54 protein-coding genes, 4 tRNA genes and 1 other RNA gene (1 of these 59 running past the window's edge) are annotated in these 56345 nt (G+C 66.2%); 36 read left to right on the forward strand and 23 right to left on the reverse strand.

Annotated elements, in window-relative coordinates; translation table 11 throughout:
• The first annotated feature begins 3 nt into the window (after positions 1–3).
• Positions 4–774, forward strand: coding sequence for an SDR family oxidoreductase (locus DBZ45_RS19865; RefSeq protein WP_111904666.1), 771 nt, complete (start codon positions 4–6; stop codon positions 772–774).
• Positions 774–1877, forward strand: a complete 1104-nt coding sequence (locus tag DBZ45_RS19870) for an L-idonate 5-dehydrogenase (RefSeq protein ID WP_111905557.1) — start codon at positions 774–776, stop codon at positions 1875–1877. The genes DBZ45_RS19865 and DBZ45_RS19870 overlap by 1 nt, the downstream gene beginning before the upstream one ends.
• A 6-nt stretch (positions 1878–1883) precedes the next feature.
• Here the strand turns inward: DBZ45_RS19870 and DBZ45_RS19875 are convergent, their stop codons facing one another.
• Positions 1884–2624, reverse strand: a complete 741-nt coding sequence (locus DBZ45_RS19875) for a FadR/GntR family transcriptional regulator (RefSeq protein WP_111905558.1) — start codon at positions 2622–2624, stop codon at positions 1884–1886.
• 241 nt (positions 2625–2865) lie between these two features.
• Between DBZ45_RS19875 and gndA the strand changes: the two genes are divergently transcribed.
• Positions 2866–4302 (forward strand): NADP-dependent phosphogluconate dehydrogenase, encoded by a 1437-nt coding sequence (gndA, locus tag DBZ45_RS19880; RefSeq protein ID WP_102972232.1) that lies wholly within the window; start codon positions 2866–2868, stop codon positions 4300–4302.
• Between the two features lie 148 nt (positions 4303–4450).
• Positions 4451–5284 (forward strand): oxidoreductase, encoded by an 834-nt coding sequence (locus DBZ45_RS19885; protein WP_111905559.1) that lies wholly within the window; start codon positions 4451–4453, stop codon positions 5282–5284.
• A gap of 49 nt (positions 5285–5333) precedes the next feature.
• On the opposite strand, the gene epsC is transcribed toward DBZ45_RS19885, so the two are convergent.
• From epsC to msrA, 3 genes are all read right to left on the reverse strand, one after another.
• Positions 5334–5918 carry a serine O-acetyltransferase EpsC gene (gene epsC, locus DBZ45_RS19890; protein WP_111905560.1) on the reverse strand — a complete coding sequence of 195 codons (585 nt, stop codon included), beginning with the start codon at positions 5916–5918 and terminating at the stop codon, positions 5334–5336.
• Between the two features lie 41 nt (positions 5919–5959).
• Positions 5960–6895, reverse strand: coding sequence for a cysteine synthase A (gene cysK, locus DBZ45_RS19895; protein ID WP_111905561.1), 936 nt, complete (start codon positions 6893–6895; stop codon positions 5960–5962).
• A gap of 67 nt (positions 6896–6962) precedes the next feature.
• Entirely contained in the window at positions 6963–7487 is a 525-nt protein-coding gene (gene msrA / locus DBZ45_RS19900; protein WP_111905562.1) for a peptide-methionine (S)-S-oxide reductase MsrA, read from the reverse strand.
• A gap of 115 nt (positions 7488–7602) precedes the next feature.
• On the opposite strand from msrA, the gene DBZ45_RS19905 reads away from it, so the two are divergent.
• Together DBZ45_RS19905 and DBZ45_RS19910 are read left to right on the forward strand one after the other, a co-directional pair.
• Entirely contained in the window at positions 7603–8505 is a 903-nt protein-coding gene (locus DBZ45_RS19905) for a Nif3-like dinuclear metal center hexameric protein (RefSeq protein ID WP_111905563.1), read from the forward strand.
• Between the two features lie 181 nt (positions 8506–8686).
• Entirely contained in the window at positions 8687–9424 is a 738-nt protein-coding gene (locus DBZ45_RS19910) for a zinc ribbon domain-containing protein (protein ID WP_111905564.1), read from the forward strand.
• A gap of 65 nt (positions 9425–9489) precedes the next feature.
• Here the strand turns inward: DBZ45_RS19910 and DBZ45_RS19915 are convergent, their stop codons facing one another.
• Positions 9490–10254 (reverse strand): YaaA family protein, encoded by a 765-nt coding sequence (locus tag DBZ45_RS19915; RefSeq protein WP_111905565.1) that lies wholly within the window; start codon positions 10252–10254, stop codon positions 9490–9492.
• A 32-nt stretch (positions 10255–10286) separates the two neighbouring features.
• Positions 10287–11003 (reverse strand): alpha/beta hydrolase, encoded by a 717-nt coding sequence (locus DBZ45_RS19920; protein WP_223257183.1) that lies wholly within the window; start codon positions 11001–11003, stop codon positions 10287–10289.
• A 271-nt stretch (positions 11004–11274) separates the two neighbouring features.
• Between DBZ45_RS19920 and rnpB the strand changes: the two genes are divergently transcribed.
• The 5 genes from rnpB to DBZ45_RS19945 all read left to right on the forward strand — a co-directional run bounded on the left by rnpB (position 11275) and on the right by DBZ45_RS19945 (position 15085).
• Positions 11275–11666: RNase P RNA component class A (rnpB, locus tag DBZ45_RS19925), an RNA gene on the forward strand.
• Between the two features lie 30 nt (positions 11667–11696).
• Complete coding sequence (locus DBZ45_RS19930) at positions 11697–12083, forward strand: hypothetical protein (protein ID WP_146617544.1); 387 nt, start codon at positions 11697–11699, stop codon at positions 12081–12083.
• Between the two features lie 255 nt (positions 12084–12338).
• The gene (locus DBZ45_RS19935; RefSeq protein WP_111905568.1) at positions 12339–13832 is read left to right on the forward strand and encodes a glyceraldehyde-3-phosphate dehydrogenase; all 1494 of its coding nucleotides are present in this window, start codon (positions 12339–12341) and stop codon (positions 13830–13832) included.
• A 115-nt stretch (positions 13833–13947) separates the two neighbouring features.
• Positions 13948–14157 carry a TolC family protein gene (locus DBZ45_RS19940; RefSeq protein WP_111905569.1) on the forward strand — a complete coding sequence of 70 codons (210 nt, stop codon included), beginning with the start codon at positions 13948–13950 and terminating at the stop codon, positions 14155–14157.
• Between the two features lie 130 nt (positions 14158–14287).
• On the forward strand, positions 14288–15085 hold the full coding sequence (locus DBZ45_RS19945) for an HNH endonuclease family protein (RefSeq protein ID WP_111905570.1): 798 nt from the start codon (positions 14288–14290) through the stop codon (positions 15083–15085).
• Between the two features lie 29 nt (positions 15086–15114).
• Here DBZ45_RS19945 and def read toward each other — a convergent pair whose 3' ends face one another.
• The 3 genes from def to orn all read right to left on the reverse strand — a co-directional run bounded on the left by def (position 15115) and on the right by orn (position 16705).
• Complete coding sequence (def, locus tag DBZ45_RS19950) at positions 15115–15687, reverse strand: peptide deformylase (RefSeq protein WP_111905571.1); 573 nt, start codon at positions 15685–15687, stop codon at positions 15115–15117.
• Between the two features lie 143 nt (positions 15688–15830).
• A tRNA-His gene (locus tag DBZ45_RS19955) sits at positions 15831–15903 on the reverse strand.
• Between the two features lie 130 nt (positions 15904–16033).
• Positions 16034–16705, reverse strand: a complete 672-nt coding sequence (orn, locus tag DBZ45_RS19960; RefSeq protein ID WP_111905572.1) for an oligoribonuclease — start codon at positions 16703–16705, stop codon at positions 16034–16036.
• A gap of 226 nt (positions 16706–16931) precedes the next feature.
• Here orn and mptB point away from each other — a divergent pair, with 226 nt between their 5' ends.
• A complete protein-coding gene (mptB, locus tag DBZ45_RS19965) occupies positions 16932–18488 on the forward strand; it encodes a polyprenol phosphomannose-dependent alpha 1,6 mannosyltransferase MptB (RefSeq protein WP_190243208.1) in 1557 nt (518 codons plus the stop codon).
• Here the strand turns inward: mptB and DBZ45_RS19970 are convergent.
• From DBZ45_RS19970 to DBZ45_RS19980, 3 genes are all read right to left on the reverse strand, one after another.
• Complete coding sequence (locus DBZ45_RS19970; protein WP_111905574.1) at positions 18481–19167, reverse strand: DNA alkylation repair protein; 687 nt, start codon at positions 19165–19167, stop codon at positions 18481–18483. The genes mptB and DBZ45_RS19970 overlap by 8 nt on opposite strands.
• A 71-nt stretch (positions 19168–19238) precedes the next feature.
• Positions 19239–19847, reverse strand: a complete 609-nt coding sequence (locus tag DBZ45_RS19975) for a GNAT family N-acetyltransferase (RefSeq protein ID WP_111905575.1) — start codon at positions 19845–19847, stop codon at positions 19239–19241.
• Positions 19848–19922: 75 nt separating this feature from the next.
• Positions 19923–21017 carry a LacI family DNA-binding transcriptional regulator gene (locus DBZ45_RS19980; protein WP_111905576.1) on the reverse strand — a complete coding sequence of 365 codons (1095 nt, stop codon included), beginning with the start codon at positions 21015–21017 and terminating at the stop codon, positions 19923–19925.
• Positions 21018–21192: 175 nt separating this feature from the next.
• On the opposite strand from DBZ45_RS19980, the gene DBZ45_RS19985 reads away from it, so the two are divergent.
• The 4 genes from DBZ45_RS19985 to DBZ45_RS20000 are packed head-to-tail and all read left to right on the forward strand — an operon-like array spanning position 21193 to position 24918.
• Positions 21193–22362: a Gfo/Idh/MocA family protein gene (locus DBZ45_RS19985; protein ID WP_111905577.1), complete on the forward strand. Its 1170-nt coding sequence runs from the start codon at positions 21193–21195 to the stop codon at positions 22360–22362.
• Positions 22362–23576, forward strand: coding sequence for a dihydrodipicolinate synthase family protein (locus DBZ45_RS19990; protein ID WP_111905578.1), 1215 nt, complete (start codon positions 22362–22364; stop codon positions 23574–23576). The genes DBZ45_RS19985 and DBZ45_RS19990 overlap by 1 nt, the downstream gene beginning before the upstream one ends.
• A complete protein-coding gene (locus tag DBZ45_RS19995) occupies positions 23573–24430 on the forward strand; it encodes a sugar phosphate isomerase/epimerase family protein (RefSeq protein WP_111905579.1) in 858 nt (285 codons plus the stop codon). The genes DBZ45_RS19990 and DBZ45_RS19995 overlap by 4 nt, the downstream gene beginning before the upstream one ends.
• 56 nt (positions 24431–24486) lie before the next feature.
• Positions 24487–24918 (forward strand): SRPBCC family protein, encoded by a 432-nt coding sequence (locus DBZ45_RS20000; RefSeq protein WP_111905580.1) that lies wholly within the window; start codon positions 24487–24489, stop codon positions 24916–24918.
• A gap of 23 nt (positions 24919–24941) precedes the next feature.
• Here the strand turns inward: DBZ45_RS20000 and DBZ45_RS20005 are convergent, their stop codons facing one another.
• Complete coding sequence (locus DBZ45_RS20005; RefSeq protein WP_111905581.1) at positions 24942–25424, reverse strand: LapA family protein; 483 nt, start codon at positions 25422–25424, stop codon at positions 24942–24944.
• A gap of 539 nt (positions 25425–25963) precedes the next feature.
• Here DBZ45_RS20005 and DBZ45_RS20010 point away from each other — a divergent pair.
• On the forward strand, positions 25964–26713 hold the full coding sequence (locus DBZ45_RS20010; protein ID WP_223257184.1) for a metallophosphoesterase family protein: 750 nt from the start codon (positions 25964–25966) through the stop codon (positions 26711–26713).
• Between the two features lie 73 nt (positions 26714–26786).
• Here DBZ45_RS20010 and DBZ45_RS20015 read toward each other — a convergent pair.
• A tRNA-Arg gene (locus tag DBZ45_RS20015) sits at positions 26787–26859 on the reverse strand.
• A gap of 182 nt (positions 26860–27041) precedes the next feature.
• Between DBZ45_RS20015 and DBZ45_RS20020 the strand changes: the two genes are divergently transcribed.
• Genes DBZ45_RS20020 through ettA form a run of 3 tightly spaced genes read left to right on the forward strand, consistent with a single transcriptional unit; the run spans position 27042 to position 29957 of the window.
• Positions 27042–27605, forward strand: coding sequence for a single-stranded DNA-binding protein (locus DBZ45_RS20020; protein WP_111905584.1), 564 nt, complete (start codon positions 27042–27044; stop codon positions 27603–27605).
• A 60-nt stretch (positions 27606–27665) separates the two neighbouring features.
• Entirely contained in the window at positions 27666–28229 is a 564-nt protein-coding gene (locus tag DBZ45_RS23340) for a DUF6993 domain-containing protein (protein ID WP_223257189.1), read from the forward strand.
• 45 nt (positions 28230–28274) lie between these two features.
• Positions 28275–29957, forward strand: a complete 1683-nt coding sequence (ettA, locus tag DBZ45_RS20030; RefSeq protein ID WP_111905585.1) for an energy-dependent translational throttle protein EttA — start codon at positions 28275–28277, stop codon at positions 29955–29957.
• A 122-nt stretch (positions 29958–30079) separates the two neighbouring features.
• Here the strand turns inward: ettA and DBZ45_RS20035 are convergent, their stop codons facing one another.
• Positions 30080–31051 (reverse strand): acyl-CoA thioesterase, encoded by a 972-nt coding sequence (locus DBZ45_RS20035; protein WP_111905586.1) that lies wholly within the window; start codon positions 31049–31051, stop codon positions 30080–30082.
• A 63-nt stretch (positions 31052–31114) separates the two neighbouring features.
• Here DBZ45_RS20035 and DBZ45_RS20040 point away from each other — a divergent pair, with 63 nt between their 5' ends.
• The gene (locus tag DBZ45_RS20040) at positions 31115–31792 is read left to right on the forward strand and encodes a hypothetical protein (protein WP_111905587.1); all 678 of its coding nucleotides are present in this window, start codon (positions 31115–31117) and stop codon (positions 31790–31792) included.
• 37 nt (positions 31793–31829) lie between these two features.
• On the opposite strand, the gene DBZ45_RS20045 is transcribed toward DBZ45_RS20040, so the two are convergent.
• The 4 genes from DBZ45_RS20045 to pepN all read right to left on the reverse strand — a co-directional run bounded on the left by DBZ45_RS20045 (position 31830) and on the right by pepN (position 36111).
• Entirely contained in the window at positions 31830–32303 is a 474-nt protein-coding gene (locus tag DBZ45_RS20045) for a globin (protein WP_111905588.1), read from the reverse strand.
• 2 nt (positions 32304–32305) lie between these two features.
• A complete protein-coding gene (locus DBZ45_RS20050; RefSeq protein ID WP_111905589.1) occupies positions 32306–32968 on the reverse strand; it encodes a mechanosensitive ion channel family protein in 663 nt (220 codons plus the stop codon).
• A gap of 107 nt (positions 32969–33075) precedes the next feature.
• On the reverse strand, positions 33076–33555 hold the full coding sequence (locus tag DBZ45_RS20055) for an OsmC family protein (protein ID WP_111905590.1): 480 nt from the start codon (positions 33553–33555) through the stop codon (positions 33076–33078).
• Positions 33556–33558: 3 nt separating this feature from the next.
• A complete protein-coding gene (gene pepN / locus DBZ45_RS20060; RefSeq protein ID WP_111905591.1) occupies positions 33559–36111 on the reverse strand; it encodes an aminopeptidase N in 2553 nt (850 codons plus the stop codon).
• A gap of 222 nt (positions 36112–36333) precedes the next feature.
• Between pepN and DBZ45_RS20065 the strand changes: the two genes are divergently transcribed.
• The 3 genes from DBZ45_RS20065 to DBZ45_RS20075 all read left to right on the forward strand — a co-directional run bounded on the left by DBZ45_RS20065 (position 36334) and on the right by DBZ45_RS20075 (position 38909).
• Positions 36334–37347 carry a hypothetical protein gene (locus DBZ45_RS20065; protein ID WP_111905592.1) on the forward strand — a complete coding sequence of 338 codons (1014 nt, stop codon included), beginning with the start codon at positions 36334–36336 and terminating at the stop codon, positions 37345–37347.
• Positions 37348–37488: 141 nt separating this feature from the next.
• Complete coding sequence (locus tag DBZ45_RS20070) at positions 37489–37983, forward strand: ribose-5-phosphate isomerase (protein ID WP_111905593.1); 495 nt, start codon at positions 37489–37491, stop codon at positions 37981–37983.
• A complete protein-coding gene (locus DBZ45_RS20075; RefSeq protein WP_111905594.1) occupies positions 37983–38909 on the forward strand; it encodes an Fpg/Nei family DNA glycosylase in 927 nt (308 codons plus the stop codon). The genes DBZ45_RS20070 and DBZ45_RS20075 overlap by 1 nt, the downstream gene beginning before the upstream one ends.
• 218 nt (positions 38910–39127) lie before the next feature.
• On the opposite strand, the gene DBZ45_RS20080 is transcribed toward DBZ45_RS20075, so the two are convergent.
• Positions 39128–39198 (reverse strand) — tRNA-Gly (locus tag DBZ45_RS20080).
• Positions 39199–39350: 152 nt separating this feature from the next.
• Between DBZ45_RS20080 and DBZ45_RS20085 the strand changes: the two genes are divergently transcribed.
• From DBZ45_RS20085 to DBZ45_RS20110, 6 genes are all read left to right on the forward strand, one after another.
• Positions 39351–39425, forward strand: a tRNA-Pro gene (locus tag DBZ45_RS20085).
• Positions 39426–39504: 79 nt separating this feature from the next.
• Positions 39505–40896 carry a trigger factor gene (tig, locus tag DBZ45_RS20090; RefSeq protein WP_111905595.1) on the forward strand — a complete coding sequence of 464 codons (1392 nt, stop codon included), beginning with the start codon at positions 39505–39507 and terminating at the stop codon, positions 40894–40896.
• Between the two features lie 243 nt (positions 40897–41139).
• Positions 41140–41754, forward strand: a complete 615-nt coding sequence (locus DBZ45_RS20095) for an ATP-dependent Clp protease proteolytic subunit (protein WP_003803391.1) — start codon at positions 41140–41142, stop codon at positions 41752–41754.
• Between the two features lie 39 nt (positions 41755–41793).
• Positions 41794–42453, forward strand: a complete 660-nt coding sequence (locus DBZ45_RS20100; RefSeq protein ID WP_111905627.1) for an ATP-dependent Clp protease proteolytic subunit — start codon at positions 41794–41796, stop codon at positions 42451–42453.
• 214 nt (positions 42454–42667) lie between these two features.
• Positions 42668–43954, forward strand: a complete 1287-nt coding sequence (gene clpX, locus DBZ45_RS20105; protein ID WP_111905596.1) for an ATP-dependent Clp protease ATP-binding subunit ClpX — start codon at positions 42668–42670, stop codon at positions 43952–43954.
• A 121-nt stretch (positions 43955–44075) separates the two neighbouring features.
• Entirely contained in the window at positions 44076–44690 is a 615-nt protein-coding gene (locus tag DBZ45_RS20110; RefSeq protein ID WP_111905597.1) for a mycothiol-dependent nitroreductase Rv2466c family protein, read from the forward strand.
• A gap of 319 nt (positions 44691–45009) precedes the next feature.
• Here the strand turns inward: DBZ45_RS20110 and valS are convergent, their stop codons facing one another.
• Positions 45010–47631, reverse strand: coding sequence for a valine--tRNA ligase (gene valS / locus DBZ45_RS20115; RefSeq protein ID WP_111905598.1), 2622 nt, complete (start codon positions 47629–47631; stop codon positions 45010–45012).
• Between the two features lie 83 nt (positions 47632–47714).
• Here valS and DBZ45_RS20120 point away from each other — a divergent pair, with 83 nt between their 5' ends.
• On the forward strand, positions 47715–48089 hold the full coding sequence (locus tag DBZ45_RS20120) for a DUF488 domain-containing protein (RefSeq protein ID WP_111905599.1): 375 nt from the start codon (positions 47715–47717) through the stop codon (positions 48087–48089).
• 60 nt (positions 48090–48149) lie between these two features.
• On the forward strand, positions 48150–48941 hold the full coding sequence (locus DBZ45_RS20125; protein WP_111905600.1) for an SDR family oxidoreductase: 792 nt from the start codon (positions 48150–48152) through the stop codon (positions 48939–48941).
• A gap of 19 nt (positions 48942–48960) precedes the next feature.
• On the opposite strand, the gene DBZ45_RS20130 is transcribed toward DBZ45_RS20125, so the two are convergent.
• Positions 48961–50073 (reverse strand): endonuclease/exonuclease/phosphatase family protein, encoded by a 1113-nt coding sequence (locus DBZ45_RS20130; protein WP_111905601.1) that lies wholly within the window; start codon positions 50071–50073, stop codon positions 48961–48963.
• Positions 50074–50401: 328 nt separating this feature from the next.
• Here DBZ45_RS20130 and ileS point away from each other — a divergent pair, with 328 nt between their 5' ends.
• From ileS to ndk, 4 genes are read left to right on the forward strand one after another with little or no spacing between them, the layout of a single operon-like run.
• Positions 50402–53743, forward strand: coding sequence for an isoleucine--tRNA ligase (gene ileS, locus DBZ45_RS20135; protein ID WP_111905602.1), 3342 nt, complete (start codon positions 50402–50404; stop codon positions 53741–53743).
• 3 nt (positions 53744–53746) lie between these two features.
• The gene (locus DBZ45_RS20140; RefSeq protein WP_111905603.1) at positions 53747–55108 is read left to right on the forward strand and encodes a bifunctional folylpolyglutamate synthase/dihydrofolate synthase; all 1362 of its coding nucleotides are present in this window, start codon (positions 53747–53749) and stop codon (positions 55106–55108) included.
• Entirely contained in the window at positions 55108–55587 is a 480-nt protein-coding gene (locus DBZ45_RS20145; RefSeq protein WP_111905604.1) for a DUF4233 domain-containing protein, read from the forward strand. The genes DBZ45_RS20140 and DBZ45_RS20145 overlap by 1 nt, the downstream gene beginning before the upstream one ends.
• A 41-nt stretch (positions 55588–55628) precedes the next feature.
• Positions 55629–56048: a nucleoside-diphosphate kinase gene (gene ndk, locus DBZ45_RS20150; protein ID WP_111905605.1), complete on the forward strand. Its 420-nt coding sequence runs from the start codon at positions 55629–55631 to the stop codon at positions 56046–56048.
• Positions 56049–56151: 103 nt separating this feature from the next.
• Here ndk and DBZ45_RS20155 read toward each other — a convergent pair whose 3' ends face one another.
• On the reverse strand, positions 56152–56345 hold the end of the coding sequence (locus DBZ45_RS20155; RefSeq protein ID WP_111905606.1) for a vitamin K epoxide reductase family protein. 490 nt of this gene lie beyond the right edge of the window; 194 of the gene's 684 nt are visible here — the last part of the coding sequence; the start codon falls outside the window, past its right edge; the stop codon is at positions 56152–56154.

Below are 56345 nucleotides of genomic sequence, written 5' to 3' on the forward strand. Positions count from 1 at the left end.
TTCATGACTTCACTTTTTGATTTGACCGGGCGGGTTGCTTTGGTGACTGGTTCGAGCCGGGGGATTGGTAATGCGTTGGCTCGGGCGTTGGCTGATGCGGGTGCGACGGTGGTGTTGAACGGGGTGAATCCGGAGCGGTTGAAGGCTGCGGAGGCGGTGATGGCGGCTGAGTACGCGCCGGGCCGGGTGCACGGTGTGGCGTTTGATGTCACGGACGATTCGGCGGCCGCGGCCGGGGTGGCCTGGGTCGAGGAGCATGTGGGGCCGCTGGAGGTCCTGGTGAACAACGCCGGGATCCAGCACCGGGTGCCGATGCTGGAGCTGGACGTGAAGGACTGGGAGCGGGTGATCTCCACGGACCTGACCAGCGCCTTCCTGGTGGGCCGGGAGGCGGCCCGGCACATGATTCCGAGGGGTCACGGGAAGATCATTAACATCTGTTCGGTGCAGACGGACCTGGCCCGGCCCACGATCGCCCCGTATGTGGCGGCGAAGGGCGGGTTGCGGAACCTGACCCGGGCGATGACCGCGGAGTGGGCTGGTGCGGGGCTGCAGATCAACGGGATCGCGCCGGGGTATATCCATACCGAGATGACGCAGAACCTGGTGGACGATGAGCAGTTCAATGCCTGGATCCTGGGCCGGACCCCGGCGGCGCGGTGGGGCACGGTGCAGGATTTGGCCGGCCCGGCGGTGTGGCTGGCCTCCAGCGGGTCTGATTTCGTGAACGGGCAGACAATCTTTATCGACGGCGGAATGACGGTGGTGGTCTGATGACACACACAACAGAATCTTCAGCAGAAACAACGGCAGCAGCGGCAACGGAACTGCCGGTGTCGGGTCCGGCGGTGGTCGCGCATGCGAAGGGGGATCTGCGGATCGATGATGTCCCGCTGACGGCCCCGGCCCCGGACGAGGCCGTGATCGAGGTGCTGTATGGGGGGATTTGCGGGTCGGACCTGCATTACTGGCTGCACGGCGCGGCGGGGGAGTCGATCCTGAAGGCGCCTTTGGTGCTGGGCCATGAGATCAGCGGCCGGGTGGTCAGGGCTGCCGCGGACGGTTCCGGCCCGGCCGCCGGGACCCCGGTGGCGGTGCACCCGGCCACCCCGGGCCCCGGGACGGGCCCGGACGCGCCAAGGTACCCGGCGGACCGGCCGAACCTGTCACCGGGGTGCACGTACCTGGGCTCTGCGGCGCGGTTCCCGCACACTGACGGGGCGTTCAGCCGGTACGTGAACCTGCCGGTGAGGATGCTCCGGGCCCTGCCCGAAACCCTGGACCTGCGCACCGCGGCCCTGATCGAACCGGCCAGTGTGGCCTGGCACGCGGTCGCACGGGCGGGGGACGTGGCCGGCAAGACCGCGCTCGTGATCGGGTCTGGCCCGATCGGGGCGTTGGTGGTCGCGGTCCTCAAACGTGCCGGCGCTGCCCGGATCGTCGCGGTGGACATGCACGCCAAACCCCTGGAGATCGCCACGGCGGTGGGCGCGGACGAGACCCTGAACGCCGCCGATGGTGAGGCGATCGCCAGGGTGCAGGCCGACGTCGTGATCGAATCCTCCGGGAACCACCACGGCCTGGCCTCCGCGATCCAGGGCGCCGCCCGGGGCGGGACCGTGGTCATGGTCGGGCTGCTGCCCACCGGCCCGCAGCCGGTCCTGATCTCCCTGGCCATCACCCGCGAACTGGACCTCAAAGGCTCCTTCCGGTTCAACGACGAAATCGACGAGGTCATCACCGCCCTCACCGACGGCACCCTCACCATCGGGCCCGTCATCACCCACGACTACCCCGTCACCGACGCCCTCGAAGCCTTCGACATCGCCCGCAACTCCGCCCAATCCGGCAAAGTCCTCCTCAACTTCGCCGGCTAGGAGGGATTAGGCGGACTGCGTCCGCCGCTGCAGCGGAACGAAAACCCTCGGCTGCTCCACCCAGACAGGCTCCATTTCCGAGATGGTGCGGCGCATGATCCTGCTCGACGCCTCGCGGGCCTCCGCTGCGTTGCCCCCAAAGATGGCTTCGGCCACATCCAGATGCCACTGCAGCGTGAGGTCCCGGGGCCGGTCGGGCATGAGGCCGTGCACCGTGCGGCCGGTCAGGGTTTCGGCCACTTGGCCCACGAGGTTGGCAAACATCTCGTTGCCGGAGCCGCTGAGGAGCAGGGAGTGGAACTGTATGTCCAGTTCCAGGAAGCGCGGCACGTCGCCGGCCTGGCCGGCGTCGCGCATTGCCAGGGCCACGTCGAGCAGTTCCTGCCGCAGCTCCTGCGGTGCGTTGACAGCAGCGAGTTCGGCGGCCACGGGCTCGACGGCGGAGCGGAGTTCCGCGAGGGACCGCAGCTGGGCCCCGCGCCCTTCTCCGGCCAGCCGCCAGCGGATCACGAGCGGATCGAACGGGTTCCAGCGGTGCGCCGGCAGGACCTTGATGCCCACCCGCTTGGTGGTCTCCACCAGGCCAAGCGACTGCAGCACGCGGACAGCTTCCCGGATCACGGACCGGGACACCTGCAGTTCGTCCTCCAGCTGCTCCGCCAGCATCACATGCCCTGGCGGGAGGCTGCCGTCGACGATTCTGGTACCCAGGTGCTCGACGGCACGGTGGTGGAGGCTGGTTGACATAGTCGTAAGCATAATCGGGCCGGGAGGCTTTGTTCCCCGCACCCGGATGAGTCTGGACACTGCCGGAGAGGCACGTCATAGACTCTTTATGGCACGGCTGGCGTCCAAGGAGTGGTCACCCGCTTTCGCACTCGCCCCCGAATATATATGCTTTATTCACAGCCGACTTTTCTAAAAGCGTGTTCCGCAGCATCGCGGGACGCAATGCACATACGTTGCACACACTGAATTGGAGTTTTTGATGTCAGCACACATCGGTGTCACCGGCCTCGCGGTGATGGGGGCCAACCTCGCCCGCAACCTGGCCCGCAACGGCTTCACCGTTGCCCTGCACAACCGCTCGGTTGAGAAGACCGACGCCCTCCTCGAAAAGCACGGCACGGACGGCGACTTCGTGCGCACCGAAACGCTGCAGGAGCTGGTGGACTCCCTGGAGAAGCCGCGCCGCGTGCTCATCATGGTCAAGGCCGGCAAGCCGGTTGACGCCGTCATCGACCAGCTCGTTCCCCTGCTGGAACCGGGCGACATCGTGATCGACGCCGGCAACTCGCACTACGAGGACACCCGCCGCCGGGAATCCGCGCTGGCCGAGAAGGACCTGCACTTCGTGGGCGTAGGCGTATCCGGCGGTGAGGAAGGCGCCCTCAACGGCCCGTCCATCATGCCCGGCGGCTCGAAGGAGTCCTACGACGCCCTCGGCCCGCTGCTGGAAAAGATCTCCGCCAAGGTTGACGGCCAGCCGTGCTGCGCCTGGATCGGCACCGACGGTGCCGGCCACTTCGTCAAGATGGTCCACAACGGCATCGAATACGCCGACATGCAGGTCATCGGTGAGGCCTTTGACCTCCTGCGCTCCGGCGCCGGCATCGAGCCCGCAGAACAGTCCAAGATCTTCGCCGACTGGAACAAGGGCGAGCTCGCTTCCTTCCTGATCGAAATCTCGGCCGAGGTCCTCGGCCACGTGGATGCCAAGACCGGCAAGCCGTTCGTCGACGTCGTCGTGGACGCCGCCGGCCAGAAGGGCACAGGCCGCTGGACGGTCATCTCCGCGCTCGAACTGGGCTCACCGGTTTCAGGCATCGCCGAGTCGGTTTTCGCCCGCGCCCTGTCCTCCCAGGCCGAGCAGCGCAAACTCGGCCAGGAGCTGCTGGCCGGCGAGGAAATCGCCGTCGAGATCCCCGAAAACTTCGTCGAGGACGTCCGCCAGGCGCTGTACGCCTCCAAGCTGGTCTCCTACGCCCAGGGCCTGGACATGCTGACTTCCTCCGCAAAGGAATACGGCTGGGACCTCAAGCTGGACGAGATCGCCTCGCTGTGGCGCGGTGGCTGCATCATCCGTGCAGAGCTGCTCAAGGAAATCACCAAGGCCTACGCCGCGGAGCAGAAGCCAGCCAACCTGCTGTTCGCCCCGGCCTTCACCAAGGCCATCGCCGAAGCACTCCCGGCCTGGCGCCGCGTGGTGGCCACCGCCGTGCAGCTCGGCATCCCGGTTCCGGTGTTTTCCTCCTCGCTGGCCTACTACGACGGCCTGCGCCGCAAGCGCCTCGCCGCCGCGGTCATCCAGGGCCAGCGCGACCTGTTCGGTGCGCACACCTACGGCCGCGTCGACGCCGAGGGTACTTTCCACACGCTGTGGGGCGAGGACAAGTCCGAGGTCGAGGCAGTGGACACCCACTAGCCACACCCGCGGCATAACGCAGGAACGGCCGGCCCTCCCGGATACTCTGGGAGGTGCCGGCCGTTCGTGCGTCCGGCACCAGCCGTTCCAGACGATGACGATCCGCCGTTTTGTCACGACGGCGCCGGTTTATCCCGAGGAGTGCCGAGTGCCCCAGCCAGTAGCGATTGTCACCGGAGCCTCCACCGGCATCGGCTTCGAGTCGGCGAAGCTCCTCAGCGCCAGCGGATTCATCGTCTACGCCGGAGCGAGGCGGGTGGACAGAATGGAACCGCTCAAGGCGCAGGGAATACGGGTCCTGCCGCTGGACGTCACGGATAACGCGTCCATGCACAGCCTGGTGGCCACGGTCACCCGGGAGCAGGGCCGGATTGACGTGTTGGTGAACAATGCCGGGTTCGGCTCCTTCGGTGCGCTGGAGGAGGTGGAGCTCGCGGAAGGCCGCCGGCAGTTCGACGTGAACGTCTTTGGCCTGGCGCGGATGACGCAGCTGGTCCTGCCCGCAATGCGCGCCGCGGGGCAGGGCAGAATCATCAACATCTCCTCCATCGGAGGCAAGTTCTATGAGCCGCTCGGCACCTGGTATCACGCCACCAAGTTCGCCGTGGAAGGGCTCAGTGATGCGCTACGGCTGGAACTGAAGCCGCACGGGATCAGCGTGTCCATCATCGAGCCCGCCAGCACCGTTACCGAGTGGGGCGGGATTGCGGCCGAGGGGCTGCTGGCCAGCTCGGGCGCCGGGCCGTACGCGGCGCAGGCAAGGGAGATGGCCGCCGTGCTCGCGTCCACGGGGAGGCCTGCGACGTCCACCCAGCCCCACGTCGTCGCCGGAGCGGTGCTGCGGGCTGCCATCGCCGCCCGTCCCCGGACCCGCTACCCGGTGGGCAGGGGCGCCGCTGCCATCACGGCTCTGCGGCGGCTCCTGCCCGACCGGGCCTACGACCTGGCGGTGACGGCGGTGCTGAAACGCATCGCCCGCTGAGCCGGCCAGCGCCTAAAAGCACCTGACGCAGCCAGCCCCAACTTAAGGATCAGATCCGGTATTCGATGTAATACTCGGCCGGGTCCACGGCCGGCTTGGTTTCCCGCAGGGCGTCGCGGTGCCGCCAGCTCGCGGGGATGCCGGTGATGATGGACTCGGGCGGGGCGTCCTTGACCACGACGGCGTTCGCCCCCACGGCGCTGTCGTTGCCGATGGTGATCGGCCCCAGGACTTTGGCCCCGGCGCCGATGGTCACCCGGTCCCCGATGGTGGGGTGGCGCTTGACCTTCGCGAGGGAGCGGCCGCCGAGAGTGACGCCATGGTAGATCATGACGTCCTCGCCGATCTCGGCCGTTTCGCCGATGACCACGCCCATGCCGTGGTCAATGAAAAAGCGGCGTCCGATCGTGGCACCCGGATGGATCTCGATGCCCGTCAGGAAGCGTGCCAGCTGCGAAATGAGCCGGGCGGGGAACCGCGTGGACGGGTCCTGCCACAGCTTGTGCGTCAGGCGGTGCGCCCAGATGGCGTGAAGCCCGGAGTACGCGAAAAAGTTCTCAAAAGAACCTCGAGCCGCCGGGTCATGGGACCGGGCGGCGTCGAGGTCTTCCTTAAGTCTTGCGAAGAAACCCACAAAGATCTTTCTACAGGAAACGGAAAGCGGGTGGCTAAGGTCTAGCCCCGGATATCGTCATAGAGCACGGTGGAGATGTAACGCTCACCGAAGTCGCAGACGACCGCCACGATCAGCTTGCCGGCGTTTTCCGGGCGCTTGGCCAGTTCGAGGGCGCCCCACACGATGGCGCCGGAGGAGATGCCACCCAGGATGCCTTCCTTAATGCCGAGGTCGCGGGCCACAGCCACGGAGTCCTCCAGGGTGGCGTCGAGGACCTCGTCGTAGACGTTGGTGTCCAGGAGTTCCGGGATGAAGTTAGCGCCGAGGCCCTGGATCTTGTGCGGGCCGGGGGCACCGCCGTTCAAAATGGCGGAGTCCTTGGGTTCAACGGCCACGATCTGGACGTCCGGCTTGCGCTCCTTCAGGACCTGTCCGACGCCGGTGATGGTCCCGCCGGTGCCGATGCCGGAGACAAAGATGTCCACCTTGCCGTCGGTGTCGGCCCAGATTTCCTCGGCCGTGGTTTCACGGTGGATCTGCGGGTTGGCCTCGTTGGCGAACTGCTGGGCCCAGATGGAGTTCTCCGTGTTGGCGACGATCTCCTGGGCCTTCTCCACGGCGCCACGCATGCCTTCGGAACCCGGGGTCAGCACGATTTCGGCGCCGAAGGCACGGAGCATCACACGGCGCTCGGTGGACATGGTTTCCGGCATGGTCAGGATGACCTTGTAGCCGCGGGCTGCGCCCACCATGGCCAGGGCGATGCCGGTGTTGCCGGAGGTGCCTTCGACGATCGTTCCGCCGGGCTTCAGTGCGCCGGACTTCTCAGCGGCGTCGATGATGGCGACGCCGATACGGTCCTTGACGCTGTTGGCCGGGTTGTAGAACTCAAGCTTGACCGCAACGGTGGCGTCCAGGCCTTCCGTCAGGCGGTTGAGCTTGACCAGCGGGGTGCCGCCCACCAGCTGTGTTACGTCGTCGTAGATCCGTGCCATGTGTACTTGCGCCTATCTCTCAGGGAGGAATACTTTGGTCAGCCTAACGAGGGGGTCATCGCCACTGCTACGCATTAAGCCATGCAGAGTAATATTTCCGGGCCTTGGCCAGCTTCGGGTTAATAATGACCTGGCAATACCCCTGCTCCGGGAACTTGGCGTAGTAGTCCTGGTGAATGTCCTCCGCCGGATAGAACACAGGGAGCCGGCTGACCTCGGTCACAATCGGCCGGGACCACAGCGCCTGGTTCCGTTCGATCGCCTCCTCGAAGAGGATCTTCTCCTCGGTGGTCTCATAGAACATCGAGGAGCGGTACTGCGTGCCGACGTCGTACCCCTGCCGGTTGAGGGTGGTGGGGTCGTGCAGGGCGAAGAACATGTCCAGGATGACTTCGGCCGGAATGACGTTCTCATCGAAGGTCACGGCAACCACCTCCGCGTGTCCAGTGGTCCCGGAGCAAACGGAGTAGTAATCCGGATGGCGCTCATGGCCGCCGGTGTACCCCGAAACCACGGACGTGACGCCCTTCGTTTTCTGGTAGACGGCGTCCAGGCACCAGAAGCAGCCCCCGCCAAGCACAAAAGTTCTCATGTCCAATTTACTCATGTCCTCTTTAATGGATCGCGGGCGCCAATGATTCCCCAGCGAACCCTAGGGTCATATACCGGGCAGAGGCCAGAGCCGACTGTAGGGTAAAAATATGAGTATGGAACCTGTGAACAGTGACGTTGCAGCGGAACCGGAAGACGCTCCCGACGCCGCGGAGTCACCCGCCGCTGCAACCCTGGGGCAGCTCATGCTGGCCGTGGAAGAACTGTGGCCGGAGTCCCTGGCGGAGTCGTGGGACGAGGTGGGCCTCGTGGCCGGCCATCCGTCCGCTGACGTCACGCGCGTCATGTTCGCCGTGGATCCCACCATCGAGGTCATCGACGAAGCCATCGAATGGGGCGCGGAGTTGCTCATCACCCATCACCCGCTGCTCCTCAGGGGCGTCACCTCGGTTGCCGCCAACACCCCCAAAGGCCGGGCTGTCCACCGGCTGATCGAATCCGGAACGGCACTGCTGACGGTCCACACCAACGGCGACTCAGCAGTAGGCGGCGTTTCCGACGTCCTGGCCGACGCCCTGGGCCTTGAAAACGTGTCGCCGCTGACCCCCGCGGCCGACGGCCTCCCGGAGGAAGGCATCGGGCGGGTCGGGGACTTGAGCGAGTCCATGACCCTGGGCGATTTCGCCGCACGAGTTTTCGGCATCCTCCCGTCGGTGGCGGGCGGGGTGCGCGTGTCCGGGGACAAGGACGGGATTGTGCAACGGGTTGCGGTGTGCGGCGGGGCCGGGGATTCCCTCTTTGACGAGGTCCGGGCCAGCAATGCAGACCTGTACGTCACCGCTGACCTCCGCCATCACCCGGCCTCGGAAGCCAGGGAGGCTGCCGTCAATGACCGCCCGTACCTCATCGATGTCTCGCACTTCGCCAGCGAATGGCTGTGGCTCCCGGCCGCGGCCGAAGCGCTGGGCAACGTGCTCGCGGACCAGGGCCTCGACGTCGAAATACGGGTCAGCACCACCAACAGCGATCCATGGGACTTCATATTGACTCCCGGCTAAGCCTGGTGCGCGAAGTCCATCGCAGGGCCCACGCCGGCGAGGGGCCCGCACCGAGCGCAGCGAGGTTTGGGAGCCGGTGGGGATGCGTAGCGAGGCCGGGGAGCGCGTTAGGCGCTAGAGTCTAGAAAACCCCCAACGGGGTGCCGGCCAGGAGCCGGATGGGATCAAGCGGAGGTAAAACGTGGCCAAGGCAGCACCGGCGGAACAATTGAAGTTGCTCGAGCTCCAGGGCCTGGACGCCCGGCTGAAGTCATTGTCCAACCGCCGCCGTGCCCTTGAATCCGATCCCCGGATCACCGATCTTGAGGCCGCCCTCAGCGTTGCCAACGGCGAGCTGGGCGCCGCGAAACTCGCCGTCCACGACGCCGAAGCGGAACTGAAGCGGGCCGAGGCGGACGTGGAGCAGGTGGCTAACCGGATCGAACGGGACGAGGCAAAGCTCAACAGCGGAACCGGCCTCTCCAAGGACCTCGTCGCGCTGCAGAAGGACATTGCTTCGCTCAACAAGCGACGTTCAGACCTGGAAGACGTGGAACTCGAGGTCCTCGAGCGCCTGGATGTCCTGCGCGAACGCCAGGCGGCCCAGCAGAGCATCGTGGACGATATCCAGGGTTCATTCGGCGGGATCCGTGCAGAGCTCGATGAGCAGCTAGCGGAGGTCAACGCTGAAGAGACAGTAGTCCGCGGCCAAAGAGCAGAGTTCGCCGCGGGGCTGGACGCCGGCATGCTTGCGGTCTACGAGAAGACGCTGGCCCGCCGCGGAGTGGGCGCGGCGCGGCTCTTCCACGGCACGTCCGAAGGGTCGGGCATGCAGCTGAGCCCCGGCGACCTGGCCGAGATCAAGGCCGCCGCCGAGGACGAGATCGTGTTCTGCCCGGACTCCGGCTGCATCCTGGTGCGCTCCGGCGAGTGGGTCTGACCGCCTCACCCAACTGACTGGCAGTAGATGTCGTTTTGAGCGCTCAAAACGGCATCAATTGCCAGTCAGTTGGGCAGGATGATGTTCAGGGCGTGGGCCTTGCGCGCAGTGCCCGGAACCAGTTCGGCCTGCCACTTCTCGGCCGCGGCCTTCCGCAGCTGCTCCGGCGTTGCCGGGGCCTTGCCCCGCCGGGTTAGGAGGTGCCGGGCCAGCTCGCCCCGGGTGTGCTTGGCGAAGTGGCTGACCACCTTGCGCGCGCCGTTCACCTCAGTGAACACGTTGACCGCCACGGTGTCTGCCGGCGGCGGAGTCCAAGCGGCGGCGTACGTGCTGGACCGGCAATCGACCAGGAGCTGGCCGCCGGCAATTCCGCCCAGGGCGTCGGTAAGCTGCGGTTTCCAGAATGAGGCGAGGCGTCCGACGTCGGGCAGTGCCGTTGACATTGACAGCCGGTAGGCGGGCACGGAGTCGGCGAACCGGATGGCGCCCCACAACGCGGAGATGACCAGCACCGAGTCGTCCGCCCGGCGCCGCTGTGCCGGTGTCATCGACCTGTAGCCCAGGGCGTCGTACAGCACCCCCGAATACACCTGGTGCGCCGGCGCCGCCGGTTCGGCGTGGAGCCGGGTGTTGCGTTCGACGTCGTCCTTGAGCGAGGCGCCGACGCCCAGCAAGGCGAGGGCGTCCTCGTGCGAACTGACTGTCCCCAGCGCGTCGAGCACCTTGGCCCGGTAGGTGTTGAGCACGGGAAAACTCAGCGAAGCCCAGTCCATGGCGTCACCGTGGACGGCCGGAGTCTTGCCTTCGGATGGGGGGAGCAGAATCAGCACCGTACGATCTTACCGGCCGGTCGGGCGCGGGATTAGTCCAGGTGGCGGCCCAGGAAGTCCAGCACGTCCGGGAGGATCGACCGCCAGTACAGGCCGTCGTGGCCGCCGGGCTGAAAGCCTCCCTCCACCCGGCCGGGAAGTCCCGAACGGTACTGGCGCACCGTCGGCGCCAGTTCATCCTCAGTGCCGCAGTCGATCCGCTTGGAAATCGCTGCAAGCCGGGGACGGAGCGCGAAGACGTTATTCGCCGCGAAATCAGCCGGGCCGTCGAAGGCGCCCTGCATCCCCTCGCCGTAGCTGGACCAGACGGCCGGGCTCATGGCCGCAACGGCGCGAAGTCCGGACACCCTGCCCCGAGACGCCAGGAGCAGGGCGCCGAACCCTCCCATCGACGTGCCGAAGAGGCCGACCCGTCCTAGGTCGAACCCCTGCTCGGCCAGGAACGGCAGGAACTCCAGCACCAGCATCGACTGCGTGTCGCTGCCGTCGGCGCGGGCATGCCACCAGGAGTCGCCGCCGTCAACGGCAGCAATCCCAAAGGGCTGGCCGCCGTCGTCCAGGTGGTGCTGCAGGGCCTGGTCCGCAACGAGGTCGCGCAGCAGAACTTCGCTGCTGCCGCCCAGCCCGTGCAGGAAGACCGCCACCGGCAGCACCTGGCTGGCCTGTTCCGGAAGCGGCACCGCGAGGGACCAGTGCGTGGTGGCCGCCGGGCGGAATCGGGAGCGAAAAGCGCCCGTCCGGGTCAACACTGTGGACGGGGGCAATCTGGGAGGGGCCACTGCGGAGGGGGATACTGCGGACGGGGGACCAGGCCGGATGGCCACGGTCGTTGTGGGGCCGGGAACCGGCGGAGGCGGTGCCGTGCAGGCTGACGAGCCGGCTGCAGTCAGGCCGGCAGCGATTCCTGCCAGCTGCAGCATGCGTCGCCGTGGGAAGGACGGCTGGTCCATTTCCCGATCTTAGACCCCGGAACCGGCGCGTGTCCGGCACCGCAGGAAAGCCCGTAAACTGGACTCCGGATGGGTTGACCAGGCGGCCGCGCGTCACGCAAGTGGCTCGAGGAACGTCCGGGCTCCACAGGGCAGGGTGGTGGGTAACGCCCACTCGGGGTAACCCGCAGGCCAGTGCCACAGAAAACAGACCGCCTGCGTCGCGCCGATTTGAAAGCGGCACGAAGCAGGTAAGGGTGAAACGGCGGTGTAAGAGACCACCAGCTTCCCGGGTGACCGGGAAGGCTAGGTAAACCCCACCCGGAGCAAGGCCAGACAGGACACGTTTGAGGGCTGCCCGCCCGAGTGTCCGGGTAGGCCGCTGGAGGGCGTCGGCAACGGCGTTCGTAGATGGATGGCCGCTACTCCCGTGCTGGCAACGGCAGGGGAGCACAGAACCCGGCGTATCGGTCAACCCATCCACTTAAGTCCGCGTCCGGAAAGTAGATGCCCGTGCAGTCCTCCGATGACATCGACCCGAGACTGAACGCCGTGCTCGCGGCCACCGTTGGCCCCGGCAGCCTCGATCCGGATGGAACGATCGAGCTCACAGTCATTGTCGACGGGACGATTATCTCCGGCTCGGTGGTGAGTGAGGAAGCGTGGTCCAGACGCCAGAAAGCGCAGATCAGCGCATCAGGCGAGTACGGGGCAGGCGTTGCCGAAGACGCGCAGGAAGCCAGGAACAACCCGCGCCTGGAAGACCAGGTCAGGTTCATCCATTTCCTTGAACCGGTAGTGGTCTCCGGCGGCAACCCCATCCGCCTGAACGCAACGAGGGTGGATCTCCGCAACGTGGCAGCCTGGAGCATTGGCCGCCTCCAGTACGGAGAGATGTAATGCTGCCCGTCCGGTGGTGTGAGTGATTTCACGGGCCCAGGGGCAAAAGAAGCCCTCTGCCCGCCCTAGAATGGATGGTGAACGTAGAGGTTCTTCCGCCGGATCTGCGTTCGCAGCCGGCGGTATTTCTTTGCACGTCCAACGGCATCCGGGGTGGACCGAAACCCTGCCGGTGCCAGCATGCCCTGGATAACTTCCAGTGGCCGCCATCCGGTTTACGAGGACGTAGCCGGTTGAACCAAGGAAGGTAGTTCTGTGAGCCAGACGTCAGATTCTTGTCTTGATACGTGGATGAGCCGAGAGGCGCTCGCCGAGGCCATGATCCCGGTTATCGGCCGGCTGTACCGTGAAAACAACGTGGTTACCTCCATCCACGGCCGCAGCCTGATCAACAAGTCCACCATGAACATCCTGAAGGCGCACCGCTTTGCGCGCCGGATGAGCAAGGATGAGCTGCTCCTCGAGGAGACGGCACCGCTGCTGGACACGCTGGCACAGCTGGACCTGGGTGCCGCTGCCATCGACATTGCCCGCCTGAACCAGAAGTTCAAGTCCGACGGCGGGGACCTGACTCTGGAGGAATTCCTCCGCGCCGAACTGGCTGAGATCGTGGGTAAGCGGGGCGGCGACGACCGCACCAGCACCGACGTCGTGCTTTACGGCTTCGGCCGCATCGGCCGCCTGCTGGCGCGCCTCCTGATCGAAAAGGCCGGCGGCGGCCACGGCCTGCGCCTGCGCGCCATTGTGGTCCGGCGCGGTTCCGACAACGACCTGACCAAGCGGGCCAGCCTGCTGCGCCGCGACTCCGTCCACGGTTCCTTCGAAGGAACCATCCGGGTGGACACCGATGCCAACACCATCACGGCCAACGGCGTCCAGATCCAGGTGATTTACTCGGACAACCCGGCCACCATCGACTACACGGCCTACGGCATCAACAACGCCCTGGTGGTAGACAACACCGGCCGCTGGCGCGATTCCGAGGGCCTCGGCCAGCATCTGCTCAGCAAGGGCGTGGCCAAGGTCCTGCTGACCGCGCCGGGCAAGGGCGAGCTGAAGAACATCGTCCACGGCATCAACCACCGCGACATCGCCGAGTCGGACAAAATCGTGACGGCAGCCTCCTGCACCACGAACGCCATCACCCCGGTCCTGAAGGCCCTCAACGACAAGTACGGCGTGATCCACGGCCACGTGGAGACCGTCCACTCGTTCACGAACGACCAGAACCTGATCGACAACTTCCACAAGGGCGACCGCCGCGGACGCTCCGCCGCCCTCAATATGGTGATCACCGAGACCGGCGCCGCCAAGGCCGTCGCCAAGGCGCTGCCCGAACTGCAGGGCAAGCTCAGCGGCAGCTCCATCCGCGTCCCCACCCCGGACGTGTCTTTGGCCGTCCTGAACCTGAACCTGGAACGCGGTACCACCAAGGACGAGGTCAACGACTACCTGCGCGAGATGTCGCTGCACTCCGACCTGCGCAAGCAGATCGACTACATCGACTCGCCTGAGGTCGTCTCCACCGACTTCGTCGGCTCCCGCCGGGCAGGCATCGTCGATGGCCTCGCCACCATCGCCAACGACAAGAACCTCGTTGTCTACGTGTGGTACGACAACGAGTTCGGCTACAGCTGCCAAGTGGTCCGCGTCATGGAGGAAATGGCCGGGGTTAACCCGCCGACCTTCCCGGCCAAGGACTCCGAAAAGGACGCCGCCCCGGTCCTGGCCGTGGCAGCATCGGCCTAACCGGAACGCGTCGTCAGCCCCGTCAGCACAGTTGTGCCGGCGGGGCTGACCCGTTCCCGGGAAGTTCCCGGGCAATTCTCTGGAATCAGGCGGAAATCCGGCGCAAACTTCTGTCATGGAACAGAACCCGACACTCCAGCATGAGACAACCCTGGAACGTGCCCTCGACATCGCCAAGGCCAACCAGAAAGAAGCCCAAAGGCTTCTCGACGAGGCCCGCGCGTCACATGCGGCAGGGGAAATTGGCGAGGACAGGGTGGCCCAGCTTGAGCGGCTCCTGGATCTGGCCAACACCGATCTCCATCGGGTCATGCGCGAGCAGTAGGCGACCCGCCCTCCACAGGGCACCTGTCCTCCACACTGTGGATACCCGCACAGTGACGGGTGGTTCCGCTTAGGCTTCTCGATGTGTACCCACAACCTGCCGCCAAAACCCGGCGCCCCCGGAGGCCCCTGTGAGCGTAAGCTGGGCCGGTTACCGGCGTGCGCGGCGCCGCTCCCGGCAGGCCTGGGTGGTGCTCGGTGCCCTGGCGGTATCGGTGGTCGGCGCCACCGTGTGGTTTTTCACGGCAGGCCAGTTCATCGCCGCCGAGCCTGCCGTGTCCGGACCCAGCGAGGCGCCGGTGTTCGATGCCGCCTGGATGAAGCCCGTGACGCCCCCGCACCAGGTGCCGCCGGGCAACGCCGCCGCTGTACTGGAAAACCTGGCAGTGAAGGGCAGGGCATCCGCCAGCGACTATGACCGGTCAGCCTTCGGCCAGGCCTGGCAGGACGCAGACCACAACGGTTGCGACACGCGGAACGACATCCTGCGCCGGGACCTTCACGACGTTGAGTTCACCAAGGGGTCAAAGTGCAAGGTTGCCGCCGGAACCATGCATGAGCCGTACGTGGGGCTGGTGGTCAGGTTCGTCCGCGGCGCAGACTCCAGCAAGGCCGTGCAGATCGACCACGTCGTCGCGCTCGGCGACGCTTGGCAGAAGGGGGCCCAGCAGCTGACGCTGCAGCAGCGGCAGAACCTTGCCAACGATCCGGTCAACCTCATTGCCGCGGACGGTGACGCCAACCAGGAGAAAAGTGCCTCCGACGCCGCCACCTGGCTGCCGAAGAACAAGACCCTCCGGTGCCACTACGTGGCGCGGCAGATCTCGGTGAAGGCGGCGTATGGACTCTGGGTCACCCAGCCGGAGAAGGACGCCATGGCCCGCGTGCTGGATTCATGCCCGCAGCAGCAGACCGTCGTGCCGCAGTAGGGCCGCAAAGGCAGCAAGCAGGGGCGGTGTCAGTGGCCGAACGGGTCCGGGTCAACGCCCGGCATCCAGGTCAGGCCGGGTACGCCCCAGCCGCTCTTCTTGGCTTGCTTCATCGCCTTGCGGGCATACCTGTCGATGAGTCGGTTGACGTACAGCTTCCCGTCAAGGTGGTCGTATTCGTGCTGGATGATGCGGGCAAACCAGCCGGTGGCCTCGAAATCCACCGGATTGCCGAGCCCATCAAAGCCCTGGACGCGCACCCACTCGGCGCGCTTGAGCGGAAACTGCTCGCCGGGGAAGGACAGGCAGCCCTCCACTTCCTCGTCCGGATCCGGCAGCGCCCCGGACACCTTGGAAAGGGTCAGCACAGGATTGACCACGACGCCGGCCGGGGGAGCGCCGTCCTCGTTCTCGTACTTGTACACGAAGATGCGCTTGCCCACGCCGACCTGCGGCGCGGCCAGACCGACACCGTTCGCCTTGTCGTTGGTTTCGAACATATCGGCAATCAGCTGGCGCAGCCCGTCGTCGAACTCGTCCACTTCAGCAGCCCGGCGGTGCAGCACCGGCTCACCCCAGATGGTGATGGGCAGAACGGTCATGTGAGGGATCCTTCGACGCTTTGCCGGGGGTGGACCCGGCAGTGGTGAAAACGAGCAGCAGTGGTGAAAACAAACAAAGGCCGCACCGGTAAACCGGTACGGCCTTTGTTGCTGGCCGGCAAGAAACTGCCGTCCTCGGTGAGGGTGAGCGACGGGGGTTGAACCCGCGACCTCCTGGACCACAACCAGGCGCTCTGCCAACTGAGCTACGCCCACCATGTGCCCTGCAGACTGTCCGGTTTCCCGGCCGTCCGAATTGGCAACGACAAATAGCTTACCTGCTGTTTGGGGATGCTTTTGCCACTTTTGGCTGTTTCGGCAAAATTTTCCCCAAACGTGGCGCAGATTACTTTCCGGACTGCTGAGCTGCGGGCGGCAGAACGCCTTCCGTGGTTTGCTGGTCGACGGCGGAGGGCGACGCAGAGATGCGCTTGGAGATCTTCTGGGCAGTGGCACTGTCCGGTCCCGGTGCGGGCACGAAGACGGCTTCCCGGTAGTACCGGAGTTCATCAATGGAATCCTTGATGTCCCCGAGGGCGCGGTGGCCGCCGAGCTTCGCCGGCGCCTGGAAGTAGGCGCGCGCGTACCAGCGCCGGGCCAGTTCCTTGATGGTGCTGACGTCGATGATCCGGTAGTGCAGGTGCTCCACCACCGAGGGCATGTCCCTGGCAAGGAAGACCCGGTCCGTTCCCACCGAGTTGCCGGCAAGGGGCGCCTTGCGGGGGTCCGGCACCCACTTGCGGATGTAGTCCAGCACCAGGGCCTCCGCCTCGGCCATGGTTTTGCCGGCCGGAAGCTCGTTCAGCAGGCCTGACCGGGTGTGCATGTCCCGGACGAAGTCGTTCATCTGGGCGAGGGCGGCGTCGTCCGGTTTGATCACCACGTCCACCCCGTCTCCGAGGATGTTGAGCTCGGAGTCGGTCACCAGGGCCGCGACCTCGATCAGGGCGTCGTTGACGCTGTCGAGGCCGGTCATTTCGCAGTCGATCCAGACGATGCGTTCGTTAGTAATAGGCACCCGTTCAGCCTACCGTTTAGCCGCCCGCAAGCCTTGGAGAGGCGCTCCGATGCTAATATTTCGGGTACGTGGCAACGCCTGATTGCGGCGGCCGCGCCCCCGGCGTCGCCCGTTTTGGCTGGCCGCCCGATTTGGCCGGCCGCGCAGCTTGGCTGCAGATGGGGCAGCATGCCAAAAGAGATACGCGCAAAAGAGTTAGGCGCAGAAGAGATTGGACGATCCTGAGATGACGGCGCCTGTGCCTGCGATAGGGGAAACGGCCATCGGCACTTCCACGGAGCCGGCCCGGCCGGAAGTGGACAACCCACGCTCGCCGATCCTCTCCGGTTTCATCGGTTCCATGTTCCTGCTCATCGGGTCGCTCGGCGTCGGCTGGCTGGCTCCGGTCTCGGAGCTGCGGCGGATGCCCCTGTTCATCTGGATGCGCACGGAGGCGTTCGGCGTCGGGCTGTCCATCGTGCTGCTTGCGGTGGGCGGCATGCTGCTGGTCCGGGCGTGGCTCAGGCTTGGCCAGCACGTTCATGTGTGGGGCCGGGAAGCCCGGAAGGCCACCCTGCAGGCCGTCGTCGCGTGGGGTCTTCCCATGATGTTCACCGTCCCGCTGTTCAGCCGTGATGTGTACGCCTACATCGGCCAGGGCCGGCTGATGGTGGAGGGCTTCAACCCGTACGAGAACGGCATCTCGGCGCTGTCCAACTACTTCCAGCTGGGCGCGGACAAGATGTGGACCGAGGCCCCGGTTCCCTACGGCCAGGTGTTTTTGTGGATCGAACAGTTCGTGGTCTGGTCCACCAACGTTCACCCGGAAGCCAGCATCATGCTGTTCCGCCTCGCCGCGCTGGCGGGTGTGGTGCTGTGCATCATCTACGTGCCTAAGCTTGCCGAGCTGCACGGCGTCAATCCGCACCGTGCCCTCTGGCTGACGGCGGCAAACCCGCTCTTCCTGACCAACTTCATCGCCAGCGTCCACAATGATGCGCTGATGATCGGGCTGGCCCTCGCGGGCCTCTACTACTGCGCCACGCGGCGCGTCATCCTGGGCCTCGTCCTCGTCACGGCCTCCATCGCCGTGAAGCCGATCACCGTGGTGTTCCTTCCGTTTATCGGGTTGCTCTGGGCGGGCAAAAGGGCCAGCTGGCCCAGGAAGTTCGTGTTCTGGGGCCTGACCGCCGGAATCAGCCTCGCCCTGCTCTACGCCATGAGCCTGGTCAACGGCTTCGGGTTCGGCTGGATTAACGGGCTCTCGGCGCCCGGCAGCGTCTGGATCTGGTACGCCCCCGTGGGGCTGCTTGGCCTGGTGGTCGCCTCCATTTTTAACGCGTTCAGCCTGGACGGCTGGGGGCTGGCGAAATGGGTTTACGACGCCGGCAAGCTGCTTGCCGTGGGCATCGTCGCCTGGCAGATTTTCCGGGGCGAACACGACCGCCTCATGCGCCGCCTGACCCTCGCCTTCGCGGCCGTTGTGGTGCTCGCCCCCATGATCCAGTCCTGGTATGTGGTGTGGCTGATCCCGCTGTTTGCCGTCACGGGGATCCGCGACGACTGGCAGGTCAAGGCCCTGTACTTCATCGTGTCCTTCTTCATGGTCTATGCCATCTCCGACCAGCTGGAAGTCTTCCCCTACCTGCAGACCGGCGACCTGGGCCTTGCCCTGGCGCTGGCCCGCAACGCAGCCGCCATCATTGCCCTGCTGTTTGCCCTGTACCTGATCTTCCTGGACCGCAGCACCAAGCTGCTTTTCAGCAAGGCGGAGCAGCCGGTCACGACGCGCCCCGTCATCTGACCTGAAGGTTTTTCAGGGCTTCCCTGCGCGAGAGCGGACTGAGTGACGTGCCGTTCCGCGTCACGAAATCCCGGACCCATTCGGGATCGGTTTTGGCGTACTCACGCAATGCCCACCCGATGGCCTTGCGGATGAAGAACTCCCTGTCCGCCATGTTGGCCTCGATGACGGCAGAGAGCAGCGCGGTGTCCGTCTGGAATTTTGCCCCCAGCTGGGCCGTGATGGACGCCCGGCGAATCCAGAAGTCGCGATCGGCGCTCCACTGGAGCAGTACGTGGGTGAGTTCGTCCCGGTGCGCCCGGAGCAGTGTGCCGATCCGGTGGGCCACGCCGTCGACATAGTCCCAGGACGAGCCGGTCCGGATGATCTCCTCATACACCGGAAGCATCCGCGGGTCTCCGGCGACGGCCCGCAGCCCGGTCAGGTCGATCGCCGCGTAGCGTTCCTCGCGGTAACAGGCTTCACGCCACAGGACAAGCACCGTTGACCGCAGGTCCTCGGCGGTCTCAAACGGATGGGCAGCGGCCGCGGCCTTGGCTGCCTTGCGCACCTCCGGCACACGGACGCCGAGGGACGGCGTTGCGGACTTCATGTAGGCCTGCGCTGCGGCGCCGCGGACGGGGTCTGCCGCCGCCCGCAGTTCGGCCCGGATCAGCGCCAGCACCGCATCATTCGCCATGCTGCCAACATAGCCGGTCCAAGGAGGCCAAGGCAGCGGTTGCCGCCGCCTCTACGGTCCTTGTGCTCCTGTCATCCGGCCCGCAGCCGCACCACCCTGCGCCCGGGAACTGCGTCACTGACCACCTCAAACCCGGCGGCCAGGAACAGCGCCAGCGTGCCCTGGTAGAGATCCGACGGACCGGCCTTTGGCCGTTCCCGTGGATCCACCGGATACCCTTCGACGACGGCGGCCCCGTTGGCGCGCGCGTGGCCGACGGCGGCAGCCAGCAGGGCCGTTGCCACGCCGCTGCGCCTGTGGCCGGGTGCGACGACGAAGCAGCTCACCGACCATACGCTCCCGCCGCCGTCGGCGGCGGCCGCGGGACCGGCAGCCTTGAACGCCTGGGAACGGAGAATTCGCGGGTAGCACCCCCGCGGCTCCACGGCGCACCAGCCGACTGCCGAGCCGTCGCGGTAGGCCAGGACCCCCGGCGCCGGCCCGACGCCGTCGAACTTGTCTTTCAGCTGTGCTTTGCGGTCAGCAGGCGGCGTGGCAGCAAAGCTGGCTCCCGGCAGGGCAAAGAACCGGCACCAGCAGCGTGACGGTTCGCCGCGGACGCCAAATAGTTCCTCGACGGCGGGCCACTCGGCGGCCGCGGTGGTGATGCCGCCTGCTGTCTCCTGTGAATGGTCTGTCATGGCCGCCTTCCGTTGCCGCCAGCAATGTTCTGCTGCAGGACTGTGGCTGTTGCCGGACCTGCCTTGCTGCCGGGACTAGGAAGAAGCGGGTTCGCCGGCCCGCTCGGTGCTCCGGCGCAGCGTCACCTCGCCCTTGACGCCCACGGTGCCGGCCGCCGCGTGGCCCGACCCGGCGGGAACTGCCAGCCTCCCGATCTCCTCCAGGGGCAGGCGTACGGTGGAGAGGGCGGGCCGGAAGTCGCGCAGGGTTTCGATGTCGTCAAAGCCGGCGATGGCGGCGTCACGGGGGACGCGCAGCCCCTTGGAGCGCAGCGCGGCAGTGGCGCCGATCGCCATGACGTCGTTGACGGCGAAGATACAGAGCCGTGGCGGTGCGGCGGCTTCAGTACCGCCCTCGCCGTTGCCGCCGTGCGCCCCGATGCGTGCGGCGAGCTCCAAGCCCGCCTCGTAACCACCCGTGCGGTCAAATCCCGTGTGCAGGACATCTGCCGGCGAAAACCCGGCGTCCGCCAGGCCCCGCTGGAAGCCGCGCACCCGGTCGTCGGAGGTCAGGAGGCCCTCCGGACCGGCTATGATCACGAACTCCCCGGCATGTGAGGCGGCCAGTTCCCGGGCGAGTTCGGCGGCGAGCTCCTCGTTGGGAACCTCAACCACGTGATAGCCCTCGTCGGATTCGGCGCCCACTACGGCGTGTCCCACAACGCCCACCTGGCCACCGTTGCGGCAGTAGCGGTCAAGCTCGGCCGCCAGTTCGGCGTTGCCCAGCTGGTCGGCGGTCCGTGCAGACCGCGATCCCGCGATCACTATCGAGTCCGCCCGGCGCGCCGCAAACGCAGCCACGGCCGCGCGCTCGTCCGCGGGGCTGCCCGCCGTGGTGGCCAGCAGCACCATCTTGTTTTGGTGCCGGGCCGCGGTCTGGACGCCGCGGGCGATGGCTGAGAAGTAGGGGTCCGCGATGTCGTGCACGATGAGTCCGATCAGGCCGGAGCTCGACTTGGCGAGGCCCTGTGCCTGGGCGTTGGGGATGTAGCCGAGGGAGTCCGCAGCCTTCCGGACCCGCTCAGCGATATCAGGGCCGGGGGTCCTGGCGGAACCGTTCAGGACACGGCTGGCGGTGGCAGGGGAGACCCCCGCCAGGCGGGCTACTTCGGTCAGGGTGCTTGCTGCCACAGACGAAACTCCTCTTCAACGGGCCCCGGCATCGGGAAATTCGGCTGATGCCCACATTATCGCAGTTACGGGAACTCGCGGAAAGCGCTTGCCATATTGACTGTGTGGCTGCACTATAGGAGCAGTGGGAATGCGCTTTCCCGCTTTGCTAACCATCTCGAATGAATGAGGACTCATGGGCTTCGAAACAAAGACGATCCGTATCGCCATGAACGGCATTACCGGCCGGATGGGCTACCGCCAGCATCTGCTGCGCTCCATCCTCCCCATCCGCGACGCAGGCGGCTTCACCCTGGAGGACGGCACCAAAGTCCAGGTCGAGCCGATCCTCGTCGGCCGCAACGAGGCCAAGATCCGTGAACTGGCAGAGCTCCACAAAATTTCGGAGTGGACCACCGACCTCGACGGCGTGATCAACGATCCCACTGTCGATGTCGTCTTCGACGCCTCCATGACCAGCCTGCGGGCCGCAACCCTGGAGAAGGCCATGCAGGCCGGCAAGCACATCTTCACCGAGAAGCCGACGGCGGAAACGCTCGAGGAAGCCATCGAGCTGGCGCGCATCGGCAAGGAAGCCGGGGTCACCGCCGGCGTCGTGCACGACAAGCTTTACCTGCCCGGCCTGGTTAAGCTCCGCCGCCTCGTGGACGAAGGGTTCTTCGGCCGGATCCTGTCCATCCGCGGCGAATTCGGCTACTGGGTCTTCGAAGGCGACGTGCAGGCGGCCCAGCGCCCGTCCTGGAACTACCGCAAGGAGGACGGCGGCGGAATGACCACGGACATGTTCTGCCACTGGAACTACGTCCTCGAAGGCATCATCGGCAAGGTCACGAGTGTCAACGCCAAGACCGCCACCCACATCCCGACGCGGTGGGATGAGGCCGGTAAGGAATACAGGGCAACGGCAGACGACGCCTCCTACGGCATCTTCGAGCTGCAAACCCCCGGCGGGGACGACGTCATCGGCCAGATCAACTCCTCCTGGGCTGTCCGGGTTTACCGTGACGAGCTGGTCGAGTTCCAGGTGGACGGCACGCACGGATCTGCCGTCGCCGGCCTGAACAAGTGCGTAGCGCAGCAGCGGGCCCACACACCGAAGCCGGTCTGGAACCCCGACCTTCCAGTCACCGAATCCTTCCGCAGCCAGTGGCAGGAAGTCCCCGCCAACGCCGAACTGGACAACGGCTTCAAGCTGCAGTGGGAAGAGTTCCTGCGCGACGTCGTCGCCGGCCGCGAGCACCGCTTCGGGCTGCTTTCCGCCGCACGCGGCGTGCAGCTCGCCGAACTTGGCCTGCAGTCCAGCGACGAACGCCGCACCCTCGACATCCCGGAGATCACGCTCTGATGACTTCACTCATCTTTCCCACATCCGAAGGCGGGACCCGGGAGTACCGCCTCCGCTCCGCCACCACCTGGGCCAAGCCGACGGCGCCGCTGACGTCGCGCCGGGCCTACGCGGCGGCACACGTCATCCCCGAGGTTGCCGCAGACAACACCCCGGGCGCCCCGGCCCGTCTCGATTGGGACGCCACCCTGGCCTACCGGCACGAGCTGTGGTCCTACGGGCTCGGGGTTGCCGACGCGATGGACACCGCCCAGCGCGGCATGGGTCTGGACTGGCCCGCCACGCAGCAGCTGATCAAGCGCACAGGGGCGGAAGCGGCCTCCGTGGTCTCCGCCGGCGGCACGGCCACGGCGGGCATGACCGTTCGCGACCTTGTGTCCTGCGGCGCGGGCACTGACCAGCTGGACCTCGCCACGCTGCCGTCCGGCGCGGCCGGGCTGCAGGCTGTCCTGGCCGCCTACCGCGAGCAGGTCGCCGTCGTGAGCGAGGCCGGACCCAAGGTGATCCTCATGGCCTCCAGGGCGCTGGCCCAGGTGGCGTCCGGTCCCGAGGACTACCTGAGGGTCTACTCCACGCTGCTCCAGGAAGCCGAGCAGCCCGTCATCCTGCACTGGCTCGGCACCATGTTCGATCCCGCGCTGGCCGGCTATTGGGGCTCGGACAGTGTTGACGAGGCCACCGAGACGTTCCTTTCCCTCATCCGCGAGAACGCGGACAGGGTGGACGGCGTCAAGGTCTCGCTCCTGGACGCCTCGCATGAGATCGCGCTGCGGGCGGCGCTCCCCGAGGGCGTCCGCCTCTACACCGGTGACGACTTCAACTACCCCGAGCTGATCGACGGCGACGGAACCCTCCACTCGGATGCACTGCTGGGAATCTTTGCGGCAATCTATCCCGCTGCGTCCGCGGCGCTGCAAAGCTACGACGCCGGAGATGCCGCCAAAGCGCGTGCCATCCTGGACTCCACCCGCGAACTGGGCAAGCACATCTTCAGTGCCCCCACGTTTTACTACAAGACCGGAATCGCCTTCCTGTCCTGGCTCAACGGCAAGCAGCCCGGATTCCAGATGGTCGGCGGCCTGCACTCCGGCCGTTCCGTGGTGCACCTGGCGAAGACCTTCGAACTGGCCGACGAAGCCGGGCTGCTGAAGGACCCCGCGCTCGCAGCCTTCCGGATGTCCGATTTCCTTCGAATCAACGGAGTGGGAGTATGACCTTCAATTCAGAACCGTCCCCCTTTTCACGGCTTTCCCTCAACAGCGCCACCACCAAGAAGTGGACGCTCGCCGAGGCTGTCGACGGCTGCGCCCGTGCAGGCATCCCCGCCATCGGGCCCTGGCGGGACATCGTCGCCGAGGCCGGGCTGGACAAGGCGGCGAAGCTGATCAAGGACGCCGGGCTCCGGGTTTCCTCGCTGTGCCGCGGCGGGTTCCTCACCGCTCCGGACGCCGGCGGGCAGGCGGCAGCGCTTGCGGACAACAGGGCCGCGATCCTGGAGGCCGTTGCTCTCGATACGCAAGAACTGTTCCTCGTGGTCGGGGGGCTGGCGCCGGGGGAGAAGGACGTCGTGGCTGCCCGCCAGCGTGTGGCTGACCGGCTCGAGGACCTCGTCCCATTCGCCGTCGAACACGGCGTCCGGCTGGTGCTGGAACCCCTGCACCCGATGTACGCCGCCGACCGTGCGCTCATCTCCACGCTGGGGCAGGCGCTGGACCTGGCGGCGCCGTACGACGCCCGGGCGGTGGGTGTCGCCGTCGACACCTTCCATGTCTGGTGGGATCCGGACCTGAAAGCGCAGATCGAGCGCGCCGGCCGGGAGAACCGGATCGCCTCTTACCAGGTGTGTGACTTCAACCTTCCGATCGCCGCGGACGCGCTGCTTTCCCGCGGCATGATGGGCGACGGCGTGATTGACTTCGCGACGATCGGCACCTGGGTCCGGGACGCTGGGTATACAGGCGACATCGAAGTGGAGATATTCAACCAGGAGATCTGGGACGCCGACGGCGACGACGTCCTGGGGAGGATGAAGGAGCGCTACGCGGAACTGGTGCAGCCCTATGCCTGAACCTGCCCTTACTTCGGTGGCTGTCCGCGGGTAGGGTGGCGCCAGGAGGCGAAGCAATGGACAAACAAGCCAGGGACGCCGAGGCGAGCGCTGTTGTCGCTGCGCGGCCGGAGCGGGTGTGGAAGGCGCTGACGGATCCGGCCGACGTCAAGGAATACTTTCTCGGCACGAACGTCACATCCACCTGGCGGGAAGGGGAGTCTGTGACGTTCGAGGGGGAGTGGCAGGGCAAGTCCTACCAGGACAAGGGGACCGTGCTGGAAGTCCGCCCCAACGAACTCCTGCGCATCACCCACTACAGCCCCTTGTCGGGCCTGGCCGACGAGCCGGACAGCTACCACACCGTGGAATACGGCCTGGAGCCCGTGGCGGAGGGCACCCGGGTGAGCATCGCCCAGGGCAACAACAAGAGTGCTGACGAAGCCGCGGAGTCGGAGAAACTTTGGGGCATGGTGCTTGGCAACCTCAAGGAGTACCTGGAGGGCTGACCGCGCCGCTGTTGGCTTGCGGCCTACCGGTTCCGGCCAGCCTGTACCCTGCGACGGTGGGCAGCAGCGCGCAGCTGGATGATCCGGGCTGCGCCCGCCATGGCCACGAGGACACCCCCGCCTACTGCCGCGATGAAGAGGGACATCCCGAGCGACACCGCGCCTTCAAGGCCGAAGAACTTCACCTGGACAAGCTCCTGGTTCTGCAGGATGAAGATGATCAGCAGCACCAGTACCACCAGCGCCGAGGCCACCGCCGCCCAGATCATGCCCGCGCGCGTCACACGCCGTTCCGGCTCCGCCAGGCCGGGCCGCGGTGACGCGGCTCCGTCGTAACCCGGGATCGCGGCCGCGCCGGGATGGCGGGCCGCCGCGCCGGTATCCGCCGCCGCTGCGGTGGGTGTCCGGTCAAGGTGCTCTCCTGCACTTGGCCGACCTGCCGCCGGGTTCGCTGACCTGGGCGTTTCCGGATCGGCCGGGTTTCCGCCCGACTGGCTTTGCTGCATGCGGATGTTCCTTCCCTGACGGTTGGTCCGGGCTGACCGGCCTGTGCAAATCGCCGGCGCCCAGTCCGATCATAGGCACACCCGGGGCATATTAGTAAGCATGCTTGCAATCTGCCCACGCGGGCGATGCAACCGCGCACTCTAATGAGCCCCCGACAAGCGCTACGGGGTGTTCTACACTCGGAAGGAGACATGCGGGGCGTTCTTGTCCGAGGTAGTACACGGCCGCCCCGAAGGGAGGAGTACCCCCGATGCGCGGCAACCGTGTTATCGCTGGAACGTCCGCTTTGCTCTTGGCCGTCACTGGCCTTTGGGCTGCGTCCCTCGCTATCGGCGGTGGGGAGGTGCCGCAATCAACGGCGACTCTCAGTCCGGGTTCGCTACCGTCCCCCAACAAGCCCAGGGTCCCGGCGCCTGATGTTCGGATCGCTGCTGTCGGTGACATGAATGGCGTCAGGAACATTGAGCCGACTAGCCCCTCCGGCCGGAACGGTGCTGCGATCACGCGGCTCGCGCAGAAGAATCAGATTGACGCGTTCATGGGGCTCGGGGACTTCCAGTACGACACCCCGCGCTGCGCTGACTACGTGAAGTACTGGACGCCGCTGTGGGGTGGCACCAAACCAAAGCTGTACTGGGTGTCCGCCCCCAACCATGACTGGCAACCAGGGCGGAACGAAGACCTCGACAACTTTATGAATGGCCAGTGCCCGGGTGCCCCGGCGAAGGCTGCGATCAACCGGCAGCGCGGGTTCATCGGGAACGGGGATCCGTACTCGAAGGACTTCGGAAACTGGCACTTCGCGTTCCTGTCGTCCGCGCAGTGGCGCTACGACCCCGCGAAGGCTCACGCGTTGACGGCATGGCTGGACGGCGACCTCGCTGCTGCCAGGGCGGCGGGCAAGTACCTGGCAGTTGTCTACCACGAACCGTACTTCACATCGAACACCGGCGAACATAAGCGGGCCCTTGACCACAAGCCGTGGATCGACGTCATGTACAGGCACCGGGTCCGCCTGACCCTGTCAGGCTCACAACACAACTACGAACGCACATGTCCGGTGAACAACAAGGACCAGTGCGTCAGCGACGGGATGACAGCGTTCCAAGTATCCACGGGAGGCATCGGCCTCCGCCCCTTCACCAGCAGTCCGCCGTACATCGCAAAGCGGTTCAGCAACACCCACGGGTTCCTCCGGATGACACTCCGCGACAACGGGTCTTTCAGCTGGAACTTCGTTCCAACGTCGGGGCCGGGCAAGGACGCGGGTACGCGCACCCTACCGTAGTAAAGGCCACCGCCGCGCCCTCCCAGAAGCGGTCCTGACTGGCGTTTCCGCAGGTCAGGACCGCTTGTGGCTGTGCCCCAGGAGGGAATCGAACCCCCGACCGGCGGATTAGAAGGCCGCTGCTCTATCCCCTGAGCTACTGGGGCAACTGGTTTCCCGGCTTCCCGGGTGCCTGAAAAAGTCTACATTGCCTGCGGGCCCGTCGGCGGCACCGGGGAGGATCGTTTCGGTTATCCACATACAGCATTGCCTACCTCCCGCCGGTCCCGTCGGCGGTTGATGCTGGAAGTGCCTTCTAGGGCAAGACACTTCGAGACAGGACACCAAGATGAGTGACAACATTACGGTCCGGGGCTTCGTGGCCACGGAGATCCGCAGTTCCACAACTCCCGGGGGCGTTCCCACCGCCTCATTCCGCCTCGGTTCCGCTGAACGGCGGTACGACCGCGCGGCCAACGCCTGGGTGGACGGCAACATCAACTGGTTCACCGTCCAGGGATACCGGCAGCTGGCCGGGAACATGGGCTGCAGCATCAAGAAGGGGCAGCGCGTCGTCGTCGTGGGCAAGCTGAAGATGCGCAGCTGGGAGAAGGACGGCCGCATCTACCACGACGCCGAGATCGACGCGGACGCGGTGGGCCACGATCTTAAGTGGGGCACCGCCAACTTCATCCGCAATTCCGGCAACCCGCAGGCCGCTGACGGATACGGCCCCGCGAACGGCGACCGCAGCGGATCCTCCGGCGGGGTCGGGGACGGCTCCGACGAGGACCGGGAGGAAGGCGACGAGGCCGACGAAGACCCGGCTGCGGCGGGCATCTTCCTCGACGACGCCGGCGACGAGTTGCAGCTCGACCCTGAAACGGGCGAACTCACGGGAGCCGCTGCCTGAACGCCGGTGGCGTGCGGCACTGCACCCCCTGGCGGTGCCGCATGGCAGAATGGCAGCGTGATGCGAGCGACTACACTTCAGCGGAACAAAGCACTCCGCGGCAATGCCACTGATGCCCGGGTAACCGCCAAGAAGGTTGCCCTCCGGCTCGCATTGGCGGTTGTTGTCGTCTCGCTGGCCGCCTGCACGGCACCGGGAGATCAGCCGACCGTGAACCAGACGGCGGAAGCACAGGCCACCGGAGAACAGGCTGCCACGCAATCGGCAGCGGCAGCATCAGCCTCGGCAAAACCGTCGGCGCCTGCGGCCGGCACGAAAGCCCCTGCGGGGGCCACGGCCGCACTGCAGCGGACCATGGCTGACGTCCTGGGAAGTGTAGTCGCGGCCAACCCCAAGCCGGCTACGGCGGACATCACCTCAGCCCTCACGGCGGCAGGCGTTCCGGCGCGGAGCCTCGAGGTCTCGGCAGGGCGCACGCCCACCGGACTCGAGGTTGATTCCATGGAAGCGGCGGCTGTCCAGGCCAAGGAATGCGTGATCGGCCAGATTCGCGATCGGAAGGTGACGGTGACCGTGCTGCCGGCGCTGTCGAACGGCAAGTGTTTCGTCGGAGCCGCCGGCTGAGCCCGGAATGTGAGATATCACCGCCAACCCACTAGATTTGGAACCATGGCGGAATTTATCTACACAATGACCAAGGCCCGAAAGGCTGTTGGCGAAAAACTTATTCTCGACGACGTCAGCATGTCGTTCTTCCCGGGCGCCAAGATCGGAGTCGTTGGCCCCAACGGTGCCGGTAAGTCCACCATCCTGAAAATTATGGCCGGCCTGGACACCCCCTCCAACGGCGAGGCGCGGCTGAGCCCCGGCTACACGGTCGGCATCCTGCTGCAGGAGCCGCCGCTGAACGAGGAAAAGACCGTCCTGGGCAACGTCCAGGAAGGCGTGGGCGAGATCTACGGCAAGATCCAGCGCTTTAATGAGATCTCCGAGGAGATGGCCAGCCCGGACGCGGATTACGACAAGCTCCTGGAAGAGATGGGCCACCTGCAGGAGGCCATCGACACCGCTGATGCCTGGGACCTGGATTCCCAGCTTGAGCAGGCTATGGACGCCCTGCGCTGCCCGCCGGCCGACGCGGACGTGACGCTGCTTTCCGGTGGTGAGCGCCGCCGCGTCGCGCTCTGCAAGCTGCTGCTGCAGAAGCCGGACCTCCTGCTGCTTGACGAGCCCACTAACCACCTTGACGCCGAGAGCGTGCTGTGGCTGGAACAGCACCTCTCCAGCTACGCCGGCGCCGTCCTGGCGGTCACCCACGACCGGTACTTCCTGGACCACGTCGCGGAATGGATCGCCGAAGTGGACCGTGGCCACCTGTACCCCTACGAGGGCAACTACTCCACTTACTTGGAGAAGAAGCGGGCCCGCCTGGAAGTCCAGGGCAAGAAGGACGCCAAGCAGGCCAAGCGGCTTACCGAGGAACTTGAGTGGGTGCGCTCCAACGCCAAGGGCCGGCAGACCAAGTCCAAGGCACGTCTGGCACGCTACGAGGAAATGGCGGCCGAGGCCGACCGTACCCGGAAGCTGGACTTCGAAGAGATCCAGATCCCGCCGGGACCGCGACTTGGCGGAGTGGTGCTGGAAGCCAAGAACCTGCAGAAGGGCTTCGACGACCGCACCCTGATCGACGGCCTGTCCTTCTCCCTGCCCCGCAACGGCATCGTCGGCGTCATCGGCCCGAACGGTGTGGGCAAGTCCACGCTGTTCAAGACCATCGTGGGCCTCGAGCCCCTCGACGGCGGCGAGCTGAAGATCGGCGACTCGGTCAAGATCTCCTACGCTGACCAGAGCCGCGGCGGCATCGATCCCAACAAGACACTGTGGGAAGTTGTTTCCGACGGCCTGGACTTCATCCAGGTGGGCAACGTTGAAATGCCGTCCCGCGCCTATGTCGCAGCGTTCGGGTTCAAGGGGCCGGACCAGCAGAAGAAGGCAGGTGTGCTCTCCGGTGGTGAGCGCAACCGCCTGAACCTGGCGCTGACCCTCAAGCAGGGCGGAAACCTGCTCCTGCTCGACGAACCGACCAACGACCTCGACGTCGAAACCCTCAGCAGCCTGGAAAACGCGCTGCTGGAATTCCCGGGCTGTGCTGTCGTGGTCTCCCACGACCGCTGGTTCCTGGACCGGGTGGCCACCCACATCCTTGCCTACGAAGGTGACGAGGAGAACCCGTCGAAGTGGTACTGGTTTGAAGGCAACTTCGAATCCTACGAGGAGAACAAGGTGCAGCGCCTTGGCCCCGATGCCGCCAAGCCGCACCGCGTCACGCACCGCCGCCTGACCCGCGACTGATCGAGCAGCGGCGAATCAAGCCGCGGCTCATCAAGCGGTGAAATCAGGCGCTGGGCACGAAGAAGGCCGGCCTCAGGTTGACGAGTTCAACCGGGGCCGGCCTTTTCATGGCCGGAAGGCCGTCAGGCCTTGCGCATCTGGTGCTGCAGGATCTTGGTCTGCACGGCACCGGCCACCTTGCTCTTGATGTCCGTCGGCACGCGGACCATGCCCTCCTGCGCCACGGACGCCACGTGCAGGCCCTCCCGGTTGAAGATCTTGCCGGTCGCCAGGCCCCGCGCTCCCTGGGCGCTGGGCGATTCCTGCACGTACAGGAGCCACTCGTCAACGCGCACGGGACGGTGCCACCACATGGCGTGATCGAGGCTCGCCACGCTCATACCCGGCGTGATCCAGCTCAGCCCGTGCTTGCGAAGAATCGACTCGAGCAGCGTGTAGTCACTGGCGTAGGCCAGCGCAGCACGGTGCGTGTTGGCGTTGTCCGGCATGGGGCTGAAGGTCTTCATCCACACGGCGTTGCGCGCTTCCTTCTTCCCGGTGGCCGCCACATACAGTGCGGGATCCACATGGCGGATGTCGAAGGGCCGTTCGTACGACCAGTGCCGGGCGACGGGGTGGTCGAACTTGCCCAGCAGGTCAGCCGTGCTGGGCAGCGTCTCTGGATCCGGAATACCGGCAGGCATCTCGGACTGGTGCTCAATGCCGTCATCGCCGGCCTGGAATGAGGCGATCATGGACAGAATCGGAGTGCCGTCCTGATAGGCATGCACACGCCGGGCAGAGAACGAGCGGCCGTCCCGAAGACGCTGGACGCCGAACGTGATGGGCTTGTTCGCGTCGCCGGGCCGGAGGAAGTAGCCGTGCATGGAATGGACGGTGCGGTCCTCGTCCACGGTGCGCATACCGGCGACCAGGGACTGGGCCAGGACCTGGCCGCCGAAAACGCGCTGGTGCGGCTGGCGCTGCGACGGACCCATGAAAATATCCTCGTCGGTGCGGGCGCCTTCCAGCTCGCCGAGGTCAAGCAGTTCGAGGAGGGAGTTCGTGGGTTCGTTTGTGGGCAAGGCCTGCAATCCGGCGTCCGCTTCAGTCATGCTTTGACTCTAGACGGCGCCCCGGCACCGCTCAACCGGGCCCCAGCCGGTAGTGTTCTTAACGTGTCTGATCTCCTTACCCAGTCTTTCCGCTTCGCCGACCCCCGCGATCTTGCCGATCTGAAGACCTTCGTCACCCGCGCCAGGGCCATCGATGACGGCGCCATCCGCCTGCAGGCAGCCGGCGCGGTCCTGGCCGCCTACGTGTGCGTGCTCCGGCCGCGGATCCTGGGGGAGTCCACCCCCACGATTCTGGGCCTGCGCACCATGGGACTGGCAGAGCCGTCCGCCGTGGACGTCACGGTTCCGCTCGCTGCCGTCCTGGACCGGCTGGCCCGGGTGGGGGAGAACGACGCCGATCTTCCGGTCCCGCCGTCGACCGTCACCGAGTCATGGGCCGGCGTGGGCGCGCCGCGCGGCGGTTGGGAACTCGTGGACTCCGTGCCCGACGCCGAACTGCGGCAGGCCGCCGAGGCCGGCATCGCCGAGGTGGCCGGTATCGTTCCGGACAAACCCGGAGCCATGATCGTGAACAACGCCCGGGCCGCTGTCTGGGGACGCGGGCTCGAGCGACGGCACGGGGTACCGGCCGGAGCGGCGTTCGCCGCCCTTGCCCTGGGATTCCTGGGCGGAGACGGACCAGGCGAGGACGAACAGAAGCTCTACCGTTCCGGGCGCTGGTTCCGGCTAAGCGGCAACCGCGGACACGTGCTGGCGCGTACCGGCGCCGGCTTGCTCTAGGCGGCCGGCACCCGGCGGCGCGAAGCAGTAGCCGGAATTAGCCCTGCGCCCCGGACGGGCTGTTCACCATCGAGAGCGCGGCGCGCTCCATGTAATCCCACAGCGTTCCTTCATGCAGCGGCGGCAGGTCAAGGGAATCGACCGCCGTCCGCATGTGGTGCAGCCAGCGGTCCTTCGCCTCGGGCGTCACCCGGAACGGCATGTGGCGCATCCGCAGCCGGGGATGGCCGCGCTCCTCGCCGTAGGTGGTGGGGCCGCCCCAGTACTGCTCGAGAAACATCAGGAACCGCCGCTTGGCCGGACCCAGGTCCTCCTCCGGATACATGGGGCGCAGCAGCGGATCGGCGGCCACGCCGTCGTAAAAGACGTCAATGAGCTTCACGAAGGTCTCATGCCCGCCGACGGCGTCGTAGAAGTTGTCCGTGTAGCCCGGCTGGCTGAAGGGGTCGTTACGCATCAGCGGCTTCCGGACCCCCGGCTCGGGCGGGGTGGGAAGGGATGGAATGGTCATGGCTATTCTCCGGCCTTCTGCTGGGGTGCGTGCTCGGCTTCCGCAGCCGTCTCTTCAGGCTCCGCAGGCGGGACGTAGTTGCCCTGCGAGCGGTTGCCCACCCGGAGGATCTCACCGTTGCGGAGGTACCAGATGGCGCCGTCCTCGTCGCGGACGCGCGTGATCCGCAGCCCGATCGACTCCACGACGCCCACCACTTCGCTGGTTTCAATGATGTCGCCGATGCCGTACTGGTCCTCGATGGTGATGAAGATGCCGGCAAGGAAGTCCCTGATCAGCTGCTGGGCGCCAAAGCCGATGGCGATACCGAGGATTCCCACGCTGGTCAGCAGCGGCGCCACGTCGACGTCGAGGTTCTTCAGCATGTAGATGGTGGTGATCACGGCGATCATCACGCCGATGCCGCTCTTCAGCAGAGAGCCGATCGTGTTGGCCCGCTGCACGCGCCGCTCATGGTCCAGGGCACGGAGCGCCGGCGCCACCCAGCGGAAATGAGGCTTTTTGAACAGCGACGTGCCGCTGGCCACGCGCTTGGTGATCCGGGCGATCAGGAAACTGGCGATCAGCCACAGGAGTATGCCTGCGCCAAGGCTGATGGCCACGCCGGCCAGGTCGAGTCCGGTGGGCTCCAGTGAGGCGGAGGGCGCGGTGAACATGCTGTGCATCTGCTGGAAGGCTCCTTGCTGCTGTCCGGTGGCGGCCGGTCTCCGCGCTTTCCGGGGAGGCCGGCCGCTCTTTGGTCACCTTTAAGCCTAACGGGGTCTGCCGCTGGCTAAGGACTTCCGGCTGTGGTAACGGGAGCGTGCAGGACGGGGAAATTTACGCTACGGGCAATGAAGCACACCTGGTTGGCCTCGTGATGCATCCGGTCCGCCAGCCCGATGTGCCCCGGATCCGCAACCGTCACTTGCGGGCGCAGCGTTACGGTTTCGAACTGGCCGGTGCCGTCCCGGTTGAGCCGCATCATGCCTGTGGCGTTGTCCTCATAGGACAGGACCACCACGCCGTGCTTCACAGCAACGTGCAGGAAGGACAGCATGTGGCACTGTGCCAGCGCCGTCAGCAGCAGCTGCTCGGGGTTGTACCGGGAGCGGTCGCCGTGGAAGGTGGGATCGGCCGAGCCGTGCAGGACCGGCAGCCCGGGAATTTCGATGTCGTGGTCCCGGGAGTAGTCCCGGTAGGACGACGTGCCGCTTCCAAGGTTGCCGGTCCAGCGGACCGTCAGCGCATAGTGGTGTTCGTTGAGTGCCATTGCCTAGACATCCGCCGCGCGGGCCCGCAGAGCCCGGGCGACGCCGTCGCGGTTTTCCAGCATCATCCGGCGCAGCGCAGCGCTCTCCTCCGGCAGCGACGCAAGGAACGCGTCGGTCCGGTCCACGGTGGCCTGGCTGGTCAGCTGCGCCGGGTACAGCCCGACGACGACCTGCTGGGCCAGGGCATTGGTGCGCTCGGCAACGATTCCCGGGACGGCCTCGAAGTATTTCTCCGCGAACGGTTCCAGCAGCGCAGTGTCCAGCACCCGCGTGAAGCCCGCGACGGCCGAGGCCTGGATGGCGTTGGACAGCTCGCCCTTGACCACGATCGATTCCCAGGCTGCCAACTTGGCCTCCGGCGTGGGGATGGCAGCCTTGGCCAGGGCGGCCGCGTTCTGGCCGCTGGAGGTGTTGTCCTGCTTCAGTTCAGCGTCGATGTCCGCTTGGCCCAGCCTGCCGCCCGCCACGAGGGCGGCCACCAGCTCCCAGCGGAGGTCCTGGTCCACGGTAAGCCCGGCCAGCGTGGCCGAGCCGTCCAGCAGCCCGGCGATCCGGTCCAGCTGCTGCTCGCTGCGCGCCAGGAGCGCGAACGACTTGATGAACTGCAGCTGGGCGTCGGACCCGCCCGGCACGTCCGTGGCCAGTTCCCAGAGCCGGTCGACGGCGGCAACGGTGGTGGCCTCGCGGTGCTCCTCGGCCACGTAGAACGTGAGCGTGGTGGCAAGTTGCCGCAGCTGCACCAGGATCACCGAGGAATCGGACTCGGAGGCGATGTTGGCCAGGATCAGGTCGACGTATCCGCGGGCGGGGCTCTCCCCGTCCCGTGCAGCGTCCCAGGCCGAACCCCACACCAGCGTCCGCGGCAGGCTCTCGCGGAAATCCTTCAGGTGCGCCTTGGCGGTGGCGAGGGACTGCTCATCGAGGCGCACCTTGGCGTAGGCGAGGTCATCGTCGTTGAGCAGGATGAGGTCCGGCCGCTTGAGTCCGGCCAGTTCGGGGACCTCGGTGCGTTCGCCGTCGACGTCGAGCTCCTCACGGTGCACGCGCTCGAGCGTTCCCTCGCCGGTGAGGTCATAGAACCCAACCGCCAGGCGGTGCGGGCGGATGGTGGGCTGCTCGGCAACGGCCGACTGCAGGATGGCGAACGAGGTGATGGTGCCGTCGGCGTCCACCGCCAGCTCCGGCTTGAGCGAGTTCACGCCGGCCGTCTCCAGCCACAGGCGGCCCCACTGGTCGAGGTCGCGTCCGCTGGCCTTCTCCAGCTCGACCATCAGGTCGCCGAGCTCGGTGTTGCGCCACGAATGCTTGGCGAAGTACTCACGTACCCCGGCCATGAACTGCTCGGGCCCCACCCAGGCCACCAGTTGCCGCAGCACGGAGGCGCCCTTGGCATAGGTGATGCCGTCGAAGTTCACCTCGACGTCCTGCAGGTCGTTGATCTCCGCGAAGATCGGGTGGGTCGTGGGGAGCTGGTCCTGGCGGTAGGCCCACGACTTCTCGACCGAGGCGAACGTGGTCCACGCGCTCTGGAACTTGGTGTTCTCCACCGCGGCCAGGTGTGACATGTATTCGGCGAAGGATTCGTTGAGCCAGAGGTCGTTCCACCAGCGCATGGTCACGAGGTCGCCAAACCACATGTGGGCGAGTTCGTGCAACACGGTGATGGCGCGGCGTTCTACCTGCGCCTCCGGGACCTTGCCGCGGAAGACATAGCCTTCGAGGATGGTGACCGCGCCGGCGTTTTCCATGGCGCCGGCGTTGAACTCCGGCACAAACAGCTGGTCGTACTTCTCAAACGGGTAGGGGCAGCCGAACTGAGCCTCGAAGAACTCGAAGCCCTGGCGCGTGAGCTCAAAGATGTTGTCCGCGTCCAGGTACTGCATGAGGGACTTGCGGGCGAAGACGCCCAGCGGCACGACGCGGCCATCCGAACTGGTGACGTCGCTGCGCACCGACTGGTACGGTCCCGCGATCAGCGCGGTGACGTAGGAGGACAGGCGTGGCGTGGGCGGAAAGTCCCAGACCGAGCGGGCGGCGCCGTCGTTCCCCGGTGTTGCCGTCACCGGCTCCGGCGTCGGGGAATTGGAGACGACGTCCCAGTGCGAGGGTGCGGTGACACGGAACCGGAAGGTGGCCTTGAGGTCGGGCTGTTCAAAGACCGCGAACATGCGGCGCGAGTCCGGCACCTCGAACTGCGTGTACAGGTACACCTCGCCGTCCACCGGGTCCACGAAGCGGTGCAGGCCTTCGCCGGTGTTCATGTAGGGAGCGTCCGCCACTACCGTCAGTTCGTTGTCCGCAGCAAGGTCCGGCAGCTGGATCCGGACGCCGTCGGACACCTCGGCGGGGTCCAGTTCGCGGCCGTTCAGCGTCACGCTGTGGACGGCGTCTGTCACGGCGTCGATGAACGTCGAGGATCCCGGCGCCGCCGTGAACCTGACAGTGGTGGTGGAACCGAAGACCGTCTCACCCTTGGTCAGGTCCAGGCTGACATCGTAGGAGTCGACGGCGATCAGGGCGGCGCGCTCGCGTGCTTCGGCGCGGGTCAGGTTCATGCCTGGCAAGGTTGTGCCTCCAGAGGTTGTGGTGGCCGGGCAGGCCCGGCCCGCCGGCTGCTGCGCACGGTAGTCACTCGTGCGGTTGCATCACTGTGAAGCCATTGTTTCATTTCGGTGCCGCTTGGCAAGTTGCGTAGCGCACTTCCCTGCCCCAAGTCCAGGGCCCGTTCCCCCGCGGGGTCCTCTCCGGCCGGCCGGTGCAGGGGTAGCGTTAAGGGCATGGGAAAGATCCTCGATGCTGTGGACATCAAAGCGCTGCGGTTCGCGATCGGCTTCCCAGTGTTGCTTGCCGCCGGGTTCGCGGTCTGTGCCGTGCTGTTGCGGCCGGATCTGCCGGAACCACTGGCGGTCATGTGGAATAACGACGGCGGCACCGCCTTCGCTCCGTTCCCCGCCTTCGTGGGCGGCGGGGCCGCCCTGATCGTCATCACCGGCTGGCTGGTGCTGCTGCAGGCCGCGCCGGTGTCGCGGCCAACCGTCATGCGCCGGATCATGATGGGTGCGGGGTTGACAGTGAGCCTTTTCGTCACGACCGTGCTGGCGGCCGCCCTCGTAGGCCAGGCCGGCGTGGCTGACGCGCGCGGGTCAAGCGTGGACATGATTGTCCTGGCCTCGGGCAGCGGCGCCGCACTTTCCCTGGGGGTCATCATCGGATTCGTGTTCAAGGCGGACCAGCAGTGGACACCGGAGGATGACCGTGCCCTGCAGCAGGCCCTGGAACTTGAGCTCGACCCTGAGCTCGTCCGCGATTCCGTCCGGTTCTGGGTGCATGCGCGCAGCTCGGTCTTCGTCATGATCGCCATAGCCAGCCTGTTTCCCGCTTCCCTGATCGCGATCGCCGTGCCGTGGCTCGGAGCGCTGCTCGTGGCGGCCGCGCTCGTGGGCGCCGCGTTCCTGTTCGCCCGGGTCACCGCGGACCGAAGCGGGCTGCGCGTCTTCCTTGCAGGGATCCTGCGTGTGATCGACGTCCCCGCCGCCGCCATCTCCGCCGCCCAGCCGGCTGACGTCCGCGCCGCCGACTACGGCGGCTGGGGCTACCGCAACCACGACGGAACCGCAGCGGTTCTCGTCAGCAGCGGCCCCGCCGTCGTCGTCCGCAAGACCGACGGCCACAAACTTGCCGTAAGCGGCGGCAACGCCGACTCGGCCGCCCGTCTCGCGGAGGTCCTGACCCGCGTTGCGGCAAGGGCCCGCGGTGACGCCCGGCCGCCGGATACCCACCCGCCAGTTTAGGGCGACGCGGAAGCGTACGGCCGCGTCACCACCCGGGCGGCACCCCGCTGGGGCGAAGCACACCGAGTACTCTTGGATCTGTTGATTTGACCTGTACCAGCCCGGCCGCGCCCCGGTGCTCATGACTGAACGGAAGCTACCGTGACAACAAACCCTGCATTTCCGCGGGTCCACATCGCCACCGACCACGCCGGCATGGAGCTGAGCGCCCACCTGGTCAAGCACCTGACGGCGAACGGCTACGACGTGGTGGATCACGGACCCAAGGAATACGACGCCCTGGACGACTACCCGTCGTTCTGCATCAACGCGGCGCTCGCAGTAGTGGCGGACCAGGCAGCAGGAGTCCACGCGCTGGGCATCGTGCTGGGCGGATCCGGAAACGGCGAGCAGATCGCGGCCAACAAGGTCAAGGGAGTCCGCGCCGCCCTGGCCTGGAACCTGTCCACCGCCACGCTGGCCCGCGAGCACAATGATGCCAACGTCGTGGCCGTCGGCGGGCGCCAGCACAGTGTCGAGGAGGCCACGTCCCTGATCGAGGCTTTCCTGCAGGAGCCTTTCAGCAACGATGAGCGGCACGTCCGCCGGATCGGCAAGATCGCCACCTACGAAACCACCGGCGAGATCGTCGAATAGTGCCGGAAGGCCACTCCATACACCGGCTGGCCCGCCAGTTCGGTGACGTGTTCGCCGGCGAGCGGCTGGCTGTCAGCAGCCCCCAGGGCCGCTTTGCCGCCGGCGCCGCGCTGCTGGACGGGCACACCATGGTGCATGCGTCCGCCCATGGAAAGCACCTGTTCCTGCACTTCGAGCACGCTCTGGTGCTGCACGTCCACCTCGGCCTCTACGGGGCCTGGGATTTCGGCGGGGACAGCCAGTTCCGCGGGACCTCCAGCATCGGCGCGCCCCGCCGGGTGGGGGAACGTGAACTGCCTGGTGGCACTGGGTCATCAACCGACGGGCCCGGTAACGATGCTGCTCCCGCCGAGTACGCCGGGCCGCCGGCGCCGGTGGGAGCGGTGCGGGTCCGGCTGGTGAGCGACCATGGGTGGGCTGACCTGCGCGGTGCCACCACGTGCGCGGCCATCACCGATGCCGAGGCGGCAGCCGTACTGGACAGGCTGGGCCCCGATCCGCTCCACAACACCTGCGGCAGCAGGGACGACTTCATCCGGCGCGTCCTGGCAAAGCGGACCCCGCTCGCCACGCTGCTGATGGACCAGAAGGTGATTGCCGGCGTCGGGAACGTCTACCGGGCCGAAGTGCTGTTCCGCGGCAGGATCGACCCCCTGCTTCCCGGCCGTGCGCTCACCGCGGACGCCGCCGGCCTCCTCTGGGATGACACCGCCGCGGTGATGGCCGACGGCGTCCGCGACGGGCGGATCATCACCACCACCGCCGGCTTCTGGACCCGGAGCGGCCACCTTCCGCCGGGGGAGGAGGCGCACTTTGTCTACCGCCGCCACGGCCAGCCCTGCCGTGTCTGTGGCACTCCGGTTGCCCTGGCCGAACACGGCGCCCGCAAACTGTACTGGTGCCCGTCCTGCCAGCAGCCCGTTTGAGCTGCGGGGGGCGCTGGCATAAGGGCGGCGAACCGAAACGGGGCACTTTGACACAAGACACGCCGGCCGCCGTCGCAATTCTTGGTTCCCGCGTCACCAAAGTGCCCCACGACGGCTGTCGACGGGGTGCCCAACTCTGAGTTGCTGCCCAGGGTTGTTGGAACAGCAGCGGGCTTAACGCAAAAGAGGCCCCTCGACGAGGGGCCTCTCTGGTGCGGAGGGGACGACGGGAATCGAACCCGCGTAATCAGTTTGGAAGACTGAGGCTTTACCATTAAGCTACGTCCCCGAGGAAAGCGTTCCGGCGCCGGCTTTTGGGGGCGCGGGCCTTGGGCTCTTCTTCGGCGGCTGTTCAAGCCGGATATAACTAAACCTAATTCATGTCCCAACTGTCAAATGTGCAATCGCGGCGGGGATGAACGTAGACTGTCCTGTGCATTACGGGGTGTAGCTCAGCTTGGCTAGAGCACCTGCTTTGGGAGCAGGAAGTCGCAGGTTCAAATCCTGTCACCCCGACTCTGCGGCCCGGGCCCCAGGCCTGGTCACAACAACGCGTTTGCAGAACCCATCCAACAAAACCAGGAGTACTTAGACCGTGAAGAGCGCTGTCGAGAACCTCACCCCCACGCGGGTCAAGCTCAATGTTGAGGTCCCCTTTGAGGAATTGAAGCCCAGCATCGACGAGGCATACAAGACTGTTGCTTCGCAGATCCAGGTCCCTGGCTTCCGTAAGGGCAAGGTTCCCGCCAAGCTGATCGACCAGCGCGTCGGCCGCGGCTACGTCCTGGAGACCGCCATCAACGAGGGCCTCAACGGCTGGTACCAGGCTGCAGTCCAGGAGTCCGGCATCCACCCCCTGAGCCGTCCCGAGGTTGAGATCACCGAGGTTCCGGATCCTTCCGCCACCGATGGTGAGCTGAAGTTCCAGGCCGAGGTTGACGTCCGCCCCGAGATCGAATTGCCCGACTACGCCGGCATCAAGGTTGAGGTTGCGGCGGCAGAGTCCTCTGACGCCGACGTCGACAAGGCCCTGGACGAACTGCGCGGCCGCTTCGGCACGCTCAAGTCCGTGGAGCGCCCGGCAGCTGACGGGGACTTCCTGAGCATCGACATCACCGCGAGCATCGACGGCGCCGAGGTGGACTCCGCTTCCGGGCTGTCCTACCAGGTTGGCGCCGGCACCATGCTCGAGGGCATGGACGAAGCCGTGACCGGCCTGAGCGCTGACGAGGACGCCATCTTCGACACCACCCTCGTGGGCGGCGACCACGCCGGCGAAGCCGCGCAGGTCAAGGTTGTCGTCAAGTCCGTCAAGGAGCGCGAACTGCCTGAGGCGAACGACGACTTCGCCCAGCTGGCCTCCGAGTTCGACACGCTGGCCGAACTGCGCGAGGACCTCGCCAAGCAGGCCGCCGATTCCAAGGTCGTGGAGCAGGGCGTCGAGGCCCGTGACAAGGTCCTTGACAAGCTCGTTGAGCTGGTTGAGGTTCCCGTTCCCGAGTCCGTCGTCGAAGAGCAGCTCGAGCAGCACTTCAAGGCCGAGAACTCCCACGGTGAAGGCGAGCACGACACCGAAGAGCACCGCGCCGAGGTCAAGGCCAACACCGAGCGCGCCTTCCAGAACGAGATCATCCTCGATGCCATCGCCGAGAAGGAAGAAGTTGGCGTCAGCCAGAACGAGCTGATCGACTACATCGTCACCACCGCCAGCCAGTACGGCATGGACCCGAACCAGTTCGCCCAGATCATCGACCAGAGCGGCCAGGTTCCCATGATGGTCTCCGAGGTCCGCCGCCGTAAGGCGCTGGCCGTCGTCCTGGGCCAGGCCGAGGTCACGGACTCCGAGGGCAACAAGGTTGACCTGAGCGACTTCGTCCGCCCCGGCGGCGAAGAGGCTCCGGCCGTCGAAGCCGACGCAGAAACCGAAGCGGAAGAGGCAGCCGGCGAGACCGTCGCGAACGACGATCCCGCGGCCGTGAAGTTCTAGCAGCAGCACGCATCAGCGGCGACAGCCCCCGGGTCCTCGGATCCGGGGGCTGTCGCGTTAACGGCCGGTCCACAGCTCACGCTGGCAATCGTGCGCCGTCAGCGAACAGCGCGATTCCGACGAACAAATCCGCTCCGAAAGCGGTTAGTGTCCAAGTAGTGAAGTTCAGTGATGTCGTTCAGTGATGTCACCGTCACCAGCGAGAGGTAAGTACAAATGTCACAGCAAGCAGCGGCCCCCCGCATGGCAACCGTCGATCCTGCAGCCCAGGACAACTACATCTACAACCGCCTGCTGAAAGAGCGCATCATCTGGCTTGGCTCCGAGGTCCGCGACGAGAACGCGAACGCCATCTGCTCACAGCTGCTGCTGCTTTCCGCCGAGGATCCCAACAAGGACATCTACCTCTACATCAACTCGCCCGGCGGCTCGGTGACCGCCGGCATGGCCATCTACGACACCATGCAGTTCATCCCCAACGACGTCGTTACCGTCGCCACCGGCCTGGCGGCCTCCATGGGACAGTTCCTGCTGTCCTCGGGCACCAAGGGCAAGCGCTACGCCACCCCGAACGCCCGCATCCTGATGCACCAGCCCTCCGGTGGCATCGGCGGAACGGCTTCGGACATCAAGATCCAGGCCGAGCTGATCCTCCACATGAAGAAGGTCATGGCTGAGCTCACGGCGGACCAGACCGGACAGACCGTGGAAACCATCCTCAAGGACAACGACCGCGACAAGTGGTTCACCGCCACCGAGGCGCTGGAATACGGCTTCTTCGACAAGATCTCGGCACACGCAGGATCTGTCGCGGGCGGCGGCGGAACCCAGAACGCGTCATCCAACGGCCAGAGCTAAACCGGCACCAAGACAGAACTGAATCCAGGAGCAATGAACATGAACTACAATTTCGGATCGTCTGCCGGTAACCTGCCGACAAGCCGCTACGTCCTGCCGCAGTTCGAGGAGCGCACGCCGTATGGCTTCAAGCGCCAGGATCCCTACACCAAGCTCTTCGAGGACCGGATCATCTTCCTCGGAGTCCAGGTGGATGACGCCTCGGCCGATGACATCATGGCTCAGCTGCTGGTGCTCGAGTCGACGGACCCGGACCGCGACATCACCCTGTACATCAACTCGCCGGGCGGCTCCTTCACGGCCATGACCGCGATCTACGACACCATGCAGTACATCCGCCCTGAGATCCAGACCGTGTGCCTGGGCCAGGCCGCAAGTGCAGCTGCCGTGCTGCTGGCCGCGGGAACGCCGGGCAAGCGCCTGGCACTGCCCAACGCCCGCGTCCTGATCCACCAGCCGGCGCTGTCCGGCGGCCAGGGCGGACAGGCATCCGACCTTGAGATCCAGGCGGCCGAAGTCATGCGCATGCGGACCTGGCTGGAGGATACCTTGGCCAAGCACTCCGGCCGGACGCCGGAACAGGTCAACAATGACATCGAGCGCGACAAGATCCTCACCGCGGCCGAGGCGCAGGATTACGGCCTGATCGACCAGGTCCTTGATTCCCGCAAGATCAAGCCGCAGGCGCTTGCCCGCTAAACAGGCGCTTGCCCGCTAATGCGGGCACATGCCGCGTAAACAGCAGTAACGGACGCCGGTGGGGTTTAGATTTTTGAACCGCACCGGCGCCCGGTTTCCACCCCTCGGGCCGAATGTGACCTAGAGTGGATGTAAATCATTGCCGGATCCCGGCCATGGTTAGATTCAACCGGTGCAAAGCTGCCCTTGCGGCAAGATACTAAGGGGTTCACATATGGCTCGGATTGGCGAGAGCGCGGATCTGCTCAAGTGCTCTTTCTGCGGCAAGAGCCAGAAGCAGGTGCGCAAGCTCATTGCCGGGCCCGGCGTCTACATCTGCGACGAGTGCATCGAGCTCTGTAACGAGATCATCGAGGAAGAACTCGCAGAAGTCGCCGATCTGGGCAGTTTCGAGCTGCCAAAGCCCCGCGAAATCTTTGACTTCCTGCAGGAATACGTCATTGGCCAGGAACCGGCCAAGCGTTCCCTCGCCGTCGCGGTCTACAACCACTACAAGCGGATCCAGGCCGGCCACGCGCCCAAGAGCGGCACACTGGCCGACGGCGTCCACCACGACGACGTTGAAATCGCGAAGTCCAACATTCTCCTGATCGGCCCCACCGGCTGCGGCAAGACGTACCTTGCGCAGACCCTGGCGCGCCGGCTGAACGTGCCCTTCGCCGTCGCCGACGCCACCGCCCTGACCGAAGCCGGATACGTGGGTGAAGACGTGGAGAACATCCTCCTCAAGCTCATCCAGGCCGCAGACTATGACGTCAAAAAGGCTGAACAGGGCATTATCTATATCGACGAGATCGACAAGATCTCGCGCAAGAGCGAAAACCCCTCGATCACCCGCGATGTCTCGGGCGAGGGCGTACAGCAGGCCCTGCTGAAGATCCTCGAAGGAACGGTTGCTTCAGTTCCGCCGCAGGGCGGCCGCAAGCACCCGCACCAGGAATTCATCCAGATCGACACCACGAACGTCCTCTTCATCGTTGCCGGCGCCTTCGCCGGACTGGAGGACATCATCGGCTCCCGCTCCGGCCGCAAGGGCATCGGCTTCGGCGCTCCGCTGAACGAGGTCAAGAACACCGACTCCTACGGCGAAGTGATGCCGGAAGACCTCCTGAAGTTCGGGCTTATTCCGGAGTTCATCGGCCGCCTGCCGGTCATCACCACTGTCTCCAACCTTGACCGTCCCGCTCTGATCCAGATCCTGTCGACGCCCAAGAACGCTCTGGTCAAGCAGTACCAGAAGATGTTCCAGCTGGACGGCGTGGAGCTGGTGTTCGACGACGATGCCCTGGACCTGATTGCAGACCAGGCACTGGAACGGGGAACCGGAGCCCGCGGACTGCGCGCCATCATGGAGGAAGTCCTTCTCCCGGTAATGTTCGACCTGCCCAGCAGGGACGACATCGCCAGCGTGGTCATCACCGCTGACGTGGTGGGCAAGAAGGCCCAGCCCACCATGATCACGCACGACGTCGTGGCCAAGCGGCGGAACAAGTCCGCTTAGCCGGATTGAATCGGCCGGGCCGGAATAAATCGGCCCGATCCATCGCTGTCACTTAAGCGTGCCTTCCGAGTATGGCTTTGCGGCGCGCCACACCCCGAAGACTTCCCTGAGGAGATTTGCTGTGTCTGAAACCGCCGCCAATAAGGCTGACTTCTGGTTCGACCCCCTCTGCCCGTTCGCCTGGATCACCTCCCGCTGGATCGGCGAGGTGGAAGGCGTCCGCGACATCCAGACGGAGTGGCACGTCATGAGCCTGTCCGTGCTGAACGAAGGCCGAGACCTTGATCCCAAGTACCGCGAGGCCATGGACAAGGCCTGGGGGCCGGTCAGGGTGATCATCGCCGCTCAGGAACAGCACGGCGACCACGTGGTCAAGCCGCTGTACGACGCCATGGGATCGCAGATCCACGATGGCGGGCAGAAGGACTTCTCGATCGTCATCAGCAAGGCCCTGGCCGACTGCGGCCTCCCCGCCGAGCTGGCAGCGGCTGCCGGCTCCGACGAGTACGACCCCCAGCTGCGAGCCAGCCACGAAAAGGGCATCTCCCGGGTGGGCCAGGACGTCGGAACCCCCGTGGTGGCCTTCAACGGCACCGCGTTCTTTGGACCGGTCCTCACGCGCATTCCGCGCGGGGAGGAAGCCGGGAAGATCTGGGACGCGTCGGTCACTCTCGCGTCGTACCCGCACTTCTTTGAGATCAAGCGCAGCCGGACTGAAAGCCCTGCCTTCGACTGACCGATTGAGCCCTGGCAGAACTACATGAGAGTAGTTCTGCCGGGGCTCTTGCGCATCCGCAACAGGAGGACAAAGATAGTTGTTACCCACTTCGAAAGAAGTGAGACGCAGGAACCAAAGATTCAGTGACATGCTTCCAACGCAGCCTTTGGCAAAGTTAGAAGCAGGCTACCGGTGACAAGGTAGGAAGACCTGAAATTCTAAGGATCTTGCCAGACTGTCAAAGATGTCACCAGACAGCCGAAAAGTCGAAGCCCCACCAACGGCAAAACGCTGATGGGGCTTCCCCTTTGCCCGGATACATCCGGGCCCCTTCGAATCAGGCCTGCGCCGGCTCCTCCGCCGGGGCTAGCTGCACGTCGCTGACCGTGAGCTCGCCCTCGCCGGTGTTGAGGGTGATCTCCTGCGCGTTGGCCGCGGCCTTGAGGTCCCCGAGCCCTGCCTCAAGCTGGGCCACGAGCGACTCCGTCGCCGTGATCGTCGCCGACAGGACCTCGGTGCGCTGCTTGACCTTGGCCTCGGACTTGGCCTTCCGGATGCCGCTGAGCGCAATGCCCACGGTGCCGAGCATGCCGGTGTCGCCGTCGGTGATCTCCAGCGGCGAGGGCCAGGCGGCGCGGTGCACGGAACCGGCCCGCCACCAGCCCCAAACCTCTTCGGTGGCGAAGGGCAGGAACGGCGCGAAGAGGCGCAGCAGCGAATCCAGCGTGGTGGCCAGGGCAGCGAGAACCGAAGCCTGCTCGGTCTCGCCGGCGGCACCGTAGGCGCGGTCCTTGATCAGCTCGACGTAGTCGTCCGTGAACTGCCAGAAGAAGCTTTCGCTGATCTGCAGCGCCCGGGCGTAGTCGTAGTTGTCGAACGCCTTCGTGGCCTGCGCCACGACGTCGGAGAGCTGGGCCAGCAGGGCACGGTCCAGGGGATTCGTCAGGACAGACAGATCGGTGGATACCACCGAATTCTCCGTGGCACCCAGGTTCAGAACGAACTTCGAGGCGTTCAGCAGCTTGATGGCCAGGCGCCGGCCGATCTTCATCTGCGCGATCTCGTAGGCGGTGTCCGCGCCCAGGCGTGCGGAGGCAGCCCAGTAGCGGACAGCGTCCGAGCCGTACTCATTCAGGACGTCCGTCGGCACCACCACGTTGCCCTTGGACTTGGACATCTTCTTGCGGTCCGGATCCAGGATCCAGCCGGAGATGGCCGCGTGCTTCCAGGGCGCGACGTCCTGCAGGGCGTCCGCGCGGACGACGGAGGAGAACAGCCAGGTGCGGATGATGTCGTGTCCCTGGGGGCGCAGATCGAACGGGAACACCTTGGCGAACAGGTCCTCGTCCCGGCTCCAGCCGCCCACGATCTGCGGGGTCAGGGATGAGGTGGCCCAGGTGTCCAGGACGTCGGCGTCACCGGTGAAGCCGTTGGGCTGGTCGCGCTGGGACTCGTCGTAGCCCGGCGCGGCGTCGGCAGCAGGGTCCACCGGCAGGGACTCGTCCGAGGGCAGGACAGGGTTGTCGTAGTCCGGGTTGCCCTGCGCGTCCAGCGGGTACCAGACCGGGATCGGCACGCCGAAGAAGCGCTGGCGGGAGACCAGCCAGTCCCCGTTGAGGCCGGCAATCCAGTTCTCGTATCGGGAGCGCATGAAGGACGGGTGGAAGTCGATGTCCTTGCCGCGGCCGATCAGGCGTTCGCGGCGGTCCTCGTCGCGGCCGCCGTTGCGGATGTACCACTGCCGGGACGTGACCACCTCGAGGGGCTTGTCACCCTTTTCGAAGAAGTTCACCGGGTGGGTGATCTTCTTGGGCTCGCCATCGAGCAGGTCGGCTGCCGTGAGGAGCTCCACCACTGCCTCCTTGGCGGAGAAGACCGTCTTGCCGGCGATCGCGGCGTAGGCCTCGCGGCCGGCATCCGTGGTGATCCACTCCGGAGTCTCGGCGAGGATGCGGCCGTCGCGGCCCACGATCGCACGGGTGGGAAGCTGGAGTTCGCGCCACCAGGTCACGTCGGTCAGGTCGCCGAAGGTGCAGACCATCGCGATGCCCGAGCCCTTGTCCGCCTTGGCCAGCGGGTGCGCCTTGACCTCGAGTTCGACGTCGAACAGGGGGGACTTCACGGTCTTGCCGAACAGCGGCTGGTACCGCTCGTCGTCGGGGTTTGCCACCAGGGCGGCGCAGGCCGCGAGCAGTTCGGGACGCGTGGTCTCGATGAAGATCTTCTCGCCGTCCGCCGTGAAGAACGGGTAGCGGTAGTACGCGCCCGGCACCTCGCGGTCCTCGAGCTCGGCCTGGGCGACGGCGGTGCGGAAGGTGACGTCCCAGAGTGTGGGGGCCTCGGCCATGTAGGCGTCGCCGGCGGAAAGGTTGGCGAGGAAGGCGCGCTGCGACACAGCCCGGGACGTGTCGTCGATGGTGCGGTAGGTGAGGTTCCAGTCGACGGACAGGCCCAGGGTCTGGAACAGGTTCTCGAAGACCTTCTCGTCCTCGACCGCAAGTTCCTCGCAGAGCTCGATGAAGTTCTGCCGGGAGACGACGTCGAAGTCCCGCTGGTTCTTCGCCGGCTGTGCCGGCGGCTGGTAGTCCGGGTTGTACGGGATGGCGGGATCGCAGCGGACACCGTAGTAGTTCTGGACGCGGCGCTCGGTGGGCAGGCCGTTGTCGTCCCAGCCCATGGGGTAGAAGACGTTCTTGCCGGTCATGCGCATGTAGCGGGCCTGCACGTCGGTCTGGGTGAAGGAAAACATGTGGCCCACGTGAAGGGAACCGGAAGCGGTGGGCGGGGGAGTGTCGATCGAGTAGACCTGCTCCCGGGTGGTGTCGGGGTCGAACCGGTAGGTTCCTTCCTCGAGCCAGCGCTGCGTGAGGGCAGCCTCCAGGCCCTCCAGGGCCGGCTTGTCGGGAACGTTGATGGGGGCGGTGGCGGGCGTGTCTGTACCCTGCGTTGATTCAGCCATGGTCCCAATTGTTTCATGCCGGGCAGTTGTTTCCTGCCCGGCGGCGAGCGCTGCAGCGGGATGACCGGAGTAGCATGCGGCCTATGGGCAAAGCAGGCGCTTCCTTTGCGATCAAACGCATCTATGAGGAACCCGCGGCCGACGACGGCTGCCGGGTTCTGGTGGACAGGCTCTGGCCGCGCGGTGTCAGCAAGGAAAGGGCCCAGCTGGAGCTGTGGCTCAAGGAAGTGGCGCCGTCGCCGCCGCTGCGGCAGGAATTCGCCCACATGCAGGAGCGGTTCGAGGACTTCCGTGCCCAGTATGAGGACGAGCTGGCGGGCAATCCCGCGGTGGACCAGCTCCTGGAACTCGCGGCCAGGCACGGGAAGCTGACCCTGCTGTACGCGGCCCGGGATCCGGAGGTGAACCATGCACGGGTTCTGCTGGAGTTCCTGGCAGCACGGGGTCCGGGAAAGTGAGCCGTTCCCGGGAGTAAACATTGGGCTGGCCCACCCTGCGGTTGGCGTTAGGGTGGTGCCATGACTGAGGTTTCCGCAAGCTCTGACGTGTCCACCAACAAGTCCATCAAGAAGGCAGCCCTCGTTACAGGCGCCAGCTCCGGCATTGGCGAGGCCACCGTCCGCGCGCTCCGCGCAGACGGCTGGACCGTGTACGCCGTCGCCCGCCGCCAGGAACGGCTGGCCGCGCTGGAAGCCCAGACCGGCGCCGTCGCCCTCGCCGGCGACATTTCCGAGGACGGGGACGTGGCCCGCCTGCTGGCAGAGGTGACCTCTGCCGGCGGGATCGACACGCTGGTCAACATCGCCGGCGGCGCCCGCGGAGCGGACCGTGTGGGGCAGGCCGTGACTGAGGACTGGGAGTGGATGTACCGCGTGAACGTCCTCGGCACCATGAAGCTCACCCGCGCTTTCCTGCCGATGCTGCGCGAGAACGGCGAGGGCACCGTCCTGAACCTGACGTCCACGGCCGGGCTGGATGCTTACGAGGGCGGCGGCGGCTACAACGCCGCCAAATTCGCCCAGCACGGCCTGACCGGGGCGCTGCGGCTGGAAGAGGCCGATCACAACGTCCGGGTCATCGAAATCGCCCCAGGCCTGGTCCAGACCGAGGAGTTTGCCATCAACCGGCTTGGTGACGCGCAGGCGGCCGGCAAGGTCTACCAGGGCGTGGAGAAGCCGCTGACCGCCGAGGACGTGGCCGATGTGGTGCGCTACGCCGTAAGCGCACCGCACCACGTAAATCTCGACCAGATCGTCATCCGCCCGGTGGCGCAGGCCTCGACCTTCAAGCTGATCCGCAAGCAGGCCTGAGCAGGCTGACCCGCGGCCTCTATCCGGCCGTCGGAACCTCCAGCGTGGCCAGGACGGCCGCGTGGTCCGTCCCGGGGACGCGGTGCACGGCGTAGCCCGACGCCGGAATGCGCGGGCTGGTGACCAGGTGGTCGATGGTGATGCCGGGCAGCGCCTGGCCGTCCATCGGCCACGTGGGCATGAACCGCGCCCCCGACGCCATGCCGACGTCCACCAGCTTCCGGCCGCCCGGGCCGCCGTCGAGCAGCCTGCGGAACTCCGCGTGGTCATAGGTCGCGTTGAAATCGCCCAGCAGGAGTTGGTTGCGCGTCAGTTGGTTGTTCTGGCCGTCGGCCCCGTTCCGGGCAACCAGCCGGCCCAGCGATTCCAGGTCGCTGCGCCACTGCCCCACCCGGACATCCGCCGGTGGGAGGGTGTGCACGTTCGTGACCTCAAGAACGGCGGGGGCAGCAGCCGCCTTGCCAGCACCCGCAACGGCGCCGCCAGCAACGGGCACTGTCACCCGGAAGCTAGGCATCTGGAACGGAGTGTCGGGAACCAGCCCGATGGCTTGGATGGCGTGTTTTGAGTACGTTGCGCTGCCCGAGCCGTTCTCGGTGGGGCTGCTGATCCTGTTGGGCAGGAGGCTTCCCAGGCCTGCCGCTGCCAGCCGGTCCTCCAGCGCCTGGGTGAACTCCTGAATGGCCAGAAGTTCCACCCCGTTGTCCCGGACCAGCCGGACGATGTCGGCGGCGTCGGCCCTGCCGAAGCGGGAATTGATGCTCATCACCGTCAACGGAACGGTGCTGCCGGTACGGGAGGCTCCGGAGTCTGCCCGGCCTGCACCCGCCTGTCCTGCTTCGGCTGCCCCTTCATCCGCCCGACCCGCATCCGGTGCCCAGAGCCAGAAAAGCTGGGCTGCCAGGAGCAGGGCGGCAGCGGCCGTGACCAGATGCCGCCGGCCCAGCAGGGCCAGGGCCAGCGCAAGGGCGGCGGGAATCACCAGCCACGGGGTGAAGGACAGCAGCTGGACCACCAGCGTGGGCCACTCGCCCGGGATGGCGCGGAACACCGAAAGCGAAGCGACCGGCAGGAGGATGCACAGTGCCAGCACCAGCCAGACGGTTTGCGTGCGGCGGGCCCAAGCAGTCATGGATCGAGTCTAGGCTCTGGCCGCCGGATGGTTGTGGCCGCCCCTGCCTGAGCAGTTAGACTGGAGCCAGCAGCTTTGACCCGGCCATCACCGGTGAGCTTCCGGAAGAACACCCGGCCCGCGGTGCGCACAACCGACCGCGGGGACCAGGCCAGTAGAACCGGACGGGTAAGCCCGTCACAGCAGCAATGAGCGGCCGTCGTCGAACTCCCTTGGAGTAGGCAGCGGTAAGTGAGGTGGTACCGCGGTGCCGGTGCAGTCGCAGGACTGTGCGTGCGCCGTCCTCGCATCCTGAATTTGTTCACCAGCTCAACCCAGGATGTTCGAGATGACGTATTACCCCAAGGCCTCAGCAGCCCCGTCCGGTCCGGGCTCCTCTGCAGGAGTGTCCGCCTCCGTGAAGTTCCCGGAGATCGAGGAGCGGATCCTCAAGTACTGGGACGAGGACGGCACCTTCCAGGCCAGCATCGACCAGCGCAGCGCCGACCTTCCCGGCGGAACCCCCGGCAGCAACGAATTCGTCTTCTACGACGGGCCGCCCTTCGCCAACGGCCTGCCGCACTACGGCCACCTGCTGACCGGCTACGCCAAGGACCTGGTGGGTCGCTACCAGACCCAGCGCGGCAAGCGCGTGGAGCGCCGCTTTGGCTGGGACACCCACGGCCTGCCCGCCGAGCTGGAAGCCATGAAGCAGCTGGGCATGACGGACAAGACCCAGATCGAGGCCATGGGCATCGACAAGTTCAACGACGCCTGCCGCGCCTCCGTGATGAAATACGCCAACGAGTGGCAGGCCTACGTCACCCGCCAGGCCCGCTGGGTGGACTTCGACAACGACTACAAGACGCTCAATGTCGAGTACATGGAGTCCGTGCTCTGGGCCTTCAAGCAGCTGCACGAGAAGGGCCTGACCTACAACGGCTACCGCGTGCTGCCGTACTGCTGGAAGGACGAGACGCCGCTGTCCAACCATGAGCTGCGCATGGACGACGACGTCTACAAGAACCGCCAGGACCAGACCGTCACGGTGACCTTCCCCGTCAAGGCGGGGGAGTCGGAACTGTCCAAGCAGCTGGCCGGTGTGCAGGCGCTTGCCTGGACCACCACGCCCTGGACGCTGCCCACCAACCTGGCGCTCGCCGTCGGGCCTTCCATCAGCTACGCCGTGGTGCCCGCCGGACCGAACGGCGTCAAGGCCGCCTCGGCGGAGGCGCCCGTCACCGGCAGTTTCCTGCTGGCGGAGGACCTGCTGGGCACCTACGCGAAGGACCTGGGGTACGGTGATGGTGCCGCTGGCGCGGCCGCCGCTGCCGCCGCCGTCACCTCCACCCACACGGGCGCGGAGCTCGAAGGGCTCACCTACGAGCCACTGTGGCACGACTTCGCAGACACGGAAAAGTACGGCACCCAGAACGCCTGGCAGTTCCTCGTTGCCGACTACGTCACCACCACCGACGGCACCGGCATCGTCCACCAGGCCCCGGCCTACGGCGAGGACGACCAGAAGGTCTGCGAGGAGGCCGGCATCCCCGTGGTCCTCTCCGTGGACGAGGGCGCGAAGTTCCTGCACCTGTTCGCGCACGGCGACCTGCACGACATCGTCGGCCTCCAGGTCTTCGAAGCCAACAAGCCCATCACCCAGGTGCTCCGCGCCCAGGGCCGCCTGGTCCGCCAGGCCAGCTACGAGCACAGCTACCCGCACTGCTGGCGCTGCCGCAACCCCCTGATCTACCGCGCCGTCTCCTCCTGGTACGTGGAAGTCACCAAGTTCCGCGACCGGATGTCCGAGCTGAACCAGGAAATCAACTGGATCCCCGGCAACGTCAAGGACGGCCAGTTCGGCAAGTGGCTCGCCAACGCCCGCGACTGGTCCATCAGCCGCAACCGCTACTGGGGCAGCCCCATCCCGGTGTGGCAGTCCAGCGACCCGGAGTACCCGCGCACCGACGTCTACGGCTCGCTCGCCGAAATCGAGGCCGACTTCGGCCGGCTGCCGCTGAACAAGGACGGCCAGGTGGACCTGCACCGGCCGTTCATCGACGAACTGACCAGGCCCAACCCGGACGATCCCCGCACCCCCGAAGAGGGCCAGTCCGTCATGCGCCGCGTGGAGGACGTGCTGGACGTCTGGTTCGACTCCGGCTCCATGCCCTACGGCCAGGTGCACTACCCGTTCCAGAACGAGGCCTGGTTCGACACCCACAACCCGGCCGACTTCATCGTGGAGTACATCGGACAGACCCGCGGCTGGTTCTACATGCTGCACATCCTGTCCACCGCGCTGTTTGACCGCCCGGCCTTCCGGAACGTCATCAGCCACGGCATCGTGCTCGGGTCCGACGGGCAGAAGATGTCCAAGAGCCTGCGCAACTACCCGGACGTCTCCGAGGTGCTGGACCGCGACGGCTCCGACGCCATGCGCTGGTTCCTCATGTCCAGCCCCATCCTGCGCGGCGGCAACCTCGTGGTCACCGAACAGGGCATCCGCGACGGCGTCCGCCAGGTCATCCTGCCCCTGTGGAACGTGTACAGCTTCTTCACGCTGTACACGAACGCATCGAACAAAGTGGACGGAACAGCGAACGGCTACGACGCCCAGCTGCGGTACGACGGCTACGCGGACACGCTGGACCAGTACCTGCTGGCCAACACCGGCGACCTCGTCCGGAACATGACCGCCCAGCTGGACACGTACGACATCTCCGGCGCCTGCGACGAACTCCGCAGCTACCTGGACATGCTCACCAACTGGTACGTCCGCCGCAGCCGGCAGCGCTTCTTCGACGAGAACGCCGATGCGTTCGACGCCCTGTACACCGCCTTGGAAGCTGTGTGCCGCGTGGCTGCCCCGCTGCTGCCGCTGGTCTCCGAGGAGATCTGGCGCGGCCTCACCGGCGGCCGCTCCGTGCACCTCGCAGACTGGCCGGACCCCGAGCTGTTCCCGGCCAACGCCGCGCTGGTCGAGGCGATGGACCGCGTGCAGCAGATCTGCTCCACGGGCTCCTCGCTGCGGAAGGCCGCCAACCTGCGCGTTCGCCTGCCGCTGCAGGAACTCACTGTCGTGGCACCCGGTGCAGATGCGCTGGAAGGCTTTGCCGCCGTCGTCGCCGACGAACTGAACCTGCGCTCGGTCCGGCTGCTGGATGCCGCCAGCGCCTCCCCGGAGGAGTTCGGCATCGAGCAGAAGCTCGTGGTCAACGCCCGCGCCGCCGGTCCGCGCCTCGGCAAGAACGTGCAGCTGGCCATCAAGGGCTCCAAGTCCGGTGACTGGTCGGTCAGTGAAGCCGGGGTGGTCACGGCCGGCGGCCTCGAGCTTGAGCCGCAGGAATACACCCTGGAAACCGTCGTGGCAGAGTCCGACGGCGGTTCTGCCTCTGTCGCAGTATTGCCCGGAGGCGGCTTCGTGGTTCTGAACACCGAGGTCACCCCCGAGCTTGAGGCCGAAGGCCTGGCCCGTGACATGGTCCGTGCCATCCAGCAGGCGCGCAAGGATGCCGGGCTGAACGTCAGCGACCGGATCCGGACCAGCGTGAACGCCGCACAGAACGTCATCGACGCCCTGCTGGCGAACGCCGAGCTGGTGAAGACCGAAACGCTGACGCTGGAGCTGGACGCCGTGGCGGCCGACGCTGCCGAACCGCAGATCACTGTAGAAAAAGTGGGGGCCTGAGACATGACCGACGAGTTCTCCGTGGAGAGCGTCTACGCCGAGCTGCTGGGCCGCGCACCGGAAAACAAGATGGAGCCCAGACTGGCGCCGCTGTTCCGCGCCATGGATGTCCTGGGGGAGCCCAACAAGGCCTACCCGATCATCCACATCACCGGGACCAACGGCAAAACGTCCACGGCCCGGATGATCGAGGCCGGCCTGCGCGCCCACGGCCTCAGCACCGGGCGCTACACCAGCCCGCACCTGTCCAAAGTCACGGAGCGGATCAGCCTGGACGGCGAGCCGGTGTCCGACGAGACGTTCGTGCGCATCTGGGACGAGATCCGGCCGTACCTGCAGATCGTCGACGACGAACTCACCGCCGAAGGCCAGCCCCGGCTGACGTACTTCGAATGCCTGACCATCCTGGCCTTCGCCGTGTTCGCCGACCAGCCGGTCAACGTGGCCATCATGGAGGTGGGCCTCGGCGGCATCACCGACGCCACCAACGTGGGCGACGGCCAGGTGTCCGTGGTGACACCCATCTCCCTCGACCACACCGACCTGCTGGGCGACACCACCGAGGACATCGCCCACGAGAAAGCCGGCATCATCAAGCCCGGCGGCTTCCTCGTCAGCGCGGCCCAGCCGCTGGATGCCGCACAGGTCCTGCTGGAGAAGGCCAAAGAGGTGCAGGTGCCGTTCCGCTTCGAAGGCGTGGAATTCGGCGTCGAATCCCGCCAGGTCGCCGTCGGCGGACAGGTGGTGACCGTCCAGGGCCTCGCCGGCCGCTACCCGGACCTCATGGTCCCGCTGCACGGTGCCCACCAGGCCGAGAACGCAGCCGTGGCAGTGGCCGCGCTGGAGGCATTCCTTGGCGGCGGCGAGAAGGAGCTGTCCCTGGAGGTCCTGCAGGAAGCCTTCGGCACCGTCTCGTCACCGGGCCGGCTGGAAGTCGTGCGGACAGCCCCCACCATCATCGTGGACGCTGCCCACAACCCGGACGGCATCCGGGCGTCCGCGGAGGCGATCCAGGAGGCCTTCAGCTTCAGCAAGCTGGTGGTCGTCGTGGGTGTGCTAAAGGAAAAGGACGCCGAGGAGATCCTGCGCCAGCTCAAGGAATCCCTGGGCGGCCTCGCGGAGGAATTCTGCTTCACCCAGTCCAATTCCCCGCGGGCAGTGCCTGCAGCGGAACTCGCGGAGCTCGCCGTCGACCTCGGTTTTGGCGAGGAAAACGTGCACATCGCCGAGAAGCTGGACGATGCGCTGGAGTGGGCCGTTGAACGCGCCGAAGCCAATGACGACCTCGCCGGCGGCGTGCTGGTGACCGGCTCCATCACGCTGGTGGCGGACGCCCGCATCCTGCTTGGAAAGGCGGCCGACTGATGGCCCGTCTGACCAAGGCCCAGCGTGAATGGCGCCCGGGCATGCCCAAGAAGCGGCGGTCCACCAAGGTCATGTTCGCCTCGACGGTCCTGCTGCTGGAGGCCTTCGTGGTCTTCTTCGCAACACTGGCGGTGTTCGGCCTGCGCCGCGCCGAGATCTCCCCGGCGCTGATCCTCTCGGCGGGCATCGGACTGAGCGTGGTGCTGATCCTCGCCTGCGCGGTGCTGTCCAAGCCGTGGGGCGTGGCGCTGGGCTGGATCCTGCAGCTGGTGCTCATCCTGAGCGGCTTCGCGGAACCGTTGATGTTCCTCGTCGGCGCGCTGTTCGCCCTCGCCTGGTGGTACGGCATCCGGGCCGGCATCCGAATCGACCGGGAATCCGCCCAGCGGGACCGGGCGCAGGCTGAATGGGATGCCGCGCACCCTGAGGCCGCCGGCACTGAGGCCGCCGGCACTGAAGGATCAGACCAGACCCCGTAGACTTACCGTCGAAACCCACAACCAACCTCATTGGAGCATCTGTGAGCATCGAGCGCACCCTTGTCCTGATCAAGCCGGACGGCGTCAGCCGCAACCTGACCGGTGAGATCCTCAAAAGGATCGAAGCCAAGGGCTACACCCTGGCCGAACTCAAGAAGACCAACGCCAGTCGGGAGCTGCTCGAGCAGCACTACGAGGAGCACGTGGGCAAGCCGTTCTACGAGCCGCTCGTGGAGTTCATGCTCAGCGGCCCCGTGGTGGCGGCGATCTTCGAGGGCCACCGCGTTATCGAGGGCTTCCGGTCGCTGGCCGGCACCACGGACCCGACGACGGCGGCCCCCGGCACCATCCGCGGCGACTTCGGCCGCGACTGGGGCCTAAAGGTCCAGCAGAACCTCGTCCACGGTTCTGACTCGGTGGACTCGGCCGAGCGCGAAATCAAGATCTGGTTCCAGGCCTAACCTAAAACTGCAGGTGAAGCGCGAACTGGCAGCTAATGCCCCGAAAAGCTGGTTTTGAGGGCGTTAGCTGCCAGTTCGCGCTTTTTCGTTTAGAAGTCGGTGACTAGAAGCCCGAGGTGCCGGCGAACACCTGGATGAAGGCGAAGAAGATAGTCGCAATAACGGCTACGTAGAGCAGCGCCGTGATGATCCAGCCGGAGTCGCCCAGGATCCGGGCCAGGCCTGCCGGCACCGGAATCACGCCGTGGACCACGTTCCGCACGGTGACCCAGACGAAGAGCGGAATCATCGCCGCCC

The organism is Arthrobacter globiformis, assembly GCF_003261175.1.
Taxonomy (GTDB): Bacteria; Actinomycetota; Actinomycetes; order Actinomycetales; family Micrococcaceae; genus Arthrobacter; species Arthrobacter globiformis_A.

Excerpts from the sequence above, each read along its gene's own strand:
- DBZ45_RS20050 (WP_111905589.1), bottom strand. The coding sequence starts at position 32,968 with ATGCACAGCATGTTCACCGCGCCCTCCGCCTCACTGGAGCCCACCGGA.
- ileS (WP_111905602.1), top strand. The coding sequence starts at position 50,402 with ATGACGTATTACCCCAAGGCCTCAGCAGCCCCGTCCGGTCCGGGCTCC.
- DBZ45_RS19875 (WP_111905558.1), bottom strand. The coding sequence starts at position 2,624 with ATGTCAACCAGCCTCCACCACCGTGCCGTCGAGCACCTGGGTACCAGA.
- def (WP_111905571.1), bottom strand. The coding sequence starts at position 15,687 with ATGACCGTTCTGCCCATCACCATCTGGGGTGAGCCGGTGCTGCACCGC.
- DBZ45_RS20130 (WP_111905601.1), bottom strand. The coding sequence starts at position 50,073 with ATGACTGCTTGGGCCCGCCGCACGCAAACCGTCTGGCTGGTGCTGGCA.
- clpX (WP_111905596.1), top strand. The coding sequence starts at position 42,668 with ATGGCTCGGATTGGCGAGAGCGCGGATCTGCTCAAGTGCTCTTTCTGC.
- DBZ45_RS20095 (WP_003803391.1), top strand. The coding sequence starts at position 41,140 with ATGGCAACCGTCGATCCTGCAGCCCAGGACAACTACATCTACAACCGC.
- DBZ45_RS20145 (WP_111905604.1), top strand. The coding sequence starts at position 55,108 with ATGGCCCGTCTGACCAAGGCCCAGCGTGAATGGCGCCCGGGCATGCCC.
- DBZ45_RS20100 (WP_111905627.1), top strand. The coding sequence starts at position 41,794 with ATGAACTACAATTTCGGATCGTCTGCCGGTAACCTGCCGACAAGCCGC.
- DBZ45_RS20020 (WP_111905584.1), top strand. The coding sequence starts at position 27,042 with ATGAGTGACAACATTACGGTCCGGGGCTTCGTGGCCACGGAGATCCGC.
- DBZ45_RS23340 (WP_223257189.1), top strand. The coding sequence starts at position 27,666 with ATGCGAGCGACTACACTTCAGCGGAACAAAGCACTCCGCGGCAATGCC.
- DBZ45_RS20035 (WP_111905586.1), bottom strand. The coding sequence starts at position 31,051 with ATGACTGAAGCGGACGCCGGATTGCAGGCCTTGCCCACAAACGAACCC.
- valS (WP_111905598.1), bottom strand. The coding sequence starts at position 47,631 with ATGGCTGAATCAACGCAGGGTACAGACACGCCCGCCACCGCCCCCATC.
- DBZ45_RS19940 (WP_111905569.1), top strand. The coding sequence starts at position 13,948 with ATGGAACAGAACCCGACACTCCAGCATGAGACAACCCTGGAACGTGCC.
- DBZ45_RS20140 (WP_111905603.1), top strand. The coding sequence starts at position 53,747 with ATGACCGACGAGTTCTCCGTGGAGAGCGTCTACGCCGAGCTGCTGGGC.
- mptB (WP_190243208.1), top strand. The coding sequence starts at position 16,932 with ATGACGGCGCCTGTGCCTGCGATAGGGGAAACGGCCATCGGCACTTCC.
- gndA (WP_102972232.1), top strand. The coding sequence starts at position 2,866 with ATGTCAGCACACATCGGTGTCACCGGCCTCGCGGTGATGGGGGCCAAC.
- DBZ45_RS19870 (WP_111905557.1), top strand. The coding sequence starts at position 774 with ATGACACACACAACAGAATCTTCAGCAGAAACAACGGCAGCAGCGGCA.
- DBZ45_RS19995 (WP_111905579.1), top strand. The coding sequence starts at position 23,573 with ATGACCTTCAATTCAGAACCGTCCCCCTTTTCACGGCTTTCCCTCAAC.
- DBZ45_RS20045 (WP_111905588.1), bottom strand. The coding sequence starts at position 32,303 with ATGACCATTCCATCCCTTCCCACCCCGCCCGAGCCGGGGGTCCGGAAG.
- DBZ45_RS20005 (WP_111905581.1), bottom strand. The coding sequence starts at position 25,424 with ATGCAGCAAAGCCAGTCGGGCGGAAACCCGGCCGATCCGGAAACGCCC.
- msrA (WP_111905562.1), bottom strand. The coding sequence starts at position 7,487 with ATGAGAACTTTTGTGCTTGGCGGGGGCTGCTTCTGGTGCCTGGACGCC.
- DBZ45_RS20055 (WP_111905590.1), bottom strand. The coding sequence starts at position 33,555 with ATGGCACTCAACGAACACCACTATGCGCTGACGGTCCGCTGGACCGGC.
- DBZ45_RS20000 (WP_111905580.1), top strand. The coding sequence starts at position 24,487 with ATGGACAAACAAGCCAGGGACGCCGAGGCGAGCGCTGTTGTCGCTGCG.
- ettA (WP_111905585.1), top strand. The coding sequence starts at position 28,275 with ATGGCGGAATTTATCTACACAATGACCAAGGCCCGAAAGGCTGTTGGC.
- cysK (WP_111905561.1), bottom strand. The coding sequence starts at position 6,895 with ATGGCACGGATCTACGACGACGTAACACAGCTGGTGGGCGGCACCCCG.
- DBZ45_RS19905 (WP_111905563.1), top strand. The coding sequence starts at position 7,603 with ATGGAACCTGTGAACAGTGACGTTGCAGCGGAACCGGAAGACGCTCCC.
- DBZ45_RS19975 (WP_111905575.1), bottom strand. The coding sequence starts at position 19,847 with ATGACAGACCATTCACAGGAGACAGCAGGCGGCATCACCACCGCGGCC.
- DBZ45_RS20010 (WP_223257184.1), top strand. The coding sequence starts at position 25,964 with ATGGGGCTCGGGGACTTCCAGTACGACACCCCGCGCTGCGCTGACTAC.
- DBZ45_RS20065 (WP_111905592.1), top strand. The coding sequence starts at position 36,334 with ATGGGAAAGATCCTCGATGCTGTGGACATCAAAGCGCTGCGGTTCGCG.
- DBZ45_RS19865 (WP_111904666.1), top strand. The coding sequence starts at position 4 with ATGACTTCACTTTTTGATTTGACCGGGCGGGTTGCTTTGGTGACTGGT.
- pepN (WP_111905591.1), bottom strand. The coding sequence starts at position 36,111 with ATGAACCTGACCCGCGCCGAAGCACGCGAGCGCGCCGCCCTGATCGCC.
- DBZ45_RS19985 (WP_111905577.1), top strand. The coding sequence starts at position 21,193 with ATGGGCTTCGAAACAAAGACGATCCGTATCGCCATGAACGGCATTACC.
- DBZ45_RS19990 (WP_111905578.1), top strand. The coding sequence starts at position 22,362 with ATGACTTCACTCATCTTTCCCACATCCGAAGGCGGGACCCGGGAGTAC.
- DBZ45_RS20125 (WP_111905600.1), top strand. The coding sequence starts at position 48,150 with ATGACTGAGGTTTCCGCAAGCTCTGACGTGTCCACCAACAAGTCCATC.
- DBZ45_RS19970 (WP_111905574.1), bottom strand. The coding sequence starts at position 19,167 with ATGGCGAATGATGCGGTGCTGGCGCTGATCCGGGCCGAACTGCGGGCG.
- DBZ45_RS20120 (WP_111905599.1), top strand. The coding sequence starts at position 47,715 with ATGGGCAAAGCAGGCGCTTCCTTTGCGATCAAACGCATCTATGAGGAA.